Origin of the sequence: Patiriisocius marinus (genome assembly GCF_008974325.1) — a bacterium.
In the GTDB taxonomy this organism is placed as follows: domain Bacteria; phylum Bacteroidota; class Bacteroidia; order Flavobacteriales; family Flavobacteriaceae; genus Patiriisocius; species Patiriisocius marinus.
Genome location: NZ_BKCG01000005.1, coordinates 57672 through 115342, shown reverse-complemented (window position 1 = coordinate 115342; position 57671 = coordinate 57672). Strand labels below are relative to the sequence as shown.

Genomic DNA, 57671 nt, shown 5'->3' with positions numbered 1-57671 from the left:
AAATGGTTTGCTAGCTCCGGTAAATCCAAATGAACAATTGTCTGAACTAGAACGTTTAGCACAAACCTTGCGAACTCAAGCTTTGAGTCAAATTTCAAGAACCGTGTTACAGCAACAGGTTGGGGGTTTAGGGGATTTAACAGAGCCAGGATCCTATGTAATAGGAAACCTCACGGTTGAAGTTTTTGAATCAAATGAAGGATTAGTTATAAATATATTTGACACTTCAAACGGAGAGCAAACTCAGGTAGTTATACCTATTGGAGGCTAATTATTTATTCTGATTTTTACAACGATAACCCAAATTCCTTATGATAAAATTTTTAAAATTTATTTTTACCGTAGGCTCACTTTCTTTATGTTCTTGTGCGGCTATGTTTAATCAACCTTTAGAGAGAACTCCTGCTAGAGTTGGAGAGCATTCTCGAAGCACTAAGTTATTAGAGAATTTACCAGAAGCATCTTTTCCTGTTGAAGTAGCAGTGTATAATTTTAGCGATCAAACTGGACAGTATAAACCTGTTGAAAATGGTAGTACTTTTAGTACTGCAGTTACTCAAGGAGGAACTACTATATTATTAAAAGCATTAGAAGATTCAGGTTGGTTTGTGCCAATTGAAAGAGAGAATTTGAACAACTTGTCTACTGAGCGAAATATAATAAGAAACACTCAGCAAGAATATATTAAAAACCTCGATCCTAATGTGCCTCCATTGCCTGCGCTTTTGTATGCAGGACTTTTGTTAGAAGGTGGTATAATTTCATATGATACCAATATTGTTACTGGTGGAATTGGAGCACGTTATTTTGGTATTGGTGGCTCTACACAATATCGTCAAGACAGAATTACAGTTTATTTAAGGGCAGTTTCTACAACAAATGGTGAAATATTAAAAACTGTATATGTTTCTAAAACCATACTATCACAAGCTCTTGACGCAAGTTTTTTCAGATTTGTAAAATTTCAAAGACTTCTTGAAGCTGAAACTGGAATTACTCAAAATGAACCAGGGCAAATTGCGGTAAAAGATGCTATTGAAAAAGCTGTTCACGATTTGATTATGGAAGGAATAGTTGATGATATTTGGGGAACTAAAGAAGGGAATCAACTAGATGAAAAGATAGCTGCTGAATACCTAGCAGAAAAAAACAAAACAGAATCAATCGAATTGTATGATAGGATAATGGTAGATAATAAACATAAAACTTCAATTGGATTAAGTGGTGGTACTACATTGATTGATGGAGATTATTCTACTCAGAAACTAAGTTATTTCTCTCGATTAGAATTGAAACAGCGACTAAATAAATATTTGAGTGTTTCGGCTTCATTTGGTTTTCTTGAGTTAAGTAATGGAGAGCAATTTTCAAATCGATTTGGCGATATAAACTTAAATGCTCATATAGATATGTTGCCAAGAGATGACTTTTCACCTTTTGTATATGCTGGTGGAGGTTTAGTAAATGAAATAGATGATATTAATCCAAAATTAACTTACGGTGATACACATTTTAAAATGCAATTTGGCTTAGGAATGCGATATCGTATTACACCCCGTTTCGACTTCAATATTTTTGCAGAGCAAAATGTAGCTTTTAGTGATGAACTAGACAAGTTAGCTCAAGGTACAAGAGATGATTTTTATTATGCTTTTGGTGTTGGTATAAGCTACAACTTTAGCCCTAAGTTTGGGTGGAAAAAGAAAGCAGATGAACCAGAAATAGTAGAATAACCATTAGATAACAGAGATACATTATGAAAACAATAATAAAATATTTTATAGCAGTACTATTTCTTTGCGCACTTGGTTGTTCTGAAGATACTTTGGATCCAGAAATTACGGGAACAATTACAGGTGTTGTTGTCGATGAAGAAACTGATGAGCCTTTAGCTGGAGTGGTTATAAAAACTAATCCTACTACTACAACTACCATGACGGCTTCAAATGGTACCTTTACGATTTCTCCAATTGCTGTAGATGATTACTCTATACAGGCAGAGTTTGATGGTTATACTACTGGATTTGAACCTGCAAGTATTACTGAAAATAATATTTCAGAAGTAATCATTGAGTTAAGTAAAAATACGGAAGATAATGATCCGCCAACTGTACCGCAGTTAATTTTACCTGAAGATGGCGCAGAAGATTTGGATTTGGAAGTTCAGTTTATTTGGGATGCTGAAGACTCTGATGGTGATGAGATTACGTATTTACTTCAACTTCGAAATGGTTTAACTCAGGAAATTCAAGATTTTGAAGTTGTACAAGATACATTTTTTACGGTATCGGGTTTAACATTAGCAACAAATTACTTTTGGGAAGTTACAGCAGATGATTTAGAGAATGATCCTGTAACATCCTCTATCAGTGAATTTACAACATTGACACAGCCGGATAATCCTTTCTTTTTTACAAAACTTGAGGACGGAAATAACATTATATATTCTGGAAACCAAGGTTCTGGAGCAAACCCACAATTAAATCAAAATATACTTCAATTAACTAATGCTGAAAATAATAGTTTTAAACCTAGAAAAAATGCTACAGTAAATAAAATTGCCTATTTGAGGAATGTAGGAGGGGATACTCACATATTTACAATGAATTTAGATGGAACTAATAAACAACAGGTTACAAATGCAATACCTTTAGGTGGTTTTAGAGTGGAAGAGTTAGGTTTTACTTGGGCACAAGATGGAGGTTCTATTTATTACCCTTATTTTGATAAATTATATAGAATTAATGTAGATGGGAGTTCGCGAACATTAATTTACACAACACCTGATGGTTCTTTAATTTCTGAAATTGAAATACCACAATTTAATCAAGATTTACTGTTGTTAAAAACAAATAACTTTCAAGGTTATAACGTGCGAATCTATACCTATAATACAATTACAAATGCTGAAGAAAATATCATTTTAGAAAATGTACCAGGAGCTGCACTGAGTATTGATATTTCAGCTGATGGGAATAGAATTCTCTATTCAAGAGATATTGATGAAGCTGAAAATACTAACTATCGAATATTTAACGCTAGACTGTTTGAACACGATATAGCTTTAGAAACTACAATTCAAATAGGAAATGATGTTGTTGCAGGCCAAAATGATTATCAATGTAGGTATTCACCTAGTGAAGGTGGAGTGATTTTTACAAGACAAGAAAATTTTCCAAGTGCTGTGCCTAGTGTGTATACATTGCAGTTTGGTCAAGATGATAATGATAAACAAATATTTGAACCTGGTTTTTTACCAGATTGGGAATAATATTTAACTGACAAACCAAGAGTTAAAGCCCACTTCATTGTGGGCTTTTTTTTTAATATGTATTTTTGTGACACAGTTAAAATATATGAGCCAAGAAATTTCAAAAAGATATGCCCAACGTGGCGTTTCAGCAGGTAAAGAAGATGTGCATAATGCAATCAAAAATGTAGATAAGGGATTGTTTCCTCAAGCATTTTGTAAAATTGTTCCAGATTATCTTACGGGTGATGAGGATTACTGTTTAGTAATGCATGCGGATGGAGCAGGTACAAAATCATCTTTAGCTTACATGTACTGGAAAGAAACTGGTGATATTTCTGTATGGAAAGGTATTGCTCAGGATGCACTTATAATGAATGTTGACGATTTATTATGCGTAGGTGCAGTTGATAATATTACACTTTCTTCTACAATAGGTAGAAACAAAAATTTAATTCCTGGTGAAGTAATTTCACAGATTATAAATGGAACTGAAGCGTTGCTTGAAGGACTTGCAGATCACGGCGTTAAAATCCACTCTACAGGTGGTGAAACTGCAGACGTAGGTGATTTGGTACGAACTATTATTGTTGATAGTACGGTTACTGCTAGAATGAAGCGAAGTGATGTAGTTGACAATGCAAATATTAAAGCTGGTGATGTTATTGTGGGTCTTGCTTCTTTTGGGCAAGCTACATATGAAACAGCTTATAATGGAGGAATGGGTAGTAATGGTTTAACAAGTGCAAGGCACGATGTGTTTAGTAAAGTTTTAGCTGAAAAGTATCCGGAAAGTTACGATCATGCTGTGCCTGAAGAATTAGTGTATAGTGGGTCAAAAAAATTGACAGATTCGGTTGAAGGAAGCCCATTAAATGCTGGTAAATTAGTGTTGTCTCCAACAAGAACTTATGCACCAGTAATTAAAAAGATTCTATCAGATATTGGTGGTGAAAAAATTCACGGAATGGTTCACTGTAGTGGTGGAGCACAGACTAAAATTCTGCATTTCGTTAATAACCTTCATATTATTAAGGACAACCTTTTTAAAACTCCTCCTCTTTTTAAATTGATTCAAGAAGAAAGCGGAACAGATTGGAAAGAAATGTACCAAGTATTTAATATGGGGCATCGTATGGAACTTTATGTTCCACAAGAAATTGCTGATTCGATAATTGAGATTTCTGAATCTTTCGGGATTCCTGCTCAAGTTGTTGGTAAAGTGGTTGAGTCCACTTCTAAAAAGTTGACTATTAAGAGTGAATATGGAACGTTTGAGTACTAGAAATGTATTTAAATTAGGTCTATTAATATAAGATGTAAACAACATATTTTATTCTGAAATTTTATAGAAACTTACACTTTTTAAGTTGTAAAATTTCGGCGAAAGCATTACACTTATTTATTGTAAATTTGACAAAAATCTGCCTAAATTAGGCAATCCAAACATATGTTAGAAAAACTTCAAATTGTAAAAAATCGTTTTGATGAGGTGAGTGATTTAATCATTCAGCCAGATGTTATTAGCGATCAAAAACAATACATCCAGCTTACAAAAGAATATAAAGACTTAAATGCTTTAATGAAAAAGCGTGAACAGTATTTAATGGCTACTGAGCGTATTGCTGAAGCTGATGAAATTCTAGCGGATGGAAGTGATGCAGACATGGTTGAAATGGCTAAAATGCAAATGGATGAAGCAAAATCAAAAATTGAAACTCTAGAAGAAGAGATTAAATTTATGCTTATTCCAAAAGATCCAGAAGATGCTAAAAATGCAGTAATGGAAATTAAGGCTGGAACAGGTGGTGATGAGGCTAGTATTTTTGCTGGAGATTTACACCGTATGTATACAAAATACTGCGAAAGCAAAGGTTGGAAAACAAGTGTTGTTGATTTTAGTGAAGGTACAAGTGGAGGTTACAAAGCTATCCAGATGGAAGTTGAAGGAGAGGATGTGTATGGAACATTGAAATTTGAAGCAGGTGTACACCGTGTTCAAAGAGTACCTCAAACTGAAACTCAAGGTCGTGTTCACACCAGTGCTGCTACTGTTATGGTTTTCCCAGAAGCAGAGGAGTTTGATGTTCAAATTGAAATGAAAGATGTTCGTATTGATTATTTCTGCTCATCTGGACCAGGTGGACAATCTGTAAACACTACGTATTCAGCTGTAAGGCTAACCCACGTGCCTACTGGATTAGTGGCACAATGTCAAGATCAGAAATCACAACATAAAAATAAAGAGAAAGCTTTTAAAGTGTTACGTTCTAGATTGTATGATTTAGAATTAGCAAAAAAACAAGCTGAAGATGCATTAAAACGTGGTTCGCAAGTTACTAGTGGAGACCGTAGTGCAAAAATTAGAACATATAACTATTCTCAAGGTAGAGTTACTGATCATCGTATCAACTTAACATTGTATGATTTAAGTAATATTATCGATGGTGATATTCAGAAAATTATCGATGAACTTCAGTTAGTTGATAATACTGAAAGGCTTAAGGAAACCGGAGAGTCATTTTAATTGAATTAAATCTAAAACTTTTAGCGTATATCTAATGAAAACCACAAACTTAATTTCAGAAATACGAAAAAAGAACTCCTTTCTTTGCATAGGTCTCGATGTTGATTTGGATAAAATCCCTCAGCATCTGTTAAAGGAAGAGGATCCTATATTTGCTTTTAATAAAGAAATAATTGATGCAACGCATAGTCTTGCGGTTGCTTATAAGCCAAACACTGCTTTTTATGAAGCTTACGGCTTAAAAGGGTGGAAAGCATTAGAAAAAACTATAAATTATCTAAACGAAAATTACCCTGAAATCTTCACCATAGCTGACGCTAAAAGAGGAGATATAGGTAATACTTCAACAATGTATGCGAAAGCTTTTTTTGAAGATTTGGGTTTTGATAGCGTAACAGTTGCACCTTATATGGGGCAAGATTCTGTTGAGCCATTCTTATCTTTTGAAGATAAACATACCATCATGTTAGCTTTAACGTCTAACAAAGGTGCTTTTGATTTTCAGGTTAAAGTTTCTGAAGGAAAAGAGCTTTATAAATCTGTGTTAGAGACTTCAACTCATTGGAAAAATAGTGAAAACCTAATGTATGTTGTGGGTGCAACCAAAGCTGAGTATTTTGCGGAGATTAGAAAAATTGTGCCATCTAGTTTTTTATTGGTTCCTGGAGTAGGAGCTCAAGGTGGTAGCTTAAGCGAGGTTTGTAAATATGGTATCACTAAAGATATTGGGTTATTGATTAATTCGTCAAGAGGAATAATTTATGCTTCTCAGGACACTAACTTTGCTCAAGCAGCTAAAAGTAAAGCATTAGAATTGCAGCTTGAAATGAAGGCAATTATAAATGATCTATAAGGATCAATTAAATAGGACCATTTCCTTAAATGCGACACCTAAGCGTATAGTTTCATTAGTACCCTCACAAACAGAATTACTAGTCTCTCTTGGACTAGAAGAGTTTGTAGTAGGTGTGACAAAATTTTGTGTTCATCCTAATTCATTACGAAAAGAAAAGATTGTTGTTGGTGGTACAAAAACAATTCATCTAGAAAAAATAGCTGCACTTCAACCTGACATAATTATTTGTAATAAGGAAGAGAATACTAAAGATATAGTAGATTGTTGTTCTCAAATTTCATCTGTATGGGTTAGCGATATTGTTAGCCTTGAAGACAATAATGAAATGATATTATTGTTGGGAGAAATATTTGATAAAAAAGACGAGTCAACTCGTTTAGTAGATGAAATAAACAGAGAATGCGTAGATTATATTTCGTTTGTTAAAGACCAACCAGTAGTTGATGTAGCGTATTGCATATGGAAAAACCCGTATATGGTTGCAGGGGGTGATACCTTTATTGATTCATTACTGCGTATGGCTAGATTTAATAACATTTTTTACGAGAAGGAGGGAAGATATCCTGTAGTTGATATTAGTGAATTGAGTGCTGCTAAATTGATTCTACTTTCAAGCGAGCCGTATCCTTTTAAATCTAAAGAAGTTCAAGAACTAAAAAACGAACTCCACTGTGAAGTTCGTTTAGTAGATGGTGAATATTTTTCTTGGTATGGATCTCGAATAAAAAATGCCTTTAAATACTTTCGAACTTTAAGAGATTGATATTATTTATCAGCTCTCTTTAGTTTCAAATATTCTATTTCTTCATAAATTTCTGAAGCTTTCTTTTTTGCATCGCAACTTTTAGAACTGTTCTTCACAGAACATTCAAAAGAGGTACGCATTAGCTTGCGATACTTATCTTGAAGTTTTTCAAGTCTTGTTTTTTTGTGAAACCACTTAGGCATAATTGTAATTATTGATGGGACAAATTTACTAAGTCATTCAATAATTAAGTGTCAACTAACCGTTAAACCTTTGATAATAAACGCGGAGCTTATGATTCAAAAGTGTTAAAAATGTTAATTGTCCTGTAAAGCAAATACTTGTTTTAATAAGCTTGTAGTTCTAGAATTAAGATTGTTTCTAATTTCCTTTTCTTCAACTCCAATCATTGTAAAAACACCTTTTAAAGCTTCACCAGTTACATAATCAGTTAGGTCTGGATTAACATTATTGGTTAATGGAATAGCATTATATTTATTGATAATATTTGCCCAAATCTGGTCTGCTCCTACTTTAGAAAACGAGTTCTTAATCACAGGATTGAACTTAGCGTATAATGCAGAAGTTGTTTTGTTTTCTAGGTAAGCAGTTGCTGCGGTATCAGCTCCTAAAAGTATGTTTTTTGCATCTGCAAAACTCATTGTTTTAACAGCGTCTACAAAAATAGGGGTTGCTTCTTTAACGGCGTCTTCTGCAGCACGATTTAAAACTTTTAGTCCTTCATCTGCAAGACTTCCAAGACCTACGCTTCTTAGTGTGTTGTCAACTTTTTGAAGTTCGTCTGGAAGTAATATTTTAACTAAGTCGTTTCCGTAAAATCCGTTTTGTTGAGTCAGTTTAGTTACTTGTTTGTCGATACCAAAATCTAATGCTTGGCGTAACCCATTAGCTATAGTGTTTGGGTCTAGTGAGCCTCCAGTAGTAGGAAGGTTATTCACTACAGTTTGTAATTCTGCACAAGAAGTCGCAATAAAGCAAAGTAGTACAATTGCTATTTTTTTCATAAATAAATATTTTAAGCTGCAAATTTAAAACAAAAAAAAGGCTCTTTAATTAAAAAGAGCCTTTTAAAATATATAAGTAAAAAATTACTTGATTACTTTGATAGTTTTAGAAGCGTCACCAATAGTAACGTTTACTAAGTAAGCACCTGAAGTTAATGAGCTCATGTCAACTGAAGGAGAAGCTACACCTGGGTTAGCAGATAAAACAACTTTTCCAAGAATGTCATAAACAACAACTGAATCAACAGCAGTTCTAGTACTGATGTTTAATACATCAACAACTGGGTTAGGGTATACAGTAAATACATCAGCGTTGAAATCCTCAGCACCTAAAGTATCACCTTCTTCTAATAATACATCATCGATGTAGTATAAGATAGTTCCGTCACCACCGTAGAAATCTGCTCCACCGAATTCAGTGATAGAAGCATCGTTAAATGGAGATGTAGGAATTGCTTCAACACCTGCAACTACCATTTTAAAAGTTTGATTGTCAACATCAACTACGAAACCAACTTCGAACCACTCATCGTGAGGAAAATTCCAAGTATTAGCTCCGTCGCTACCTTCACCTGGAGTACCGTTAGCTTCATTGAAGTAGATATCAGATGTAAGGAAAGAACCTGTTAACGCAACACCTGCATCAGGAATTGCTCCCTGTAAGTTAAAGTATCCAGATTGTCCAGTTGGAATATACATGTTAAATTTAAGAGTTGCTGCACCAGAAGTTACACCAGAAGTGAACTCAAGAATTTGATCAACACCTTCTTCTACTTCCATAGATAAATCTCCAGAACTTGCAAATTCGTCAGAAACGTTTGCAGCTTCACCGTCTACAGAGTTATCAGCTCCCCAGTTTCTCCAGTAAGGAGACTGAGTACTTATATTACCATCAACTAGGTAATCTTCCATGTTATCTTCTAATAATTGTGCGTTAGAAGTTGACGCAAATCCAAAAGCTACTAGAGCTAAAATGTAGATTTTTTTCATAATGTTTGTTTTAATTGTTTAAATGAAAGAGCAATATACAAATATTTTTTCTTAATGACGTTAAATTTTTCAGAAAATTAATCATTTTGTAATTACGATTTTAGCAAAATAGACCTCATTTTTTTATTAAATTTACAATCTAATAAATAGCTATAAAAATGGTACAAGCCACACCTTATATCCCAATAAATAAAGTAAGAATAGTAACAGCAGCTTCACTTTTTGACGGTCACGATGCAGCAATTAATATTATGCGCCGTATCATTCAGTCAACTGGAGTTGAAGTAATTCACTTAGGACACGATCGAAGTGTTGAAGAAGTTGTAAACACAGCTATCCAAGAAGATGCAAATGCTATTGCAATGACCTCTTATCAAGGTGGTCATAATGAGTACTTTAAGTATATGTATGATTTACTTAAAGAAAGAGGTGCTGAACACATCAAGATTTTTGGTGGTGGAGGTGGTGTAATTTTACCTTCTGAAATCAACGAATTGATGGATTACGGTATCACTCGTATATATTCACCAGATGATGGAAGAGAATTGGGATTGCAAGGGATGATTAACGATTTAGTTAAAACATCAGATTACCCTATTGGTGACGCTCTTAACGGCGAGATTAATGATTTAACAGCTAAAAAGCCAGGTGCTATTGCTCGTATTATTTCCGCAGCAGAAAATTTCCCTGATATTGCTGCTGAAACGCTAAAGATCATTCATAAGAAAAATGAAACTTTAAAAACTCCAGTTCTTGGTATAACTGGTACGGGTGGTTCTGGTAAATCTTCTTTAGTTGATGAATTAGTAAGAAGATTTTTAATAGATTTTCCTGAAAAAACAATTGGACTTATTTCTGTTGATCCATCTAAACGTAAAACAGGTGGTGCGCTACTTGGTGATAGAATTAGAATGAACGCAATTAACTCTCCTAGAGTATATATGCGTAGTCTTGCTACTAGACAATCTAACCTCGCATTATCAAAATATGTTGCTGAAGCTATTGAAGTAATTAAGGCTGCAGAATACGATTTAATTATTCTTGAAACATCAGGAATTGGTCAAAGTGATACTGAAATTCTAGAACACAGTGACGTGTCATTATATGTAATGACACCAGAATTTGGTGCAGCAACTCAATTAGAGAAAATTGATATGTTAGACTTTGCAGATCTTGTGGCAATCAATAAATTTGATAAGCGTGGGTCCCTTGATGCATTACGTGATGTGAAAAAACAATATATGCGTAATCATCAATTATGGGAGACGCATCAGGACGATTTGCCTGTTTATGGTACAATTGCGTCACAATTTAATGATCCAGGAATGAACAAGCTTTACAGTGCTATTATGGCTGAGCTTGAAGAAAAAACGGAAACTGAATTAAAATCTACATTTCAAATTACAGATGAAATGTCTGAAAAGATATTTGTAATTCCTCCAGCAAGAACTAGATACCTTTCTGAAATTTCAGAAAATAATAGAGCTTATGACAAAATAGCAAGTGAACAAGCTGAAGTTGCTCAAAAGCTTTATGGAATTTTTAAAACAATTGAGTCAATTACAGGTGCAATACCAGAACTTGATAAATCTGGACTAGATAGTAATACCTTTAAAGTTTCAGAAGAAAATAAAGATCTTATTAAGCTTTTAAACGCGGAGTTTGATAGAGTGAAATTAAACTTAGATCCTTATAACTGGGAAGTAATTACAGGATGGGATGAAAAAGTAAATAAATATAAAAATCCTGTTTATACCTTTAAGGTAAGAGACAAGGAAATTAAAATTGATACGCACACCGAAAGCCTGTCTCACACGCAAATACCTAAAGTTGCTTTACCTAAGTATAAAGCGTGGGGCGATATTTTAAGATGGACACTACAAGAAAATGTTCCAGGAGAGTTCCCTTATACTTCAGGATTATATCCTTTTAAAAGAACTGGTGAGGACCCAACAAGAATGTTTGCTGGCGAAGGTGGTCCGGAACGTACTAACCGTCGTTTTCATTACGTAAGTATGGGGCTTCCGGCTAAACGTTTGTCGACAGCTTTTGATAGTGTAACACTCTACGGAAATGATCCAAATGAGCGTCCTGATATTTATGGGAAAATTGGTAATGCAGGAGTTTCTATTTGTTGTCTTGACGATGCCAAAAAATTATACAGTGGATTTGATTTAAGCCACCCAATGACTTCGGTAAGTATGACAATTAATGGTCCCGCGCCTATGTTGTTAGGGTTCTTTATGAATGCTGCTATTGATCAAAACTGTGAAAAATATATCAAAGAGCAAGGTTTAGAGAATGAAGTTCAAGAGAAAATTCTTGCAATTTATAAAGAGCGTGGTGTAGAAAGACCAACATACCAGGGAGAATTACCAAAAGGGAACGATGGTCTTGGATTGATGCTTCTAGGTGTTACAGGAGATTTAGTATTACCTAAGGACGTGTATTATAAAATAAAAGCTGATACTATGATGCAAGTTCGTGGTACAGTTCAAGCTGATATTTTAAAAGAAGATCAGGCACAAAATACCTGTATATTTTCAACAGAATTTGCACTTCGACTTATGGGAGATGTTCAGCAATATTTTATTGAAAATCAAGTGCGTAATTTCTATTCAGTTTCAATTAGTGGTTATCATATTGCAGAAGCAGGAGCAAATCCAATTACACAATTGGCTTTTACACTTTCAAACGGTTTTACGTATGTAGAGTACTACTTGAGTCGTGGAATGGATATCAATAAATTTGGACCAAACCTATCATTCTTTTTTAGTAATGGTATTGATCCAGAATATTCTGTAATAGGTCGTGTTGCACGTAAAATTTGGTCTAAAGCGATGAAGAACAAATATAACGCTAACTCTAGAGCTCAGATGTTAAAGTATCATATCCAAACATCAGGAAGATCATTACATGCCCAGGAAATTGACTTTAACGACATCCGTACTACATTGCAAGCATTATATGCAATTTATGATAATTGTAACTCATTACATACAAACGCTTATGATGAAGCTATTACAACACCTACGGAAGAAAGTGTGCGTCGTGCAATGGCAATCCAATTAATTATCAATAAAGAATTAGGACTAGCTAAAAACGAAAACCCAATTCAAGGATCGTTCATCATTGAAGAGTTAACTGATCTTGTTGAAGAAGCTGTTTTGTTAGAATTTGATAGAATAACTGAAAGAGGAGGGGTTCTTGGAGCAATGGAGACCATGTATCAACGAAGCAAAATACAGGAAGAGAGTTTGTATTATGAAACATTGAAGCATACAGGAGAGTTCCCTATTATAGGTGTGAATACATTTTTAAGTAGTAAAGGGTCTCCTACTGTTCAACCTGCTGAAGTAATTAGAGCTACTGAAGAGGAGAAGTTATATCAAATTAAAACGTTAAACAATCTTCATAAAGCCTTTGGAGATAAAGCACAAGAATCTATTAAAAAGGTACAGAGAGCTGCTATTAGTAACGAAAATATGTTTGAACAATTGATGGAAGCAACTAAAGTTTGTTCGCTTGGGCAAATTACTGCGAAACTTTTTGAAGTAGGTGGGCAGTATCGTAGAAATATGTAATATTCTTTAGGAGAAATATTAATGAACAAAAAAAGCTACTTAATTTTTAAGTAGCTTTTTTTATAGAATCAATTTTTATAAAGTCATTAACCATTTACGCTGTAGCTTTCTAAACTTCTTCAATTCTTTTTTTAGAATAGGTAAAAAATCTTTTCCATTAGAAGGGAATTTTTCAAGTCGTTCACAATTTATAGTAAGTGAAGTTGTTAATTTCTCTAATGAGGCAATGTGCTTAAATCGATCTTCTTGAAAAGGTTTGCTTTCAGCCTTTAAAATTTCAGGAGCAAGCGAATTAGATTGTTGAATAATATCTCCTGAAAAATATATTACGGGATGGTCTATATGTTCAGCTGATCTAGAATTAAAGTCTTCAACTAAGTAGCTTGATATATTTCTCGATAGCATAAATATCTCAATCGCCTTATTGTAAATAGGCGATTTAGGAAAATTGTGTGTAGCAGTAAGTTTCATTAATATGTTCAAATTCAATAGCGTATCAAATTTACTAAGTAGTCCCAATAGTTGTATTTAAAATTTAAAGTAAAATGGTATATTTGATTTAATAAATAACTAAATATTATGGTTGACTTTAAAATGAACATAGATTCGTTAAACTGGAAGATATTAGACCTTTTGCAAAAAAATGCTAGAATGTCAAATGCTGAAATTGGTAGAAAAGTTGGAATTAGCTCTCCGGCAGTTTCAGAGCGTATAAAAAAGATGGAAGATGCAGGGCTTATAAAAGGATATCATGCAGTTGTGTCTCCTTATGTAGCAAACTATCAGTTAAAGGCAATAATTACTGTAAGAGCATTTATGGGGAAATTAAAACCCTTTTTAGATAAATTAACAACCTTTGATGAAGTGCTTAATTGTTATAGAATAACAGGTAATGAAAACATAGTAATGGAGGTAATTTTAAAAAATCAGAGACATTTAGAAGTATTTATTGATCAATTAATCATCTATGGAGAGACTAAAACACAGATAGTATTATCACACGTAGTAGCTCACAATAGTATTAAGCCTTTAAAATAGGTTGTTAAAGTACAGCCAATTGACATTTTATTAATACAATATGGGAGAGGTGTTTTTTAGTTTTGTGTAAACATCAAATCATGAAAAAATATACTTCTCAATTTCTTATTGGTTTTATCATCACGTTACTACTTGGGTACACTGGATTGAAATTTCCAGGAGATGCAGTAGTGCGTTTTATTTGTTTAGTTTTTGGAGTGGGACTAATTGTTTCCTGTTTGGATGCTGTATTGGTTTCTGAAAATATGAAAAAAATGAGATTCAGAAATTTAAGAGATAAGCTTAGAAGAACTAAAAAAGTTCAAGAGTAATTTTTATTCTGAAATTATAAGATGTGGTACTTTGTCTACATCCCAGTCAATTACAAGCCCACCTGCTAAGGATTGGGCTATTTTTTTACCATAGAGGTGCTCTGTTAAATATAAAGCAGCCTCGAAGCTTTTAGCACCACCTGCAGATGTAATATATTTTCCATCGTGAACAAATAAAACATCTTTACGAATATCTAACTCTGGAAATTGTTCTCTCATTTGTTTAATGTCGCTAGGGAAAGTTGTTGAAACAGCATTGTCTAATAACCCAGCCTTGGCTAGTACAAAAGCACCATCGCAATGCGAAGTAATAAATAGCGCTTCCCTATCTATCTTTTTTACAAAAGCAATCATTTGAGCGTCTTCTAAATCAGTGTCAAGATGATGCTCAGCGCTTGGAACCACTAGAATATCAATTTTTGGAAGATCGTCTTCAAGGTAATTGAAGTCAGGTAAGAGTCTTAAACCCTCAAATGTTACAATGGGTTCACTAGTGTTTGCAACAGTAAATACGTTCATAGCTTTTATGCTATCTCTAAATACGGTATGTTGAAAAATATCAAACGGAGCAGTTAATTCAGTATTAAAAGTGCCATCCATAATTAAAAATGCAACATTATACCTCTCTGGATCGATATCTGGTTGCCAAGCATTTTGTATCTCTTCTTCTATAACAATTTTCTTAGTAGTTTTAATATCGCAACTAATTACATTGATAGCAATAAAAAGCAAGAGTAATTTTTTCATAACTGAAATTTTAAGTCCCTTCAAAAGTAGGCGATTTTTTTAATAGCTTATATAGCCATATTGTTAGAATAGACACAATAATTAGTACACCTACCATTATCCACCAAGTTGTATCAAAGCCGTATGTGTCGGCGAGGTTCATTCCTCCGTTGTGTCCAAATATATGTGAGATTGAAAAACTCATGCTAAATAACCCCATATAACTTCCTTTTCTGCCTTTAGGTGCCATCTCTAAAGCCAATGCACTAGAAAAAGGAGAGCCTATCATTTCTCCTAAAGTTAGCAATAACATTCCTATTATTAATACACCACTCCACGACGTAATATTAATAACAATAAAGCTAAGTGCAATAAAAACTCCTCCCCAAAATGTTGCCATAGTTTTAGAAATATTTATTCTTTCTAAGTATCCTACGAGTGGCATTTCAAAAATGACAATAATTGCTCCATTTACAAACATTAGCCAACCTATAAGGTCTTCGCTCAAAAAGTGCTCCTTTGCCCAGTATAATGGCATAACGCTAAAGTATTGCACAAACGTAATACTTGTTAAAACCATAATAATAAATAGGAGTATGTATAACTTGTTTAATAGTGGAGGAAGTCCTTCTTTTTTAATACTACTATCAGGATCTATCTTGTCTTTTTCTTTAGGTTTTAAAAGAACAAATAAACCTATTGAAGCAATAACACAGCTTATACCATCAATCCAAAATAATGATGAGTAGTCTATCGAAGCGATAATCATTCCGCCTATCAATGGCCCAATAGAAAAACCTAAATTAATAGCTAGCCTTATTAAAGCTATACTTCTTGTTTTATTTTCAGGTTTACTATAAACATCACTAGCTACATAAATTGCAGGACGATAAGCATCTGCAATTAAAATTAATGTAAAAATACCGATGCAAAATCCAGCAAATGAATCTAACCATTGGAGTCCAATAAATCCTAAACCTCCAAAAAATAATGAAAGTGTGATTACCTTATAAAAACCAATTTTATCAGTAAGTCTTCCGCCTATCCAAGTACCTGTTAGTGAACCCAAACCATAACTTGTCATAATCCACCCTACGTCTGGCATAGAAAAACAACGATCATTAACTAAGTATAAAGAAAGAAAAGGAATAACCATAGCACCTGCTCTATTAACAAAGGTGACCAATGACAAAAGCCAAATCTCTTTACTTAAACCAGTAAAGTTGTTGATGTATGAGTTATAGATTTTTCTCAATTGCTTGGTTGAATTTTGACCAAAAATAAAACGTCTTAATGTTATTTAAGACGTTTTATGATTGATTTATGTTATTAAAGTATTACTTCTCGTTCAAAGCACCTTTAATATTTTTTGGTTTTGTTTTAAATTTTCCACGTTTTGGACGCAATTTTCCATACGAACCAATATTTATTTTTCCCTTTCTAGATTTTTTATCTCCTTTTCCCATTGTTTATGTTTTTTCTGTTAGCTTCTATTTCTTAAAAATAACGAACAGTAATGATATACTAAGTTAAACGAGTAGTAAAGGTTTGTTAAATATGTCTTTGTATTAAATCTGAAAGATTTCAAAAAGAGAAAACTATCTAATTGATTTTACAAAATCACTAATTCCATTAAGACCTTTTTCAGTAAGTATTTTAATAAAAGCACTTCCTATTATTGCTCCTTTTGCGTGGGTAGTTGCAGCTTTAAAAGTTTCAGTGTTACTAATTCCAAAACCTACAATTTGTGGGTTATTTAAATTCATATTCTTAATACGAGTAAAGTAGTCCATTTGAGCATTTCCGAAGCCAGATTGAGATCCAGTTACACTCGCGCTGCTAACCATATATATAAAACCGTCGCTTGCATTATCTAGTTGTTTAATGCGCTCTTCACTAGTTTGAGGAGTGATTAAAAACGTATTTGATAATCCGTATTTTTCAAAAATTGGTTTGTAATGTTCTTTGTATTCAGCTAGTGGTAAATCTGGAAGAATCAATCCGTCGATACCTATTTCTTGACATTTCTTACAGAAATTTTCTACACCATATTGTAGCACAGGATTAAAATAACCCATTATAATTAAAGGAATAGAAACTGTTTTTCGAATATCTTTCAATTGTTCAAAAAGGAGGGTAGTGGTCATTCCATTTTTTAATGCTTGAGTTCCACTAGCCTGAATTGTTGGCCCATCTGCTAAAGGGTCACTAAATGGTAGCCCTATTTCAACCATATCGACACCATTTTCTTGTAGACTTTCTAAAATGGGAACGGTGTCTTCTAAGCTTGGGTATCCAGCTGTAAAATAGATGGAAAGCAGCTTTTTATTGTTTTGTAATTTATCTTGAATTCTCTGCATAATATATTTATCTGTTCGAGCGTAGTCGAGAACTAATTTTATCTTGATGGTTGTTTTGACTTTTCTCAGTCGGAAACCGGTATAGGTTTTATAAATTAAAATAGGCTATATACGTATTTAAATCCTTGTCACCACGACCGCTTAAATTTACGACTACAACATCATCCTTTTTAAATTTTCTAGTTTCAAAAATGGCTAATGCGTGGCTCGTTTCTATAGCTGGAATAATCCCTTCTAATTTAGATAATTCTAAACCCGCCGTCATTGCTTTCTCATCAGTTACACTAATAAATTCGCCTCGCCCACTTGTAAATAGATGCGCGTGCATAGGCCCTACGCCAGGATAATCTAGTCCTGCTGAAATTGAATAAGGCTCAGTAATCTGGCCATCATCAGTTTGCATAAGTAAGGTTTTACTCCCGTGGATGATTCCTGTTTTTCCTAAAGCTGAGGTTGCAGCACTTTCACCTGTATGAATTCCTTTCCCAGCAGCTTCAACAGCAATTATTCCAACTTCAGGTTTATTTAAAAAATGGTAATATGCACCTGCGGCGTTACTTCCACCACCTACACAAGCCACTACAAAATCTGGATTTGTACGTCCTTCTTTTTCTTCAAGTTGTATTGTTATTTCTTCTGAAATTACACTTTGAAAACGAGCAACCATATCTGGATAAGGATGAGGTCCAACCACACTTCCTATAATATAATGTGTGTCTGTTGGGTTGTTAATCCAATCTCTAATGGCTTCGTTTGTAGCGTCTTTTAATGTCTTACTTCCGCTGGTGGCTGGAACAACTGTTGCGCCAAGCATTTTCATACGGGCAACATTTGGCGCTTGTCGCTCAATGTCAATCGCTCCCATATAAACAATACATTCCAGCCCCATTAAAGCACAAACAGTTGCGGTAGCAACACCATGTTGACCAGCCCCAGTTTCAGCGATAATACGTTTTTTACCTAAGCGTTGTGCCATTAATATTTGCCCAATTGTATTGTTCACTTTATGAGCTCCGGTGTGACACAAATCTTCTCTTTTTAAGTAGATTTTGGTGTTGTATTTTTCACTTAGTCGCTTAGCAAAATATAATGGAGTAGGTCGCCCCACATATTCGCGAAGTAGGTCCTGAAATTCCTCCTGAAACTCTGGAGACGCCATAATTTCAAGGTATTGCTGTCGTAACTCCTCTACATTTGGATAAAGCATTTCGGGGATGTAAGCACCACCAAACTCTCCATAATATCCTTTTTCGTTTACGTTATAATTCATCTTCAATTGCTTTATGCTTTAAGCGCTAGGCTTTAGGCAAATTGTTGTATTAGTATTTTTAATGCTGAAATATTCTTCAAACCAGGACTTTTTTCAAACTTGCTATTCACGTCAATACCATAAATTGGCAAGTTAATTTCTATTAATTTTTTTACTTCTGAAATATTCTCCATTGAAATTCCGCCACTTAAAATAAAAGGTTTGTTACTTGGGTAATTTTTCAAAACAGACCAATCAAAAGCAAAACCATTGCCTCCTTTAGCATTTCCTTTAGTGTCAAATAAGAACTTATCTACCACGTTTTCAAATTCTGAAAGTTTGCCAAAATCAAAGTCATCACCAACTGAAAATACTTTCCAAATATCAATACCGTTTGGTTTTTGGATTTTAGATCTTGAATTATAAAGGCTCTTATTTATTTCATTAATAAGAAAAACTGTTTCATCACCGTGCAATTGTATTACATCTAAGTTGAAAGCGATGGTTTGTTTTATAATAAATGAAATAGGTGCGTCAACAAATACTCCTACACGTTTTATATGATTTGGGATGTCAAGAACTTCCTTGTCAAAATTTCGCGGACTTTTTTCAAAGAAAATAAATCCTAAATAGTCGGGTTGTAATGCTGCTACTTGTGCAACATTATGTTTCATACCGCATATTTTTAATTTAATCTTTTTCATTTAACTTTTTATTATTAGCTTTATGAGAGCGCATTAATAAAGTGTTCTGCGCTTTCTCCAGGATTTTCAGTTTTCATAAATCGTTCACCAATTAAAAATCCTTTAAATCCGAATGGCTTTAACTCGTTTATAGCATCTACAGAGCTGATTCCGCTTTCTGAAATTTTCACATACGTATCAGGCATTAACGTTGATAATCGTTTGCTAGCTTCTAATGATACCTCAAAGGTTTTTAGATTTCTATTATTAACTCCTAGTAAATCTACCGTTGGATGTAGTGATCTTTTTAATTCGGCCTCATTATGGATTTCTAATAACACATCCATTCCTAATTGTTTTGCAATTTCAGAGTATTCCTTTAATTGCTTTTCATCTAAACAAGCGGCAATTAACAATATAGCATCTGCCCCATAAGCTTTGGCTTCGTGTATTTGATAAGGATCTATAATGAAGTCTTTTCTTAATAAAGGGATGTTTACATGAGCTCTAGCTACTAATAAATCATCTAATGAACCTCCAAAAAACTTTGTATCAGTTAATATTGAAATAGCACTTACTCCTGCTTTTTCATATCCTATAACTACTTCAGGAACTAGAACTTTTTCGTTAATTACAGATTTGCTTGGAGAACGTCTTTTGTGTTCTGCAATAATTCCAGAGCCTTCCGACACATTTTTTGCCATTGAGAAACACTCGCGATTGTAAAGCTTAGATTGTTTCAACAATGAGAGTGGGAATGCCATTTTTCTAGCAAAAACTTCTTGTTTTTTATAGCTCGTTATTTTTTCTAGTATGGTCATAGTGCTAATTTGAAAATTGAAGATTAACAGTTTTTATCTGAATTTTTAGTTGCTCAATGCAATCAATTTTTTTAATGCATTTAACCCTTTTCCGCCAAGTAAACTTTCTTGTGCTTTTTCAAATCCTTCATTAATGGTGCAACCAGTGACTGTTGCTATAGCAAGTCCTGCATTAGCACAAACTACATTATTTTGTGACTCAGTTCCATTTCCATTTAATATTTCAGAAAAAATAAAAGCCGAATCTGCTACGGTTTCTCCTCCATAAATATCGCTTTGAAGAATCTGTTTTACACTAAAACTCTCAGGAGTCAACATCGTTTCAGTGTTACGGCTAATCATTTTAGTGGCCCCTGTTAAGCTTATTTCGTCGTATCCGTCCATTGCGTGTATGACAGCAAAGTTTTTAGTTCCTTTTTGGTAGAGATATCCGTACATTCTGGCAAGTTCTAAATTAAAAACTCCAACTAATTGATTTTTTGGGAAAGCTGGATTTACCATTGGACCAAGCATATTGAAGAAGGTTTTAACGCCTAATTCTCTACGAATGGGAGCTACATTTTTCATTGCTGGATGAAAGAGAGGTGCGTGTAGAACACAAATTCCAGCTTCGTCTAAGCAGCGTTTATGGTGATCATTATTATTACTAAATTTAATACCTAAATGTTCCATTACGTTGCTGCTTCCACTTATAGAGGAAACTCCATAATTTCCGTGCTTGGTAACGTGAACACCTGCGCCTGCGGTAATAAATGATGCAAGTGTACTTATGTTAAAGGTATTTTTTCCGTCACCACCAGTGCCGCATAGATCGATGGTATTGTAATTATTTACATCTACCGGAATACAAAGTTCAAGTAAAGCATCGCGAAAACCTTCTAGCTCTTCAATACCAATACTTCGCATCATATAGACTGTCATAAAAGCTGCAATCTGACTTTGATTATAATTTCCTTCTGAAATATTAATCAACACCATTTTTGCTTGCTCTTTTGTGAGTTGTTCGTGATTGATAAGTTTGTTAAGTATGTTTTTCATCTTTGATTTCGGCACTAATTCATTTCAATCCAATTCTTAATCATCTCTTTTCCTTTAGGTGTCAGTACACTTTCTGGATGGAACTGTACACCTCTAATATCTAGTTCTCTGTGGCGAAGAGACATTATTTGACCATTATCGTCAAGTGATGTGATTTCAAGACTAGGCGGGAAATTTTCTTTGTCAACTACCCAACTATGATATCGTCCTATTTCAATCTGATTCCCTAAACCTTTAAAGAGTGGTTCATTATCAACTAGAATTTCTGCTGTTGTAGAAACTCCATGAAATACTTTAGATAGGTTACTTAATGATCCTCCAAAAACTTCACCAATAGCTTGCTGACCAAGGCAGACACCTAAAATTGGTTTTCTGCCAGCATATGTTTTAATAACTTTTTTTAACAATCCAGCTTCATCAGGAATTCCTGGGCCAGGAGATAAAAGTATCTTGTCATAACGTTCTAAATCTTCTAAATGAAATTGATCGTTTCTTACTACGGTAACGGTACAATGTAATTCTTCTAAATAGTGAACGAGGTTGTACACAAAACTGTCGTAGTTGTCTATTACTATAATATTCATATTTTGTTTTAGTTAATACTGGGTTTTAATAGAACTCAGTATGCGGCTAGTTATAAATTAACTAAGCTGTTTAAATATTTTCGGCTAACTGAAGTGCTTTTTGTAAAGCTCCTAGTTTGTTATATACTTCTTGTAGTTCCTTCTCTGGATCACTATCATTTACAACTCCTGCTCCTGCTTGAAAGTGTAGTGTATGATTTTTACTTACAAAACTTCTAATAATAATGGCGTGATTAAAGTTTCCTTTAAAATCCATAAAACCAATGGCTCCACCATAAAAATCTCTGTTTACATTTTCGTATTTCTCTAATAATGTCATTGCGTTATGTTTAGGAGCACCACTTAGCGTTCCAGCAGGAAATGTGTCTGCAACTACTTGCATTGTTGCAGTGTCTTTATTTTTAATAGCAGTAACCTTACTTACTAAATGTATTACGTGAGAGAAAAACTGAACCTCGCGATATGTTTCTACTTTTACATTACTTCCGTGACGACTTAGATCGTTTCTGGCAAGGTCGACTAACATTACGTGTTCGCTATTTTCTTTTTCGTCTTCGGAAAGTTGTTTTGCTGAAATAGCATCTAATTCATCATTACCAGTTCTTTTAAATGTTCCTGCAATAGGATGAATTTCTGCTTGGTCACCGCTCACTACTAATTGTGCTTCTGGAGAAGATCCAAATATTTTAAAATTTCCGTAGTCAAAATAGAATAGGTAAGGGGATGGGTTTACACTGCGTAAAGCTCTGTAAACATTAAACTCGTCACCTGTAAATTGTTGTGAAAATCGCTTGCTTGGTACAATTTGAAACACATCGCCACGTGCACAATGCTCTTTGCATTTAAGAACTAACTCTTTAAATTCCTCATCTTTTAAATTAGTTGTAGGTTGCCCTTTTTTGGCAAAAGGATATTCAGCGAAATTTTTAGAGGTTATGAGTCGTACTATTTCATCAATATTACTTTCATTCTCATAAGTATGAGCGAAAATATAGGCTTCGTTATTAAAGTGATTGATAGCTATTACGTTTTGATACACCGCGTAATATGCATCGGGAATTTCAAGGTCCCCTTTTTTCTTAGCCATTTCGATATTTTCAAAATACCGAACCATATCGTAGGACATATAGCCAAATAATCCATTGTTTATAAACTTAAAAGCTTGGGGGTTATCTGCTTCAAATGATTCTGAAAATTTCTGAATTATTTTTGGTACATCTGTCGATTTGTCAATCTTTAAAATTTCAGAAGTTCCATCAGGAAATGTTTTAGAAATAGTTTCGTTTGCAACTTTTATTGAAGCGATTGGATTGCAACAGATATAGCTAAAACTATTATCGTTTGCGTGATAATCACTACTTTCAAGTAATAAGCTATTTGGAAATTTATCGCGTAATTGTAGATATACAGACACTGGAGTAAGAGTGTCTGCCAATAGATTTTTGCTGTATGTTTTTAAATTGTATTTCATTTTTAAATAAAAAAAAGGCTTGTCGTGAATGACAAGCCTTTTGTATAATAGATACCAAATAGTGCTATGCTCACGAAAATTGTCGAGAGTTATTCCACCACCAAGTATGATTGTTTGTTGTTTGCATAATTTTAAAGTTCAAAGATAGTAACTTCATAAAATTACACAACTTAAATTTTCCTTAAAATTTTAAAGTGACGTCTAGATTGAAGTTATCTGAGATTGTTTTATCTCCTAAACCGTCAAAAAAGCTTCCTGATCCGTAACGAACATTATACTTTGTTCTGTCTACTTTTAATGATGTTGTAGCGGTGTTTTTAGTTGTAGCTAAGTCAAAATAAATTGGCTCAGTTTTTCCTTTAATTGTAAGATCTGCAACGACTTCATAACCACCAGACATTTTCTGAACTTTAGTAAATTCTAATGTTGCTTTTGGGTAATTAGTTACGCCAAAAAAGTCATCACTTTTTAAATGTCCTTCTAATTTTTCTTTTCCTTCGCCAGCTTTTAAATCTGTTACATTGATCGATGACATGTCTACTGTAAACTTTCCGCCAGTAATTGTTTCTCCGTCCATTTCGATAACCCCATCACTAAATGCGATTGTTCCTGTGTGAGAACCAAGTACTTTTTTACCTTCCCAGTTAATTGAGCTAGCGCCTGTGTCGATTGATTTTTTAGTTTGAGCTTGTGCGAAAGCAGTTGAGCCTAAAATGACTACTGCGATTAAAATTGATTTTACTGTTTTCATAGTTATTTGCCTTTAAAGTAGGCCTCCTTTTTTTAATTGTTAATTTCTAAGTTTATCTAGTAAAGTGTTAAGTGTATTCAGTTCTTCTTTTGTGAGATTTGCCAATTGCTTTTTATTGTTTTCTTCAGTGATAGGGTCAAGTGTTTCTAAAACATCTAAACCTTGAGGGGTAATAAATAGTTCTATTTTTCTTCGATTTTTTTTACAAACCTGCCTTTTTACAAAATTTTTCTTAATTAATTTATCAATCAATCTAGTTGTATTACTGCTCTTGTCAACCATTCGTTCTTGTACAGTAGATAGATTAGCAGCAGCCCCTTTTTGACCTCTTAAAATTCTAAGAACATTGTATTGTTGAGCACTTATATCAAACTGTTTAATATGCGAAAGCAAGCCTTCCTCAATAATACGGCTAGTAAAAATGATATTAATAATTGTTTTAGTTTCTAACCTAAGTGATAAATCGGATTTTATTTCTTCTTCAATTCCCATATTTGTATATACAACTGTTGTTAGTACAAATGTATGTGTTTGTTTTAGTTTTTGCCTCATTCTTTAACAAATATTTAATAGTAGAATTTTAGCTTTCATTATTTTTGGGAGTATTTTTAGCTTATGAAATATCTAGTAATCATACTTCTAGCGTTATTTGCTTCTTGTAACAAAGGGGTGAAAGATGAAGTGTCTATACATGAAGAAACTACAATTTTACAAGAGGGAAGTAAGATGACTTCTGAAACTTTAAGCAATCAAAATATTGTGAAGGTAGTTGATTATAACGCTCTTGCTCCATTGTTAGCTAAGCAAAACGATACGACCTATGTAGTGAATTTTTGGGCTACTTGGTGTAAACCTTGTATTAAGGAATTACCAGCTTTTGAAAAATTGGGTAAGACCTATATAAGTGATAAGGTGAAGGTCATATTAGTAAGTTTAGATTTTCCTGATAAGTTAACTTCTCAGGTGCTTCCATTTATTGAAAAAAATCAAATTGAAAGTGATGTAATATTGCTAGATGATGCTGATGCAAACTCTTGGATTCCTGCAATTGATGAAACCTGGAGTGGAGCAATACCTGCAACAATTATATATAATAAAAATAAAAGAACGTTTTATGAACGCTCATTTACATACCAAGAATTAGAAAAAGAAGTTAAATCAATTTTATAAAGTCCGAAGTGTTTCGGCATTAAATTATGAAAATATATTTTAAAATGATAGTGGTAGCTGCATTAATGAGCCTAGGTTTTGTTAGTTGTAACAACAAAGAAAGTAAGAGCGAATTAGCAATTGCAGAAGGAGATTCAGTTGAGAAAATTTCCGAAGAAAAGGAAGAGAAACTTGATATGAAAATTCGTGATGGAAAATTAATTAAGGGATACGGAATAGGAGATGAGGCAATAGATTTTAACCTGAAAGATGTCGATGGCAAAATGGTATCGATGTCAGATTATAAAGATGCTAAAGGGTTTGTTGTAATTTTTACGTGTAATACGTGTCCCTTTGCTGTAGCTAGTGAGAAGCGTATAGTTGCATTAGACAAAAAATATAAGGCTTTAGGATTTCCAGTAATTGCTGTAAATCCTAATGATCCAAATGTGCAGCCAGATGACACTTATGAGTTAATGCAGGAAAAAGCAAAGGAAGCTGGATTTACATTTCCATACTTGTATGACGCTAATGACAAGGTGTATGCAGCGTATGGTGCAACTAAAACTCCACATGTTTATTTGTTACAGAAATCTAATGAAAAGCTTATTGTTAAATATATAGGAGCGATTGATGACAATGTACGTAATGCAAGTGCAGTTAAAGAGACATTTTTAGCGAATGCTATTGATGCATTGCTAGAAGGCAAAGAAATTGAGAAAAAAGAAACTAAAGCTATTGGGTGTTCAATTAAGGTATAGTTGACATTCTGAAATTTTAAATGCCGAAACTTTGATGAGTTTCGGCATTTTTTTTGCTAAAGAGTTTGTTATTAGTAATTTTACTGAAAAAATAAATAGTGGTTCCACTTTAAGAACAAACTCAAATGAAAGATTTAAATCAACAACAATGGCGAGAAGAGCTTGCTAAAGATACAGATGCGGTAATTATAGATGTACGTACAGAATTTGAAATAGCAGAAGGATATATACCAAATGCAATTCATTTAGATATTATGAATGCCGGCTTATTTATGGATGGCGCAAATAAACTTGATAAGGAGAAAAATTACTTTGTATATTGTAAAGCTGGAGGCCGTAGTGCACAAGCTTGCATGATAATGGAGTCGATAGGTTTTAAAAATACATACAACTTAATGGGAGGATTTTCTCAATGGGTTGGGGAAACTACCATATAACTATGAAATATTTAAATAAATTATTAGTAATAGGTTTAATGCTTGTAATTGTTGCTTGTAACAATGTTCAAGGAACAGAAGGTGTTTCTGGAAATGGTATTATTGAAGTGGTAGCGCCAAGAGCAATGTATGATGTGCTAAAAGATCAAACAGGTGCTCAATTAATTGATGTGCGTACTGATAAAGAGTTTGGGGCGAGTCATTTAAAAAATGCACAGAACATTTGTGTTACAGATGATGATTTTAAACAAAAAGTTACAGCTTTAGATAAAAATAAACCAGTATATGTTTATTGTAAAAAGGGTGGAAGAAGCGCTCGTGCAGCCAAAGTTTTAAAGGAAATGGGTTTTACTAAAATTTACGATTTACAAGGAGGTATTACTGCTTGGGATAAAAATAATCTCGAAACTCAAAAGTAAACTTCTATAACTTGTAATTAAACGTATTACTTTAAAGACAAAAAAAATACCGCTATAAAGCGGTATTTTTTTTATCCTAAATCTGTGGGTAAACCACCTAATCTTTTTTCTATTTTTTTCTTTTTAACAGTCAGCTCCTTCATTTTTTCCATAAGGGCTGGATCTTTAGTTTTTTTAAATTCTTCGTTGATGCCTAAAATTAATCTTTTGGCTTCTCTTGATGCAGCTACTTTGTCACTAGTTGACATATGACTCATCTTAGCGTTTAAAAAGACTTCTGCATCTTGCAATAATTGCTTGCTCATGTATTCATTTAATTAATTGACGGTAAAACTAGTTAAACAATTTGTAGTAGCCAAATTCTATTATAAATTGGTGTCTATGAGAGTATTGATATTACTTATAGTTTAAGTAGTTTTGTTTTTTTAAAATCAAATAAATGCGTGTAAATACTTGTTTTACAGGTGTTTTTAGCGCGAAATGTTTATTTTTTAGATTCCTTTAAAGATTGAAAACTTTAACATTTTCGAGTAAAATATTTTTTTCTCATTAAATTATTATAAGCTATTTTATAAATTTAATTGAATGTTATGATTTTTTGAACTGAAAATCTGCATCTTTTATTAGTTGAAGTATTGTTTATTATTAGTGTCAAAATACTTAATACCGTGTCTTTTTTTTATCTTGTTAACTAAAATTATAAATATGAAAAAAATTACAATACTAGTAGCATTATTAACTTATGGTGTAAATGCTCAAGTTTTTCCAGCACCTTATTGTGATATTGATGATGCAGGAACTACTGTAGAAGAAATAACAACTATTAGTTTTGGGGATGTTAGTTTTACTAACACAGATACGTCTTCTATTTTAGTAGATATGACTTCTGAAATAGCTGTTCTCGAATCAACTTCTACTGTGGCAACATTTTCAGTAGCTGGAAATACAGCAGGGAATTTCGATAACGAAATTGTTGCTTTTATAGACTGGAATCAAAATGAGATTTTAAATGATCCAGGAGAAGTTTATGAGATGGGAACAATTACTAGTTCAGATGGTAATGATGGAGTTACTGTAAGTTTTGAAATAAGTATTCCTGCTGAGGCTTTACTTGGAGAAACTAGAGTTAGAGTTACTAAAATTTATACTGATGCTGATTCACCTGCTGAAATTGATCCTTGCGCCATTTCTTTCAATCCTTTTGGTCAAGGTGTTTTTCCTGGATTTGGACAAGCTTTAGATTTTTCACTTCAAGTGGGGATTTTGGATATAGATTCATTTGATACTAGTGCATTAAATATATATCCATTGCCTACTAATGACGTTCTAAATGTGTCATATAAAACTGAATTAACAGGTTTAAAACTATATAATATTTTAGGCCAAGAAATTATTTCGAATACTATTTCGGCTACAAATACAACTATTGATATGTCTGGATTAAATCCGGGAATTTATATGTTAAAAGTATTTTCAGAAACAGGGTCACACTCTGTGAGAGTTGTGAAAGAATAGTTTTTAGAAATTAAATTTTATAAAAAAAAAGCCACACTTTTAAGTGTGGCTTTTTTTTTTAGTGGAGCCGGAGGGATTCGAACCCTCGTCCAAACGTGCACTTGCACGGCTTTCTACATGTTTAGTTTTCATTTAGATTTTCGTGAATTTGCCGGTCGAAAACTACCAACGCGTCCCTTATCCTAAATTAGATGTCTCAAGCGCATCTAGGTACTACGCTCGATAGGTTTACTTTTACGAAGTCACTAAATCGATTGCCGTAAACCAAGGCTCTCGAGTGACTTCCTGCTTGTCTACCTTGTAGACCGAGGCACTATCCTACTATGATTCGGATTATGCAGCTAGGGCGTAGTTGTTCTCGCCGTTTAAAAAGTGTGAAAAATGAGATTTAAGAGCTGTTTCCCAGCGCTCTACATGCTTACTGTACCAGTTAACCCGCTGTCAAAACCAGTCGGCCCCATAATTAAGTTGTCAGCTATTAATTGAAAATGGAGTTTGAAATACACCAATCAATTAAACACTGGGCTTAATTTAAGATGGCAAAGATAACAGAAATCAACTATCTTTGAGTCACAATACAAACACAAAATCTATACCAAATGCCAATTACATTTGCCATCCTTAAAGAACGTAAAAATCCACCTGACAGACGTGTTGTTTTTTCTCCTGAAAAGTTAAAAGAAGCTGCATTGCAATTTCCAGAAGCACATTTTATTGTAGAATCAAGCGATATTAGAGTTTTTCCAGATACTGCTTATGCCGAAGCTGGATTTAAGGTTTTGGATGATGTGTCTGAGGCCGATGTAATGTTAGGGGTAAAGGAAGTACCAGTGGAAGCATTAATACCTAATAAAAAGTATTTCTATTTTTCACATACTATAAAAAAACAACCTTATAACAGAAAGTTATTGGTAGCAATGCTTGATCGTAATATTGAAATGTTCGATCACGAAACAATTGTAAAGCAAAGTGGTGCTCGATTAATTGGTTTTGGAAGATATGCGGGTTTAGTTGGAGCTTATAATGGATTTAGAGCTCTTGGTATTAGAGATGGTTTATTTGAACTTCCTAAAGTAGAACATTTGACAGATCTTAATGCAGTTAAAGCTGAGTTAGATAAAATCAAACTTCCAGCTATTAAAATATTATTAACTGGAACTGGAAAAGTCGCAAAAGGAGCTAAGGAAATTTTAGATCATTTGAACATTAAGCAAGTTAGTGATGCATTATATCTCACATCACAATTTACAGAGCCTGTTTACTGTATGGCAGATGTAATGGAATATAATAGGCGTAAGGATGGTAAAGTTGGTGATAAATATGCTTTTTATAAGGATCCAACACCGTATGAAAGTAATTTTATGCCATATGCATCTGAAACAGACTTTTTTATTGCAGGTCATTTTTACGGAAATAATGCACCTTATTTATTTACAAGAGATGATGCAAAACTAGAAAATTTCAGAATTAATCTAATTGCGGATATATCTTGTGATATAGATGGACCTGTTGCAGCAACAATTAAACCTTCTACGATTGCTGATCCTTTTTATGGATATGATCCACAAACCGAAACAGAAGTTACCATGGATGCGTCAGGTTGTATTACTATGATGGCTGTAGATAATTTACCTTGTGAATTGCCTAAAGATGCTAGTGAAGGCTTTGGTGAAATGTTTCTTGAATATGTAATTCCGGCATTTTTTAATAACGATGAAAATGGAATTTTGAAAAGAGCTAAGATTACCGATTCATCAGGAAAACTAACAGAGAGGTTTAAATACTTAAGTGATTACGTTGTAGGTAAGTAATTTTTTTAGCGAACCATTACAATTAAGCTTATTTATTAAGATGACATTATTTAATGTCTTTTTAACTTTAATTTTTGGATCTGCAGATAGCAGTCTGTTTACCTGAGATAGAATTATCTGGCCTGTTGCTACTGGTAATAGTTAATAAAATATTTAGCAATTTTATAGCCAATTAATATAATTTGTAGAAACGAGAAATCTTTTGGGTTTCTCGTTTCTTATAATATACTTGACCAAGTATTTTTTAAAAAAGAAACATAAACTTTAGAGGAAGTTTAGAAAAAGCTCATATGACTGTGTATTTCATCGAATAAAACACTGTTTTTGTGCTGTAAAGGCTTGCTGTTAACTTAAAATTCTTACATTTAGTATTAAGTAACTAGATAAAACTTGTAGTTTTGTCTTTAACCCGCAAGTTATGAAAAACAAAATTACTTTAGGATTGTTATTTTTTATTGGATTACAAATTAATGCTCAGGTTGGAATCAATACTTCAGATCCCCAAGCTACTTTAGATGTTAATGGTTCAGTTAGAATACAAAAAAGATCAATGGATCACGGTCAAGCCGTTAGACTTTTAGGAGTAGATGAGCAAGGAGTAATATTAGAACTTGATATGGATGAGAACATCTATATTGAGGGTGATAAGGTTAAATATTCTGATAGAAAAGCTGGTGTAAACCAAGTTTCATTGATAGGGATTACTTTATTAGATAACCTTGCTGGAATTATATGGCCTGGCGCCACTGGAGATGGTAAAGCTATTGTACGTCTTACGGTATTACTTGGTGATGTTGAGTTAACAGGTATTGATATGTCAGCCTTCACGAGCCCAATGGATGCTCATGGGTATACATTGTCATTATACAGCGTTAGTGGTGAAGTGAAAATCAAAAACCAAGATAATGGCTCTATCACAAGAAATCAATTTATATTAGGTGGTGGTTCTGATATTACTATCAAGCAATATGAAATGATTAAGTTGATGTATGATGGAATATTGGAAAAATGGATAGTGATGAGTAAACATTAGACTATATTATAAATAATTAAAAGCACCTACAATATATATTGTAGGTGCTTTTTTATAACTCAAACTTTAGGAAAACTACTGTAATAGAGGTTTTGGTAGTACAGACAACTCATTGTTTCATTGACTCTAATATTTCTCAAGTAGCTTATATTAAACTAACTTTAAAGCTATGCGAAAGCTATGTTGCAGATTTCAAGTAGCAAGATTCGTAAGTTTTAAATGTTGTTTATGATTCAGATCTATAGAACTTTTATAATTGCTTTATAGATAATTAAAGTGAGAGAGATCAATTGTAGAGCTATCGTGTTTCCAAAATAAACAAATATGCAAACACACTATATTTAGTTTATTTAAACGAATAGAAATTTGGGGTGATTTTCAATTTTAATTAAATACTAAGTGTACTTAAGTAAGTGAAATTTATATTAATACAATCTAAACTTGTAAGTAAATTGGTATTAACTAGCTCGTGAAATAGTAATGTTAGCTAATAACGTATTTAAAAATTGTTCATTTGAATATGGCTTAATTATTATCCCATTCATTAAATTAAAAGAATGTGCTCCTACTACCTTTTCTTTATCTACAGCGGTTAACGCTATAATAGGTATTTCATTATCAAATGATCTAATTATCTCAGTGGCTTCAAACCCATTCATTTCTGGCATATTGATGTCCATTAGTATCACATCATATTTATTGTTTTTAGCTAGTTCAATGGCTTCTTGTCCACTTCCAACGGTGTTGCCTTTTGCGCCATGACGTTCAACAAATTTTCTTGTTATTAATTGATTGATTTTATTGTCATCAACTATTAGAATATTTAATTCACTTAATATAGTTTTAATACCCTCTGGTGAAATTTCGTCGAGTACTTTTGTTTCTGCTATTCCGTAGTTCAAACTAAAAGTAACAATTGTTCCTTTTCTCAATTCACTATTTAAAGCTAATTGTCCACCCTGTTGCTCAATTAATTTTTTTACTATAGGTAGTCCTAAACCTGTCCCCATAAAATTTTGCCCAGTTCCAGTTTGTGCATATTTATTATAAATAGTTTTGAGAGTTTTCTCATCTATCCCTATTCCTGTATCTTTTATCGTAAAAGCAATTTCAATATTGTTTTTAGTACTAGCTATTTCTTCAAGATTAATTTCTATTACTCCATCATTTGTAAACTTAGATGCATTCCCGAGTAGGTTTATGAGAATTTGAGAAATTTTCATCTCATCACCCGAAATAATATTAGGTATTGAGTGATCAATAGTTACAATGTATTTGTTAGGATGGTCTTCACTCAAAAATTTAGATGATTCTACCGTGTTGTATACCAAATTTCGGATATCAAAATTTGAAATTTTTATGTCATCTGGTTCGTCACTTTCTAATTTATTAAAATGTAAAATATTATTTACAAGCGACAATAAGTAATCAGCAGAGAATTTTAGTGATTTTAGGTGTTCTCGCTCGCTTTTAAAAAGTTTATTTTCAGAAAGCATATTCGAAATCCCAATAATACCATACATTGGGGTTCTTAGTTCATGAGTGATATTAGAGTAGAGTATACTTTTAGCTTTCATTAATTCTTCACTACGTTCTTTCTCTTCTAGATATTGTTTGTTCTTTGCTCTAAGACTTACAACTAGTTTTTTTCTGTTTAAATAAGAAAAGAAGAGAATTGTTGAAAAGATTAAAAGAATTCCAGAAGCTATTTTAATCCAAAAGAAAGTAGTTTCTTGCTTTGCTTGTTTTTCTTTTATTTCAGTTAGTAGATTAGCTTCTTCAATCTTTTTTTGCATTTCCACAACCTTAAATCTTGTTGAAACGGTTTGTACAGCTTCAATTTTGTCAACCTCAAATTTTTCTTTTTCTAAATCATCTAAAATTTGTTGATTTTTAAAAGCTGCCTTGTATTTTCCTTGTTTAGCATAAATTTTAACAAGGGTTTTATATGATTGAATTTTTCCATCTAAATGATTTAAATTCGAAAAAATTCTAATACTTTCATTCAAGTTTTTTATAGATTCTTCATTATTTCCTTTTTGAAATTCGTAGTTACCTTTGTTTAAAGAATAACTTCCTTTAAAGCCAATAAACGTTTCTTCATTAAAATATTTTGCTGATTCTATAATAAACTTTTCTGCATTATCTGGTTCATTTAATTTCAAATACATCTCAGCAATATTTGAATTCAGAACTAATAATTTATTTTTGGTGTTTAATATTTCAGCAATCGGGAGTATATCTTCATAAAGCTTAATGGCTTTTCTTTGAGAAGTTGTGTCTGATTTTAGTGCGTGGTAATTTGCTAGATCTATTTCAGCGGCTAATCTCCAAGCTGTATCATTTCTTTTTAAGGCATATTCAATTGAATTATTGAATATTTTTTTAGCTCTAATAGAATCATCAATTTCTAAATAAGAACTTCCTAAATAACTAGAAATAAATTTATATTGTTTTAAATAACCAGAACTGTCTGATAATCTAATCGCTAATTCACCTTCTTGTATCGTTTTGTCATAGTTATTTTTGAAAAACTCAGTTTGAACTATTTGCATTAAACTATCGATTCTCTTAATGTTAACAGAATCAACAGCAACAGTTTTCCTCTCCTGAGCGATAAGCCCAAAACAAGTGAATACAGATATATAAATAAGAATTAGGTGCCTCAAACCATTTTATTTAAAATCAAATATATATAATTTTATTTCATATAGCGCGTTAAAATGCGTATAAAAACGTTAAAGTGTAATTATCTTGTTTAGTTGTAGTACAATTCTTTCAAATTGTTTGTTTGCTAATGTAGCGAATAAACAAGTAATTAGTAATCAATAAGATGCTCCCTATAAATACCGTAGTTGTAATTACTAGCCCAATTTTAGATTCGTCTATAAAACTAGTTAATACGTTATTTAATAAGCCTAACGGGTTTTGAGCGATATTCCAACTGTTCCACCGTTCAAATCTTCCTAAGTAAATTCCGTAACCTGATAGAAATGGAATCATAAATTTTATAACACGAACGATTTTCTTAGAAAACTTCCTTTCAAAAATTTTCATCATTTGTCTAACTGAGTATAAGTAGAATAAGAGTCCGCTTAATGCAAAGGCACTGATAATTATCCCATCAATCACAATTGAAACGGAGGATTGATTAGTTAAATGTATTAAATCGGTAAGTATATATGGTGCGTTTGGTAAAAATAGTAACCACATACTACTTCCGGCAACTAGTGTAAATGTATTAATGTCATTTTTTGATTCTAAATAGGATGAAACTATATAAGGTACTGCGGCTAAAAATAAATTCCAAACCAAGAATATTAGAAAAAATGATTGGGTTATTTTTAAACGAAGCCCTAATAATGCAATACTGCTAATAGTTGCAATTGATAAAATGGCTAAGGTTTCAAAATTCTGAAATACGTATGCTTTAATATGTTTCATTTGATCTGTGTTTTTCAATTAATATAATAGGAAGTATCCCTAAAATGTATGCTAGAATATCGATGATGTCATAGCTGTTTCCTATAAACAAAAGCAATACTCTGTTAGTAATATTTAAGTATTCATTAAGCTTATAATATTGTGATATTTCCGAAGCTATTGCGATAGTCAGTACAAGTAGTGCCGCTTTCATTTTAGAGAGTTTGGTTATCATTCTAACTAAGCAATAGAGTAGTGGTATTATCAGTAAATCGCCTACATAATATCGTATCCACTTATGAAAGTGAAATACGGCAATAGCTATTTCTGTAACAAGGATTAATATAAATATGGTGCTATATTTTTTCATACATTATAGTAGTTTCTAAACATATAGCCGAAAATTTCAAAACTGAAAGTTTCAGCTAGATGTTCAATTGTTAATTGTTTACTATTTCCAATCTAGTTTTCGGCTAGCAAACATGATAATAGCGAGAATTACAAATAATCCCACACTTCCTACAAGTAGCGCATAATTTTCAAGCTGAATAATTACATAGATAAATCCATATAAAGAAGACAGTGAAAATGCAATAAGTATTGGGAACTTCATTTCTTTAAATACAATTTTACTGTACACGGTTATTAATAACATCACAGCACTTGCCGAGATTAAATAGGCTTTTAAAAACGAACTATGCTCACTTATAGAAATTAACAGCGTGTAAAATAATACTAACGCGAGACCTATTAATACATATTGAAATGGATGAATGTATATTTTGCTCCCTATTTGAATCATTAAAAAGACTAGAAACGTAAGCCCAATTACTAGAAAACCATATTTTGCCGTGCGTTCACTTTTTTGATACTCGTCCACAGGGATTATTAAATCTGCACCAAAAGCAAAATGAGTTAAATTTGGCAAAGTATTATAGAACACTTGCTCAAACTGTCTGTTTATTTGGTACACTTCCCAGTCTGCATTAAAGCCCTCTTTAGTAATCGTTTTAGAATCTTCAATTGGTAAAAAGTTACCGTTAAAACTAGGCGAGTGCCAGTTAGATGTCATAGAAACTTTAGATTCTTTTCCTATAGGTATAAACTGCAAACGCTCGCTTCCGTTCACTTTTATGGTGAATGAAAATGGCATCGCCTGTTTTGCTTTAGTTTCAAATTCAGGAATTACTTGACTTTGAATCGTGTTTAAATAATCCTTTGTAAACTTTGGGTTTAACGCTAAAGCTGAATCATTTAATTGCACTTCCATATTGCTCCGTATACCTTTTATGTTTGTAGTTTGAATAACTACAGTGGCTTTCTCCCATAAAATATCGCTTAGCGGGATATCTTTTTCTGATAAATCTATCTTCGGAAATGTTCCAGAAACATTCATGTCTGCAGTAAATACTACCGATTTATAAATGGCTCTATTTCGTTCTAGCGTGTTTACATCTGCCTCCACATTTAAATCATCCGGAAAAATATAAGCGATGTTTGTGATAGTTTCAGTTCTAGTTTCATATTTTTTAGTATCGGAATTAAAGTGTTCCGTTTTCTCTATGGTTTTATATGGAATTTTTAAAATAGGTCCAGAAATAATCACCTCATTTCCCCATTTATTATTGATTTCCCTAACTACTTCAACCTGCCTTGATGATCGTTCATAAATAAGACTTTTTACAAACTCTAGCGGAATTAATAAAACCACTAATAAAAATCCTACAACAATCATTCTAGCTGATATAGAGTTGCGTAACCAGTATCCAAATTTTCCTTTTCTCTCTTCCATAATAAGTTGTTTTATAATTAGTTAAAATGTGTATTCAAAAACGATGTATGTGTATGCAATTGCAACAGGTACGTTTGCTAAAATGATCGCTATAGATTTTAATGTTTCGGTGTAGTTTTGGTCTATAAATAGTTTACCTATCAAAGTGAGTACTACAATGGAGTTAATAATAACTGCTGTAAAAACGTAATAAAAACCAATTACGGGTACTGTACTTCTGTCTGTCAAGACTAACTGTAGTAGAAATAGTAATGAGCCAATTACAAAGAAAGTGAGAGCTATTCCTGCTGAAATTTTAATTGTTTTCATATTGCGATGTGTTTTTTTCTTTGGTGATAATCCATTTTTAATTGCGCTGAGCTTGTGAAAATGGTGTCTTGAAAACTTTTAAAATCTAGTTTTAAGATTTGCTTAAAATCGAAATGATGAAAATCGTTTGCATTTTTACCATAGCGATAAGCTTTCATATAAAAGGGGAAGTATTCTGGCAGAATTAGTGTGCCTATAAGTAACACGCCGTATAAGTAAGGTGTTCGTTTTCCATTACCGTAGCAACAATATTGTAATGCTATTTCTTCTTCAACGGTGGTCCCAAAACCAGTAAGTAAATGATATGCATCATGGCGTTCAACCTTTGGGATCAACTCAAAACCATTTTTATGGAGTAGAGCTCCTAGTTTATAGCCAAACGTATGTTTTTTCATTTCAAGCAACGCTGCTGTAGAAATGTTCCACGCTTCCTTTTTCTTGAACTTACAGTACACAACCATTGTCCATTTAAATAACCAAGTGATAAATTTTTTTCGATGCTTCATCTTAAAGTACTTTGAATTACAAAGTGAATAATTAAAAAAATACGCTCAATAGGGTAGAGCGGATGTTAGTATTAACTACGTGTTGTAAATACTGTGCGATTGTTTTAAATCTTTAGTATTTCCGCAGTTCAAATGTAGTATTAGATCATAGGCATTTATAAGGAACTTTAGTTACTGGTTTTAATAAAGTAGTATGCGTTGATTATTTTTAAGTATTCGTTATTTCTAAATTTCAGAATCTATTTTTTGCGCAGTAAAGTTTCAAGAGCTTCAATATGTTTTTTGAATTCCTTTTTACCTAAAGCTGTACTGCTATAGCGTGTGTTTGGTTTTCTACCTATAAACTGTTTTTCAACTAATATATAAGCTTCTTTTTCAAGCGCTTTAATATGGCTCGCAAGGTTACCATCTGTAACATCGAGTAATTCTTTTAAACGATTAAAGTCTGCTTCATCATTTACCATTAATATGGACATAATCCCTAAACGGATGCGATGGTCAAAAACCTTATTTATGTTTTCAATAATTCCCAAGAGTGTTTATCTTTTTTCTTTTATGAGCATAAAACTACCATAAATAATGTGCATTACTCCAAAGCCTAAAACCCAAATCCAGAATCCATATCCAGGCAGTAGTGCGCAAACGAGCCCTAGGGCAATTTCAATATATCCTAAATACTTGATATTCCCTATAGTAAACTTAGATGCGTTTACAAGTGCCAATCCATAGAAAATGAGCATCAATGCGCCTGTTTGCCCATATTTTTGTTGGTTGAGGATTATTAAAATATAGATTCCTCCAGTAATTAAAGGCACAAGAAAACTCATTAAAAGCTTGCGTGTAGTTTCGTCCCATATTTTAACTTGATCTTCTTTTGCTTTTCGGGTGGTTATAAAAATCGCAGTAACTATGCTGCATAGAGCGACAAGAGCTAAGTCTAACAGAATCATTTTGAAAATATGACCATCAAGAATAAGATAATCTCTACCTGAATTTACTACTAAATAGTAGGCAATAGCTGCACCTATAAGAGCATAAATACCGGCAAATATTCCAGCCAATCCACTAAGTGATATAAATCTAGACGATCTATTCATTAAGTTTTTAATCTCACTGATATCTTTTAAATAATCCTGTTCGCTCATAATAAAGTACTTTGAATTACAAAGTAACTATAATTTAATATAATTCACAACTATTTTTTTTCGGGTATAATCTACTGTTAGTAGTGCTTGTAATATAAATAATAATAAAATATAGCTCCATTACGGAAAACCGTAATGTACTACGTAGTAATTGATTTTTATTTGTAGTATAAATCATGCATTATAAACTGGGGAGTTTATATGTGATTACCTAAAGGCTGCTTTTTTAAGTAGCCTTTTTTTATATTTATAAAATGAAACCTGCCTTAGAATATATTCTCTCAAAACCTGAACCTTTTAAAGCAATGCTCCTTCAAGTACAAGTACTTATTGAGCACACTTTACCCAATAATGAGTTATTATATAAATGGAAGTTACCTATATATTATAGTGACGATTGTCCTATTTGTTACTTAAATGTACGTAAAGGCTATGTGGATGTGTGTTTTTGGTGTCGAACAGATTTCAATATCCACTTAAATATATTAATTTCTGAAAAGCGAAAATTTGTAAAATCACTTAGATATTATAAGCCCGAAGATATAGACGCACAAGTTTTAATTGAATGTCTTGAAGAAGCCTACCGAACTAAAAAGAAAGGGTACACTGCTTAATTTTTTATAAATCTTTTAATGTATTTTCTAGATTCATTTTCAATATGTAAGAAATATATACCAGCTTGTAAATTATCAACATTAATTACCTCTTTATAATCTTCTGTTCTTAGTAACTTCCCTTGAATGTTATAAATTGAAATAATATCATTTTGGTTTAACGTATCTCCTTGAAGCTTTAAAATCTCAGTAACTGGGTTTGGGCTCAATACTAAAGATTTTGAATTATTCTCATTGCTACCGAGTGTGGAAATTTCACCTTCAGCAACAATGTAATAATTTACATTAGGTCTATTTAGATCAACTGTGGTTTGATATGTTGTCGTTAAGCATCCACCTAAATCCCTAAACCAAGAAAAATCATTGCTCATAGCTGTTCCGCCCATAAAAACAGTTTGATTAGAGTTCTGTTGGAATAGTTCAATTAAAATACGATCTACAGATGCTGGTACTACTACTGGGCTTGTGAAAGTATATGTAAATATTTGTCTATTTACAAAAGACGGCATATCTATAATTTCACTTTCACCTAAAAGTGTGCTTGTTGGAAAAGAATCTGGAAAATTTTCGTCAATGGCGTAAACTCTCAAAAACATACCATTGTCTGGTGCGGATGAGCTTTCTTGAATACCATATTTTATTTGATTAATATTAAAGTCTTCAGTAATTCCAAAATCTTCTAAGTTATATACTCGCCCCCAGTTTACTCCACCAAAACTGCAAGATGCATTTGACGCTTGATCGATTATTTGGTCACCTATATTGTGTCTTAATTCAATAATATTTTGCGAAAAAGATGAAAAGAAAAATGATAATGCAATTAATGTGTAATATTTTTTCATATCAAATAAGTGGTTAGTTATTTCTCAATTTTAATTTTTCATTACAAACTACCAATAGTTATAGATCATTAACCACTTGTCTAATAGCAACAAGATCTGTTAGTAATTTTTCAAGTTTTGCGATGTCTAGCATATTTGCCCCATCACTTTTTGCGTTAGCTGGATCAAAATGAGTTTCAATAAAGAGACCGTCTGCACCAGTAGCAATTCCTGCTCTCGCAATGGTAGCAATCATTTCTGGTCTTCCGCCAGTAACACCTACGCTTTGGTTAGGCTGTTGTAAACTATGTGTTACATCGAGTACTACGGGAGCATATTGTTTCATTGTTGGAATTCCGCGGAAATCTACAATCATATCTTGGTAACCAAACATCGTCCCACGATCTGTAATCCAGGCTTTATCACTTCCAGCATCTTTTACCTTTTGCACTGCGTGTTGCATTGCTTCCGGACTCATAAATTGTCCTTTTTTCAAGTTGACTACCTTTCCTGTTTGTGCTGCTGCAACAACAAGATCTGTCTGGCGTACTAAAAAGGCAGGAATTTGTAATACATCTACATACTGTGCTGCAATTGCTGCTTCGCTTGCTTCGTGAATATCAGTGACTGTAGGCACATGAAATGTTTCTGAAACTTTACGTAAAATTTTTAATGCTTTTTCATCGCCAATTCCTGTAAAACTATCTATTCTGCTACGGTTTGCTTTGCGGTAACTTCCTTTAAATATGTAAGGAATGCCAAGCTTGTCTGTAATAGTTATAACTTTTTCAGCAATGCGCATCGCCATATCTTCACCTTCAATGGCACAAGGGCCAGCAAGTAAAAAGAAATTATTTTTATCTGTGTGTTTGATATTTGGGATACCTGCTAAAGTCATAGTAGTAGTTTTAGTAAGTAACAAAGGTAAAATTTTCTTTTTGCATGTGATTAGGATAACACATTAAAAGGGCAAGATTTTGTTAATATTAGAAGACTTTAATTGTTAGCTTTTCTATTTATTTTTTTTCACTTATCACAAAACATTTTAATTAATAAAGAGGTGTTTGTAACGAATTAGTATTTCAGAATAAATTTAAACTGCACAATATCATATTTATAATATAATAAATAGTACTTTTGCACGCTGAAATGTGCTAGTTAAAATTAAGCAAAAGCTAGTGTTGTTTCTAAACAATTTTAAAAGAAAAAATTTTTCTTGTAAAATGTTGTAAATTAAAAAGTTACCCGTCTCACGGGATTGTATTATGAAAGTTATAAATATCGCAATTATTGCTCACGTAGATCACGGTAAAACTACCTTGGTTGATAAAATTATGTATCACTGTCAGTTGTTTCGTGAAAACCAAAACACAGGTGATTTAATCTTAGATAATAACGATCTTGAACGTGAACGTGGTATTACCATTACGTCTAAGAATGTTTCTGTTGTTTATAAAGGAACAAAAATTAATATTATTGACACCCCTGGTCACGCCGATTTTGGTGGAGAAGTAGAGCGTGTATTAAACATGGCTGATGGTGTTTGTTTATTGGTAGATGCTTTTGAAGGGCCTATGCCACAAACACGTTTCGTATTGCAAAAAGCATTAGACTTAGGTCTTAAGCCTTGTGTAGTAGTAAACAAAGTAGATAAAGAAAACTGTACTCCAGATATCGTTCACGAAAAAGTATTCGACTTAATGTTCGAACTTGGAGCAGAAGAGTGGCAGTTAGATTTCCCAACAGTATACGGTTCTGCAAAGAACAACTGGATGAGTGATGACTGGAAAGTTGAAACTGAAAACGTAGAGCCACTTTTAGATATGGTTCTTGCTAACGTTACACCTCCTAAATTTGAAGAAGGTTCTCCTCAATTGTTGATTACATCGTTAGATTTCTCTTCATTTACAGGACGTATAGCTATTGGTCGTTTAACTCGTGGTACTTTAAAAGAAGGTATGCGTGTTTCACTTGTAAAAGCTGATGGTACTATTACAAAAACAAAAATTAAAGAACTACACACTTTCGAAGGTCTTGGACGTTTAAAAGTAGAAGAAGTTCAAGCAGGAGATATTTGTGCGCTAGTTGGATTAGAAGGATTTGAAATTGGTGATACTGTTGCTGATATCGAAAACCCTGAAGCTCTCGAAACTATTGCAATTGATGAGCCTACAATGAGTATGTTGTTTACAATTAACGATTCACCTTTCTTTGGAAAAGATGGAAAGTTTGTAACATCACGTCATATTAGAGAGCGTCTAGAAAAAGAATTAGAGAAAAACTTAGCAATGCGCTTACAGGAAACTGGATCTGCAGATAAGTTTTTAGTATTTGGTCGTGGTATACTTCACTTATCAGTTTTAATTGAAACTATGCGTCGTGAAGGTTACGAATTACAAATAGGACAGCCACAAGTAATTATCAAAGAAGTTGATGGTGTTAAATGTGAGCCTGTTGAAGAGTTAACTATCGATTTACCAGAATCAGTTAGTGGTACTGCAGTAAACTTAGTAACTATCCGTAAAGGTGAAATGGTATCTATGGAAGCTAAAGGTGATCGTATGATTTGCCAGTTTATCATTCCATCTAGAGGAATTATTGGTTTACGTAATCAATTGTTAACAGCAACAGCTGGTGAGGCAATTATGACACACCGTTTTGTTGAATACCAACCTTTAAGAGGAGGTATTCCAGAACGTCAAAATGGATCTTTAGTATCTATGGAAAACGGTTCAGCAATTCCTTATTCTATTGATAAATTACAAGATAGAGGTCGTTTCTTTGTTAATCCAAACGAAGATATCTACGAAGGACAAGTAATTGGAGAGAACACTCGTCAAGATGATATGGAAGTAAATATCACTAAAACGAAAAAACTTTCTAACGTACGTTCAAGTGGAGCAGATGACAAGGCGAAAATTGTGCCTGCTATCAAGTTCTCTTTAGAAGAAGCATTAGAATTTATACAAAAAGATGAGTACGTTGAGGTAACTCCTAACTTTTTACGTATCCGTAAGGTATACCTAAAAGCTGTTGACCGTAAACGTTATAAGCTGTAAGTAAATTTCTTCGGAAATTTTAAACACTTCATATAAGTTAATCTGCATTATACAATACTCTAGGGTATGTTATAGTGCAGATTTTTTTTATACAATTCACTTTATTAACCAACGGTGATTTTGGCATAAAAACCACTAAAAACGAATAGAAACTGACATAGTTACCGATTAGCATTTAAACCTAATATTTTATTTAAAGAAAGCAATAAACTTGCCTTGTACCGCTATTAAGGGGATGCAAGCATAACTTAGACTACCTTACTGCTAAATAGGCAGTACGCCTTATGTAGTTTGTTTCTTTGGCTTGGTTTTAGAGTTTAACAGAACATAAGTTTAAATTAAAATAGTTACTGCGTAAGAGTTACACAAAGACTATTTTTTGAAATTAATAAATAGAGTATGAGTCAAGTAAAAGAGAAAGACACTGTTGTAGTACATTACACAGGTAAATTATCTGATGGACAAGTTTTTGATAGTTCAGTAGGGAAAGACCCTTTAGAACTTACATTAGGTTTAGGACAATTAATTCCTGGTTTTGAAAAAGGTTTAATTGACATGAAACCAAACGAAAAGAAAACAATTACAATCGCTAAAGAAGAAGCTTACGGTGAAGTTATAGCTGAGTTAAGACAAGAGGTTAACAAAACTGAATTACCTCAGGATATGGCTCCAGAAGTAGGTATGGGACTTGTTTCTAAAACTCCAGACGGACAGGAAATGAATCTACGTGTTGTTGAAGTAAGTGAGAAAACTATTATTGTAGATGGTAACCACCCTTTAGCAGGACAAGATCTTGTTTTTGATCTTGAAGTTTTAGAGATTAAGGATGCAACTGAAGCTTAATAACAACCTTAAATTTGTAAATAGCTAGCCAAGGCTTTTTATTTAATATAGATTTACAACGTTATATAAATTAAATACGCCCACTAAATAGTATGTTTAGTGGGCGTTTTAATTTGGTTAGTTACATTGTTAGTTACAATATGGGCAACTAGCGCCATACTCTGCTATAACACCACAGATGTAGCTTAGCTCAGTTGTAGCATCTAAACATTCATACAATTGTGCAGCTTGGCACCATTGCATTACTTGGCCTTCAGTTGGGCCATTATATACTAAATTATCGCAGTCAGCGCCACCGCCACTATTACCACCACCGCTATTACCGCCACCCGTAGGTGCTGTGTATGGAGTTCCTAAAATATCCTGATCAGTCATATCAAAATCTACATTAATGGTATGGTTTGTAGCACTTCTACCTGAAGTAAAATTAACACTATAATTCCCTGCAAGTTTATGAATACCAGTTTCGCTATTTCTAACGATATCTGTTATTTCTAGCTCAAAATCTGTTATATCAATATGAGTGTCAAAGGCGTTATCAAAATCAAAATCATCCTCATTTAATTGTGTGTAACGGGTAGTAGGTGTAATAAGAGAAAAAACAGCTGGAGTTATTGTTTGAGGTACACCTATCGCAGGGTCCTCATTAGAATTTAGGTTCACGATGAACGTTGGGAAAATATCATCAGCGTCATTAGCTCCATAAGCCGATTTTTTTAATGATAATTCAAATCTTGAATAATCTTCATAGTATAGCATCACAGATGATACAATATATGTTTCACTTTCTTCTCCAAAATCATAACCACCTTGTAGATTATACGTTTGTCCGTCAAATACCATGTCAACAAGAATGGTGGAATTCCCATCTGGACACGTTGGGCAATCATCATCTTTACAAGAAATAAAGGATACGAACAATGCAAGGCTTAATAATTTTAAAATGTTAGTTGTTAATTTCATTGGTTTAGTTTTTGGCTAAATTATAGAAGCACTACTAACTACAAAATACCCAACGTTGGGTATTTTAATAAAAGTAAACGCCCACTAAAAATAAATGTAGTGGGCGTGTTATTATGGTTAATTAAATTGTAGTTATTTCAAGCACAAAGCTACTTTATTCTTCCACCTATTAATTTGATATAGGTCAATTAATCGATGTTAATTTTAATACGACGTCGAGATTTTTTTAGAAACGTTCTATCTTAGTGTATAAACTCATCTACTACATTTTAATGAGTTTCCATTCCTCTAGTATCAAAGAGATAATGGTATCGCCCCAAAGTTCTACACTGTGTATTTTTGGAAATACAGGAATTATACTAGTTTCAACCCAACCTTCACTATATGGAGTAACCATATATGCTTTGTAGCTTAGTTTTTTATCAAATGGATTGTACATATCTAGTGTCATTTGCGTAGTAAAATCCTCATGGACTGTTTGTGTAAACTCCAGCGTTACGGTTTTTTCTGGAAACAGTATTTTGTCCACCACTTTCATAGAAGCAATGGTGTCTTTAGCGATTTCGATTTCTATGTTTAGGGTATCGCTTGGATAAATTAAGAGCACTTTTGGCTCCACAAAATACGGTGATATCTCTACAGGGATATCAATACTTGTAATACTGTCAAGCACAATTTCAATAGTTTGTGCTTTTCTATGTTCAATACTATTTTGCCCACTACACACAAGTATGTTTAGTATTAATAGGAGCGATGTTAGAGTTCGAATCATAGTGGTTTTTTTAAAAAATAGGTTAGCGCTTGTATTTATTTTATACAGTGTTGTAAAACGTTTTTTCTATATTTTAGTTAATGTGTAAAGTGTTGTAAATTGAATCCTTTTCTTATTAGCCAAATTGCTAATACTATTTCTTGAAAAACTAGAGGTAAGGTCATAATAGCAAAAGAAGTTGAAATAACATCTATAGTTTCAAATAGAATTAAAAAACTTGATATCATTGCTAATATATTTCCAAATATTCCCCAAATAGTTAGCCATTTAGGTATTAATTTTGTTTGATAAAATATAAAATAGAGGATTAAATTCCCTAGTCCTGTAGCTAACATTACTCCAAGATGATTTGATAAATCACGTCCCAATTTTAACAATGAGCCTAGTGTTTCAAAGTAGAAAAAGTTAGAACTTTCAGAGTTTAAATATTGTTCACTTAACAATATAAAAATTGGTATTAATATAACTCCAATTAACTGAAATACACTTGATATTATACGAAACCCAACAAATCCAATTGCTAGATTTTCTTTATATTTTTTTACTACTTGATATAATATAAGTGAAAAGCCAAGATAGATAGGAATTAATAAAAATTGGAATACTACTCCAATTAATACTCGGTTTCTTTTTGGATAAACTTCTGATAGATAATCTGTACTCTCAACAGCTGGAACAATACTCAAAATTCCAGCAATCATTCCAAGTAGGATTAATACTCCTGCAAAAATTGCGCTTTTATTAAATGAATTCATATTACTTTAAATCTTCAATTAATCCTTTTACAGTTTTCAATAACTTATTGGCTGTGTCCAAGTCACTTTGATTTGTGATTACAGAAACACCTAAATTATACTTTGGAATTATAAAAAACCAATTTTGGCTTCCAAAACCTCCTCCGTGCATATTATAATAAATTCCATATTCATCGTCATTTTTGACAGGTAAATAATAAGCCATTTTTCGATTTCCGTTTTCATAAAGCATTCTGTGAGATTCTATAACAGCAGGTTTAGTTCTATCCAACTGAAACTCCATATAATTTACTAAATCTGGCATTGTTGTTTTTACACCACCATCTGCTCCATACAATACAACTTCGTGGGGAACAAGTTTTCCAGTCATTCCGTAACCATTTGCTAGATATTGTTCTTTATTTTTTGGAAGTTCAATTTGGGTATTTTGCATATTTGCACTTGTCTGGAAATAGTCTTTCAAAATATTGTTAAATGACTTGTTATATATGTTTTCTAATATTTGAGCCATAATTTCGGTATCTACATTTGAATAACCATATCGTATACCAGGAACAGTGTCTAACTTAATTTTATACAAGTCAGAAAAGAAATCTTTTTTGCTATAATTCTTTTGAATTTCATAAACCTTAAACGGTAAATCTTCATTAAAATCGGAAAATAACTCGTTAATACTTTCAGGTAGAAACTTTTTCATTTCACTTGTATGCGTAAGTAGGTGTTTTATTTTTATAGGTTCTTTATTGTATTCAAAATTTTTGAAATCTTCTTTTAAATACTTACGAATATCATCGTCAAGGTTTAATCTTCCCTCTAGCACTGCATTTGCAACAAGAATTCCAGTAAAAGTTTTACTCACAGATGCTATTTCATAAATAGTATTATCGGATGGCGTATTACCTTTTCCTTTGTCTAATTCGCCATAATGAGAGGTATATTTTTCTCTGTTTTTATAAATACCGATTGAAACAGCATTTATTTTCGAATCCAAGAGAAGTGAATCTGCGTTTCTGTCCATCGAAAGTTGGATTGGGTCAATTGTTTTATTCTTTGATTGTTCTTTGGAATTTTTACATCCTACAAATGCAAGAGCACAAATAAGCATTACTGTCTGAAATTTCATTTAGTCATTTTTGATTGATTACTATTTATATAGACGTAAACTTTTCATAAATGGTTGCCTGTCATAAAATGCGGAATGTTTCTTTAAATGTTTTACAACGTTCTTGTATACGAACAGTGCGAGGGAGAATGGCATTAGCCATTCGGTTGAGCACGAGCTGATTTTTACAAATTTCGCTTATTATTTTTTTGTTCAATAAGTCGGATTTGTAAAAATTTGGCGACGTAAAAAAGTACCTTCATTTTTTCTTTATCGACTGCTCTCGCATTGTTTGTATACTTTGTTGTGGTTTGTATTTTCGTCAGAAGCTTAGTCTAAATTTACTTTAAATGAAATAGCAAGTAATAATAGATTTTAATGTATTCCTTTAATGCATAAAAGCAGAAAATTTGCATTGTTCTACCCAAATTTTATCTACTTTTTTATATGCCTTAATTTCTCCACCAAATTTACTAGAAGCAACTAAAATTATAGCAAAGTTTTTTTTAGGAGAAATGAAAGGTTTTGAAATCTGTAAATAATTTTCTAATCTTGACTCTTCTTTTTTTCTAGTTCTATTCTTTTTAACATTTGCTAGCGAATTAGGATTGTTTTTTTTTTGTTCTAAGTAATATTGTTTGAATTCGATAAAATTCATTTCTTTTTCAAAATCTAGGGGGCAATGTTTTAAATTTGAAAAGAATCTACTACTATTATCAAGAATGTATTCGTCATTTATAGCTAAAGATGAGCCGTGTAAACCTTTCGTAAATTCATTTTCTACAAATTTAAAAACATCAACACCCTTAAATTCATTAGACTCAGCTAAATCATTTAATACCTTGGTTATTAATTTTTCAACTTCTTTTTCTTTCGGCTGCTTTAACGTAGCACAACCTGTAAATAATATTACAATAAATAGATGTTTAAATTTCATAGTTATTTAATTACAAAAGTTGCCAATAGCATATCCTTGATCTACTGTTTCATGAGATATTATTGAATTTATTTCAGAAACTTCATTTTGATTAAAGGGATTGATTTCAAAATGATTCCAAAGATCAGTGTCTTTTAAACCTACCCAAGCTAATTTTTTTAAATCTTCTAATAAATTATTGCTTTCTGAATAGCCACCTTGTGTTACTGCCCAATTATAGACTCCTTGAGCGATTTGGTTTTTATAATTTGCTATAAAATTATGTTGTATTGTTGAAGAGCTACTTCCTGTCTCTAAGCTAGCAAAAGCTTCAACTAATTCTGCGTATGTTGGATTTGAATTTTGAGGAATATTAAAATCGTTGCTTGGATCACTATCTTCACTATTAACTTTAAATATATAATATAGGTTTGCATGAAATATTTCATGAATTGCAACAGTTGTCATTAATATGTCGCTACCCTCTAACGAATTTAATCCAAACGTAATAGGAATTCTCTCAGGAGCAAATGTTCCTTCTGTTACTGCATAATTAATATAGTTTGGATCTACAAAAAACTCGACATCAGCACTTGTGTTTCCCTCAAATATATCTTGGAAAAGATTTGTAATTGGTGAGCATACATTATAGGCTCCTTGCACAATATCTTTTTGGCAAGGGTAATCTTCCCAAGATTCGTTATTAAATAAAATATTTGCAATTTCAACTACTTCATCAAAATAAAAGTTTGTGTTTTCATTTAACCATTTTTCATCATACTTATATTTTTTATTTAAGTACTCTATATATTGAAAATCATATATTCCATCTCCTGAATAAAAAATGGGTTCAATAAACACATCTTCTCCTCCAAAAAAATCTTCTTTACTCGGATTTATATCATTCCCTTCTTTTAGGTTATCAATTATAGGTCTGAATTTATTAATTGAAGGAATCATTGTGGATGAATGAAGTTCATCCATTATTTTTCTTGTTTTTTTCTTGAGACTAATCAGGTCAAGAGGATGTTTAGGCTTCTCTAAAGAAATTTCTTTCTGGATTAGAAAACCAATTAATAGAGATATTTCATTTTTGTTAAGTCTTGCTCTAAAATCAACTTCGTGCATTTCTTCTGCATTGAGATGAAAATCTTCTACTAAAATTAAGCACAAAGTATAAATGAATCCTGTTGTATCAACCAAGGATTTAATTTCTTCAATAATCTCTTTAGGACTTCTTAAATTCATTTATTCAATAGGTGAGTAGTGTTACTTGAAATTACAGCTAACGGATTTGTATATGGGCAGTGCGGGCGAAAATGGCTGTTGCCATTCGGTTGAGCACAAGCCGATTTTTACAAATTCCGCTTTTTATTTTTTCTTGTCAAAAGTCGGATTTGTAAAAATTCGGCGACTTCCAAATATACCTTTACTTTTGTGTTAAGCAAAAGCTCCCGCATTGCCTATATACGTTGTTCTACGCAGTTTATTTTTCCGCTTGTTCAACTTTAAATTCAATATCCCATTGTTTAACATATTCGCTCAAAGGTTGCATTCCGATTTCTGCACGTCTTTTATCAACAGTCTTTGGGTTTTGTAAATCATAAATTTTCCAACCACCATTTTCTCTATCTTCTGAAATCTGTGAGCCATAGATTTGTGGTTTTCCGTCCATCATTAAAATTCTATCTTCCATTAATGCCATTTGATTTTTTCTTAAATCGCCATTTTGAGCAGACTTTTTCAATAGTGGCAAATACTTTTTTCGATGATAATTATCTGCGTGCTGAAAAACTAACCAAATAGCAGACATTTGTTCTTGGCTAACTTCATTCAAAGTCGGCATCCCACATTTTTCGATTAAACTCACAACCGTGACCAAGTTTTCTCTATCAATATTTGGATTTCCTGCACTTCCATTTTGACGCATATCTTGGTCTAGGGAATGAACTTCGGTCAATATACTCTGAATATTATCACAATCAATTTCAACTTGGATTACTGGTCCAATTGTTTCTTCTGTATATGTTTCTTTTCCATAAATCGCAACTAACTTTTTCTGAAATTCTTTGTCATTTTCGGTTACTCTTCTTAAAATCAGTTCCTTTAGTTCGTTATCAACATTAACGTAACTGTCGGCAGTCCATTCTTCCAAATTCAATTTTTTCACGCTATCAAGTGAGATTTTGACTCCGTTTTCGTTTTTGTAAACTACATTATCGTAATTATATGACAGCCGTTTTTCTGCATTTTCTAATAATTCGTTTTGAGATATTTGTCTCAATCCGTTAGGCTTATATTTTCCGCTATTATCACAGGAAAATATAACTATTGTAAGTAAGCCTAATATTAAATGTTTTAACTTCATTTTCTTGATTTGCCTTAAATTGCGTAGAACGTGTTTGTATAAGAATAGTTGCGGTTTTGTGTGCGAGGATTTTCCGTAGGAAAATCAGACGTAACAAAAGAGCAACGACCTTTGTTTAAGCCTAAAAATAAGCAATTATTTTTATACGTTGTTGGCAACTGTTTTTTTATTCATTAATAGTATTATTCCCAATATAACGAATTGTAAAATTGGAAGAAATGCGAGATAACCTCGCAATATTAAACTTCCTTTATTTCCTTTCGCATAATCCTCAAATTCTGCTGAATATTTTTCCATCAAAAAGTCAGTTCCGAAATAAGTAAATAGAAACTGTAATATCAAAATTCCAAATAATATAACTATTAAAGATTTCAGAGTTTTTCGTATGTCAATTTCAGTCAGTTTATTGTATTTCTTTATTCCCCAAACTACAATTGTTGTAAAAAGTAAAAGACTCATTATTTCAGGAAGCCAAATTGTCGTTAATGGTTCTATTCCAGAAATTATTAAAACATTCTCAAATAAATATTCAATTAATCCACAAAATTCACTAATTGAGATATAAGCAAAAGCTCCAATTCCTAATTTGCCAATAAAGTCAGTTTCTTTCAAATTTTTGTTTTTCAGATTATGAGTGAGTAATAGTTGCCAACGTTGTTGTATATGGTTTGTTGCGTGGTTTAGCACGTAATTTAGCAAATAAAAACCGAATAGAAAATCCGCGAGGATTTTCGTAAGTAGGCTAGAACCAGCAATAAATTATATACGGTGTTGTGTGTAGTGCTTTCTATTTCGTTAATTATCTTATTCAGTTCAGTTTCCGTAATTCCTTTTTGATTAGTACTCAACTTTACTTTATTTACTTTGTCAGAAATCAGAAGAATTTTTTTTGAATTCGAACGAGTTTGAACATTCTTTAAATTCAGAGTCAGTTCCGAAATATTAATTTCCGTTATTTTATCATTCCGTAATTGTCGATTAAATATAAAAGTCAGTTTTCCGTTTTTTGTATTTTTTTCAATTCGTTTTATAGTTTTAGCACTTAAAATTAAATAAACGAATAATATTCCTAGTGCAATTCCGAAAATCAGCGTAATATTTGGATTCATTTCCTTGTTTATAAACCGAATTTTATAAACAAAAAAGCATAAAACTATGAAGAGTATTCCTCGTATAATTTGAATTGGAATATCCGATTTTTCTATTTGTTTTTTATTCTCAAAAATTGTCTCCATTCAGTTTTTCCGCATTACACACAACGTCTCTGTATATGAGTAGTGCGGAGGAAGAAAGGCGAAAGCCTTTCGGACGGACACAAGCTGATTTTTACAAATTTCGATTATTAATTTTTTTTTAGTAATAAGTCGAATTTGTGAAAATTCGGCGGTCTTCCAAATATACCTTTACTTTTAATTAAGCACAAACTCCCGCATTGCTTATATGCGTTGTTAGCCACAGTTATTTATCCATTATAATTTTTAAGATTTCAATTCCGCCATTTGTTAAATCATATATTTTGAGAAAAGAAATACCGTTTGGAATGGGGAAATTTTTAAGCTCAATAACACTTTTTTCAGAAAAACTTTTTTGATATATTATTTGGCCAAGATTATTTATTAGTTCAATTTTATTTGAAGTCGAATTCCTATTTAATTCAATCACGGATTTATCTGAAATTGGATTTGGATATACAATTGAACTTTTTAATTTTTCATAAAAATTCAGATTAAGAATAGCCTCTTCAATACATTCGTGATGTTCAATTGAATTATTTATGTCATCTAATATTTGAAATAATTCCGCTGTAGCTTCAATGTAGACAACTCTTCGAAGAAATTCGGATTGTACACTAGGAAAAGCTTTATATACTGAAGTTATACTAGTATTTAAAATTGCTAAATCACTATTGGAAATATTATCAAGTCCAACTATAAAGTTTATAAAATCATCTTTATTAAAGTCAACAGGAACCTCAGACAAAGTAAGTAAGGCATAATAATGAAACGTTCCATCGCTCATTGGACAATTATTGAGTACACAATATTGGAATTCAATTGAATTATTTAATGAATTTAAAATTGTATATATTTCTGTGGTGGCAAAAACAGTAACAGTATTATGAGGATTTTGCGAAGGAAATGTTTTATAGACTAATGTTATATGTTCATTTAAAATATTTAAATCAGCACTAGAAATATTGTCAAGAGCAATAATGTGATTTATTAAATCAACTTTGTCGAAGTCGGATTCCACGTTTGAAATGTAAAGCTTTACTCCGTATCGAAATGTTCCATCACCCTGCGAGCAATCATATTGACTATATGAAGAAAATATTCCTAAAATTAAAGTCAGAAAAAGTAATGTTTTTTTCATAATTTTTGGTTTTAATTGTGGCTAACTCGTTATATAATCAACTTTATCATGGTTATCCTGTTACATATTCAGGATACCATTAAAAAGTAGTTTCGCTTATCCCGTAAATGTACAGATACTTTTCACAAAGTGGAATACGGGAAACCGTAACGGCTAAAATTTAACATCTCAAACCATTAAAAAGAAAACACTGCGCATACAATAACAAAAACCTACATTTTTCGTTTATTTGCTAACAGATTTAAAACTATGATTTCATTATATTTTGATCCCGGTTTGGGAGCGATGATTGTTCAAGGCTTAGTGGCTGCTGCCGCAGGTATTCTATTATTTTCTAAAGGCGTGATGTATAAAATCAAAGGCCTTTTTGGGATGATTAAAGAAGAGGACGACGACTACGATTCTATCGACATTGACGAAACTGATGACGATGATGCAGCAAAACACTAATACCACACACGAAGCATCTTTTAGAGACCCATCTGGCTATATGTTTCACGATGGAGCAACACTTAGACGTAGAATAAACCCTATTTACTTTAAGCAATACAATGCCTTAAAAGAGCAAGGGGTTTTTAAAACGTTAATTAAAAATAAGCTGTTAATTGCACACGAGGAAACCTCAGTTGCAGCAGATAGTATTGTAATTACGCCAGCGCCTATTCCGTTTATTACCAACCCGTATGAGTGGAGTTTTGAGCAATACAAGCACGCAGCCTTACATACTTTAAAGCTTCAGAAATACTTGTTGTCTAAAGGGTTTATCCTTAAAGATGCATCAGCCTATAATGTAACATTTCACGAAGGGAAACCCATTTTTATAGACACCCTTTCCTTCGACTTTTACGAAGACGGAACACCGTGGAGAGCTTACAAACAATTTATTACGCACTTTTTTGGTCCACTAGTGTTAGCGAGCTACAATGGAACCGAAATTTTCAAAATGATGCAAACGCACATTGATGGAATTCCGGTGAAATTACTATCGTCATTATTGCCAGGGAAAACCAAATTGAGTTCTACCATATTTACCAATATCCATTTATTGGCTAAAATGGAAAGCAAGCACAGTGAAGACTATAAAGCCGAAACTAAAATTGCAACGCTTTCATTAAAAGCACAGAATAATATTATTGATAACCTTTTCAACTTTATTAAAAAATTAAGTTTAAAGGAAGAAACGGAGTGGGGTAATTATTACGATAAAACCAATTATAACACGAGCGCGTTTCAGAATAAAACAACGTTAATTCAGCAATGGATGAAGGACCTCAAGCCACAACGCATGATTGATGTGGGTGGAAACGATGGTACTTTTGCCAGAACCGTTTTAAAAGAGGTGCCACACGTTATTGTAACAGATATCGATAGCAACGCCGTAGCGCATAACTACAAGCAAGCTAACGATAATAAGGAGACTAATATGCTCGCTTTTGTGTGCGATGTATTACAACCTGCTCCAGGAATAGGCTTTAATAATACAGAGCGTAACTCCTTAATTGATCGTTTACATACCTACAATTCAGAGGTGACAATGGCACTTGCCTTGATACACCATATTACATTAAGCGGAAATGTGCCTTTCGAAAAATCGGCTGAGTTTTTTGCTAAATTCTCTAACCAATTAATCATTGAATTCCCAAAGCGTGAAGACTCTTGGGTAACCAGTTTATTAGTGAGAAAAAGGGAGTTTATCAATCATTTCGATTTTTACAATTTAGATAACTTTATTGCAGGATATAAAACACAGTTCGACCTTGTGAAACAGGAAGTCATTCCTGGAACGCAGCGTGTGTTGTGTTTGTTTAAGAAAAAATAAATGGCTCAAAAGAATCAGCAGAAACAATCTATAGCAAGCAAGTTATTTGGTTCTACTAAAATACGTGCTTGGATTGCGGCAATTGCGGCAGGTTTGTATCCTATGATTTTTTATTTCTCTGCAAATTTTCCATTGGTAAATTCGTGGGCGCACGTGGGCTATTTTTTAGCGATGTTTATCTTCATGCCAGTGATTGTCATGGTGCTAGCAAAGTTGCTAGGAGGGCTCGTAATTCCTAAATGGAAACACTTAATAGTTCCGTTTTTAAATGTGTTCTTCTTTCTATTTCTGTTAAAAGTATGTCTGTATGCAGGCGTTCAGAAAAAGATGATTCTTGTCATTATAATGATTGCAGGTTTGGCAGCCTTCTTTTTGCACAAACACTTAAGTAAACTGGTAGTATTACAATTTCTGCTTGCTATTTTAGGGATGACAAGTTTAATTCCGCAGATCGTAAACGAAGTAAACTACAATGACTCTTGGACACAATTGCCAGATGCCATTGAAGAAGTGACGCTTAAAACAACGCCTAATATTTATGTAATTCAGCCAGATGGTTACGTCAATTTTTCTGAACTTTCTAGAGGCTATTACGCTATAGATAACAGCAAGTTTGAAAGCTTTGTCGCAGATGCAGGATTTAAACATTACCCTAATTTTACCAGTAATTACGCATCTACACTTACCTCAAACAGTGCTACGTTTATGATGAAACATCATTATTACAATGGTGCTAAAAACTTTAGTGAAGGTATTAGAATGCGAGATCAGATTGTAACTAACAACCCAGTGCTCGACATTTTAAAAAACAACGAGTACGAAACAACCATCCTAACTGAAAACTATTATCTAATGCTCAATCGTCCGGAATTAGGCTACGATAACAGCAATGTTGATTATAAAGAAATTCCGTTTATTGGAACAGGATTAGGAGACAGTAAGGATATTGTTGATGCATTGAAAAGCAATTTTTCGGTTTCAAGAAAACCACAATTTTTCTTTTTGGAGTTTTTAATGCCAGCGCATATTGCTGGTCGTGCAGCAGTCACAAAAGGGAAAGACGAAGAGCGAACAATCTGGGAAGAGAAACTACAAATAGCTAACGAAAAATTAGAAGCGTTAATTACCACAATTAACAAAAGAGATCCAAACGCTTTAGTAGTAATAATGGCAGATCACGGGGGATTTGTAGGTATGGAATATACAGAGCAAATTTACAGTCGTACTACAGACAAGGATATTGTAAAATCGATATTTAGCAGCAACTTGCTTATTAAGTGGCCTAATAATGAAGCACCTGCTTTTGACACGTTGTTAAAGAGTTCGGTAAACTTGTTTAGAGTGCTATTTGCACACCTTTCTGGCGATAACGCACTACTTAACAATTTAGAGGATAATAGCAGTTACGTGATATTAAAAGACACTAAAAACAACGGAGTTTATAAATACTTGGACAATGAAGGAAGAGTGGTTTTCGAACGCTTAGACTAAACTGTTTTTCTGAAATTTTACTAACTGTAAACCTCGTGCTGTTTCATAGTATTTAAGGCTATTACTAATCGTGTAAGCTACAGAACTTAGCTAGTGAAACACATATTAACTGTTTTCTTTTAAAACAAATGAGCAATAAGGAACGTATAATTAGCACTTTTCTTAAAACTAAAGAAGTCTCTCCACTAGTGGCTGCTTTTGCAGCAGGACTATATCCATTATTTTTTTACTATTCGAACAACTACACACTCATAGGAGCGTGGGAACACATGACGGTGTTTTTTACACTTTTTATTGTAACTCCAGTTATTGCTTTTATCATTGCTTCAAGAGTTATTAAAATGCAAGTTTTTAAAAAAATAGCACATTTTGTGCTTCCGTTTTTAAACCTATTTTTCTTTTTCAACTTTGTGAAACTGGCCGTGTATCCAGGAACACAGTGGTTGATAATAATCGGAATTTTTACAGTTTCGGCAGTAATTAGTTTCTTTTTTAGCGGGTATTTTAAAAAGTGGGTTGTGATACAATTAGTGTTGGCTATTATTGGTTTTATCACATTAGTGCCTAAAATTATAACACAGCTTAACTATTCTACCGAATGGCAAAAACAGCCAGATGATATCACCGAAGCTATCTTTAAATCAACACCTAACATTTATTTGATTCAGCCAGACGGTTACGTCAATTTTTCAGAATTAAAGAAAGGGGAGTATGGTTTTGATAATTCGGCTTTTGAAGGCTTTTTGAAACAGCAGCATTTTAAATCATATGCAAATTTCCGAAGTAATTATGCAGCGACTTTAGCAACCAACAGTTCGTTATTTGCAATGAAACATCATTACTATAATGAAGGTGCAAGTTTTAGTGAAACATTAGGTGCTCGCGAAGTAATTATGACGGACAATGCCCTGCTCACCATTTTAAAAAACAATGGTTATAAAACGTCGTTCTTTTCAGAACATCCTTATTTTTTATTAAGTAGGCCAACTTTAGGCTACGATAAAAGCAACTTTACAGCTAAAGATGTATCTTCTATTACAACGGGAATGACGGTAAAGCGTGATGTGCTTGCAGATTTTGAAAACAACTTTGCAATTGAAGATAGTCCAGTTTTTACCTTTATTCAGGTGTTTAACCCAAAACATATTACTAGAACTAATGCAGATACTAAAGGAGTTGCAGGAGAAAAGGCGATATATTTAGACGGTATTAAAACGGCAAATGATAAGTTAGCGCGTTTAATTACGTTAATTACTAAAAAAGATCCTAATGCATTAATAGTGATAATGGCAGATCACGGAGGTTTTGTAGGTTTTGAACATACAGGACAGGCCTATAAAAAAACCGAACATATAGATTTAAAACGTTCTATTTTTAGTGCAATACTAACGGTTAAATGGCCATATGATAAGGAGGAATTATATAGTAAACATTTAAAATCTCCCGTTAATTTATTTCGTATTTTG

Annotated in this window: 61 protein-coding genes and 1 other RNA gene (2 of these 62 cut by a window edge); 24 read left to right on the top strand and 38 right to left on the bottom strand. The window is 32.7% G+C overall.

All coding sequences use genetic code 11. From position 1 onward, the window contains the following. The 7 genes from GBH57_RS10525 to GBH57_RS10495 form a co-directional block, all read left to right on the top strand. Positions 1 to 271 carry the 3' portion of a curli assembly protein CsgF gene (locus GBH57_RS10525; protein WP_151674456.1) on the top strand. It extends 152 nt beyond the left edge of the window, so 271 of the gene's 423 nt are visible here — the last part of the coding sequence; the start codon falls outside the window, past its left edge; its stop codon occupies positions 269 to 271. Positions 272 to 311: 40 nt separating this feature from the next. After that, positions 312 to 1733, top strand: coding sequence for a CsgG/HfaB family protein (locus tag GBH57_RS10520; protein WP_151674455.1), 1422 nt, complete (start codon positions 312 to 314; stop codon positions 1731 to 1733). A 23-nt stretch (positions 1734 to 1756) separates the two neighbouring features. Further along, a complete protein-coding gene (locus GBH57_RS10515) occupies positions 1757 to 3271 on the top strand; it encodes a carboxypeptidase-like regulatory domain-containing protein (RefSeq protein ID WP_151674454.1) in 1515 nt (504 codons plus the stop codon). 85 nt (positions 3272 to 3356) lie between these two features. After that, positions 3357 to 4535 carry an AIR synthase related protein gene (locus GBH57_RS10510; RefSeq protein ID WP_151674453.1) on the top strand — a complete coding sequence of 393 codons (1179 nt, stop codon included), beginning with the start codon at positions 3357 to 3359 and terminating at the stop codon, positions 4533 to 4535. A 165-nt stretch (positions 4536 to 4700) separates the two neighbouring features. Then, complete coding sequence (gene prfA / locus GBH57_RS10505; RefSeq protein WP_151674452.1) at positions 4701 to 5777, top strand: peptide chain release factor 1; 1077 nt, start codon at positions 4701 to 4703, stop codon at positions 5775 to 5777. 34 nt (positions 5778 to 5811) lie between these two features. Beyond that, on the top strand, positions 5812 to 6630 hold the full coding sequence (pyrF, locus tag GBH57_RS10500) for an orotidine-5'-phosphate decarboxylase (RefSeq protein ID WP_151674451.1): 819 nt from the start codon (positions 5812 to 5814) through the stop codon (positions 6628 to 6630). Further along, positions 6620 to 7396, top strand: coding sequence for an ABC transporter substrate-binding protein (locus GBH57_RS10495; protein WP_151674450.1), 777 nt, complete (start codon positions 6620 to 6622; stop codon positions 7394 to 7396). Before pyrF ends, GBH57_RS10495 begins: the two co-directional genes overlap by 11 nt. A gap of 2 nt (positions 7397 to 7398) precedes the next feature. Here the strand turns inward: GBH57_RS10495 and GBH57_RS10490 are convergent, their stop codons facing one another. The 3 genes from GBH57_RS10490 to GBH57_RS10480 all read right to left on the bottom strand — a co-directional run bounded on the left by GBH57_RS10490 (position 7399) and on the right by GBH57_RS10480 (position 9393). Beyond that, on the bottom strand, positions 7399 to 7581 hold the full coding sequence (locus GBH57_RS10490) for a Lacal_2735 family protein (RefSeq protein WP_151674449.1): 183 nt from the start codon (positions 7579 to 7581) through the stop codon (positions 7399 to 7401). Positions 7582 to 7695: 114 nt separating this feature from the next. Continuing rightward, the gene (locus GBH57_RS10485; RefSeq protein WP_151674448.1) at positions 7696 to 8403 is read right to left on the bottom strand and encodes a DUF4197 domain-containing protein; all 708 of its coding nucleotides are present in this window, start codon (positions 8401 to 8403) and stop codon (positions 7696 to 7698) included. A gap of 84 nt (positions 8404 to 8487) precedes the next feature. Next, positions 8488 to 9393, bottom strand: coding sequence for a T9SS type A sorting domain-containing protein (locus GBH57_RS10480; protein WP_151674447.1), 906 nt, complete (start codon positions 9391 to 9393; stop codon positions 8488 to 8490). Between the two features lie 158 nt (positions 9394 to 9551). On the opposite strand from GBH57_RS10480, the gene GBH57_RS10475 reads away from it, so the two are divergent. Beyond that, positions 9552 to 12977, top strand: a complete 3426-nt coding sequence (locus tag GBH57_RS10475; RefSeq protein ID WP_151674446.1) for a methylmalonyl-CoA mutase family protein — start codon at positions 9552 to 9554, stop codon at positions 12975 to 12977. A 75-nt stretch (positions 12978 to 13052) separates the two neighbouring features. Here the strand turns inward: GBH57_RS10475 and GBH57_RS10470 are convergent, their stop codons facing one another. Further along, on the bottom strand, positions 13053 to 13448 hold the full coding sequence (locus GBH57_RS10470; protein WP_151674445.1) for a hypothetical protein: 396 nt from the start codon (positions 13446 to 13448) through the stop codon (positions 13053 to 13055). A gap of 123 nt (positions 13449 to 13571) precedes the next feature. Between GBH57_RS10470 and GBH57_RS10465 the strand changes: the two genes are divergently transcribed. Together GBH57_RS10465 and GBH57_RS10460 are read left to right on the top strand one after the other, a co-directional pair. Further along, complete coding sequence (locus GBH57_RS10465) at positions 13572 to 14015, top strand: Lrp/AsnC family transcriptional regulator (protein ID WP_151674574.1); 444 nt, start codon at positions 13572 to 13574, stop codon at positions 14013 to 14015. Between the two features lie 80 nt (positions 14016 to 14095). Beyond that, entirely contained in the window at positions 14096 to 14326 is a 231-nt protein-coding gene (locus GBH57_RS10460) for a hypothetical protein (protein WP_151674444.1), read from the top strand. A 3-nt stretch (positions 14327 to 14329) separates the two neighbouring features. On the opposite strand, the gene GBH57_RS10455 is transcribed toward GBH57_RS10460, so the two are convergent. The 12 genes from GBH57_RS10455 to GBH57_RS10400 form a co-directional block, all read right to left on the bottom strand. Further along, on the bottom strand, positions 14330 to 15073 hold the full coding sequence (locus tag GBH57_RS10455) for a DJ-1/PfpI family protein (RefSeq protein WP_151674443.1): 744 nt from the start codon (positions 15071 to 15073) through the stop codon (positions 14330 to 14332). 10 nt (positions 15074 to 15083) lie between these two features. Next, positions 15084 to 16307 carry an MDR family MFS transporter gene (locus tag GBH57_RS10450; RefSeq protein ID WP_151674442.1) on the bottom strand — a complete coding sequence of 408 codons (1224 nt, stop codon included), beginning with the start codon at positions 16305 to 16307 and terminating at the stop codon, positions 15084 to 15086. 82 nt (positions 16308 to 16389) lie between these two features. Continuing rightward, positions 16390 to 16518: a 30S ribosomal protein THX gene (locus GBH57_RS10445; RefSeq protein ID WP_151674441.1), complete on the bottom strand. Its 129-nt coding sequence runs from the start codon at positions 16516 to 16518 to the stop codon at positions 16390 to 16392. A gap of 132 nt (positions 16519 to 16650) precedes the next feature. Further along, the gene (gene trpA, locus GBH57_RS10440) at positions 16651 to 17412 is read right to left on the bottom strand and encodes a tryptophan synthase subunit alpha (protein WP_151674440.1); all 762 of its coding nucleotides are present in this window, start codon (positions 17410 to 17412) and stop codon (positions 16651 to 16653) included. 88 nt (positions 17413 to 17500) lie between these two features. Beyond that, positions 17501 to 18682 (bottom strand): tryptophan synthase subunit beta, encoded by a 1182-nt coding sequence (gene trpB, locus GBH57_RS10435; protein WP_151674439.1) that lies wholly within the window; start codon positions 18680 to 18682, stop codon positions 17501 to 17503. Positions 18683 to 18714: 32 nt separating this feature from the next. Next, complete coding sequence (locus GBH57_RS10430) at positions 18715 to 19365, bottom strand: phosphoribosylanthranilate isomerase (protein WP_235904692.1); 651 nt, start codon at positions 19363 to 19365, stop codon at positions 18715 to 18717. Positions 19366 to 19385: 20 nt separating this feature from the next. Then, positions 19386 to 20165, bottom strand: coding sequence for an indole-3-glycerol phosphate synthase TrpC (trpC, locus tag GBH57_RS10425; protein ID WP_151674437.1), 780 nt, complete (start codon positions 20163 to 20165; stop codon positions 19386 to 19388). Positions 20166 to 20210: 45 nt separating this feature from the next. Continuing rightward, positions 20211 to 21203 (bottom strand): anthranilate phosphoribosyltransferase, encoded by a 993-nt coding sequence (trpD, locus tag GBH57_RS10420; protein ID WP_151674436.1) that lies wholly within the window; start codon positions 21201 to 21203, stop codon positions 20211 to 20213. 14 nt (positions 21204 to 21217) lie between these two features. Then, complete coding sequence (locus tag GBH57_RS10415; RefSeq protein ID WP_151674435.1) at positions 21218 to 21787, bottom strand: anthranilate synthase component II; 570 nt, start codon at positions 21785 to 21787, stop codon at positions 21218 to 21220. 70 nt (positions 21788 to 21857) lie between these two features. Next, the gene (locus tag GBH57_RS10410; RefSeq protein WP_151674434.1) at positions 21858 to 23258 is read right to left on the bottom strand and encodes an anthranilate synthase component I family protein; all 1401 of its coding nucleotides are present in this window, start codon (positions 23256 to 23258) and stop codon (positions 21858 to 21860) included. A 181-nt stretch (positions 23259 to 23439) separates the two neighbouring features. After that, entirely contained in the window at positions 23440 to 24009 is a 570-nt protein-coding gene (locus tag GBH57_RS10405) for a YceI family protein (protein WP_151674433.1), read from the bottom strand. Between the two features lie 39 nt (positions 24010 to 24048). Continuing rightward, entirely contained in the window at positions 24049 to 24501 is a 453-nt protein-coding gene (locus GBH57_RS10400; protein ID WP_151674573.1) for a MarR family winged helix-turn-helix transcriptional regulator, read from the bottom strand. A gap of 123 nt (positions 24502 to 24624) precedes the next feature. Here GBH57_RS10400 and GBH57_RS10395 point away from each other — a divergent pair, with 123 nt between their 5' ends. The 4 genes from GBH57_RS10395 to GBH57_RS10380 all read left to right on the top strand — a co-directional run bounded on the left by GBH57_RS10395 (position 24625) and on the right by GBH57_RS10380 (position 26775). After that, a complete protein-coding gene (locus GBH57_RS10395) occupies positions 24625 to 25179 on the top strand; it encodes a TlpA disulfide reductase family protein (RefSeq protein WP_151674432.1) in 555 nt (184 codons plus the stop codon). 26 nt (positions 25180 to 25205) lie between these two features. Beyond that, a complete protein-coding gene (locus GBH57_RS10390) occupies positions 25206 to 25919 on the top strand; it encodes a thioredoxin family protein (protein ID WP_373865836.1) in 714 nt (237 codons plus the stop codon). A gap of 125 nt (positions 25920 to 26044) precedes the next feature. Further along, on the top strand, positions 26045 to 26356 hold the full coding sequence (locus tag GBH57_RS10385; protein ID WP_151674431.1) for a rhodanese-like domain-containing protein: 312 nt from the start codon (positions 26045 to 26047) through the stop codon (positions 26354 to 26356). Positions 26357 to 26358: 2 nt separating this feature from the next. After that, positions 26359 to 26775: a rhodanese-like domain-containing protein gene (locus GBH57_RS10380; protein WP_235904691.1), complete on the top strand. Its 417-nt coding sequence runs from the start codon at positions 26359 to 26361 to the stop codon at positions 26773 to 26775. A 71-nt stretch (positions 26776 to 26846) separates the two neighbouring features. Here GBH57_RS10380 and GBH57_RS10375 read toward each other — a convergent pair whose 3' ends face one another. After that, entirely contained in the window at positions 26847 to 27080 is a 234-nt protein-coding gene (locus GBH57_RS10375; protein ID WP_151674430.1) for a hypothetical protein, read from the bottom strand. 400 nt (positions 27081 to 27480) lie between these two features. On the opposite strand from GBH57_RS10375, the gene GBH57_RS10370 reads away from it, so the two are divergent. Further along, positions 27481 to 28290: a T9SS type A sorting domain-containing protein gene (locus GBH57_RS10370; protein WP_151674429.1), complete on the top strand. Its 810-nt coding sequence runs from the start codon at positions 27481 to 27483 to the stop codon at positions 28288 to 28290. Positions 28291 to 28349: 59 nt separating this feature from the next. On the opposite strand, the gene ssrA is transcribed toward GBH57_RS10370, so the two are convergent. Then, positions 28350 to 28749: a transfer-messenger RNA gene (gene ssrA / locus GBH57_RS10365) on the bottom strand. A gap of 146 nt (positions 28750 to 28895) precedes the next feature. Here ssrA and GBH57_RS10360 point away from each other — a divergent pair. After that, positions 28896 to 30101 carry an NAD(P)-dependent oxidoreductase gene (locus GBH57_RS10360; protein ID WP_151674570.1) on the top strand — a complete coding sequence of 402 codons (1206 nt, stop codon included), beginning with the start codon at positions 28896 to 28898 and terminating at the stop codon, positions 30099 to 30101. Between the two features lie 418 nt (positions 30102 to 30519). Further along, the gene (locus tag GBH57_RS10355; RefSeq protein ID WP_151674428.1) at positions 30520 to 31134 is read left to right on the top strand and encodes a hypothetical protein; all 615 of its coding nucleotides are present in this window, start codon (positions 30520 to 30522) and stop codon (positions 31132 to 31134) included. 458 nt (positions 31135 to 31592) lie between these two features. On the opposite strand, the gene GBH57_RS10350 is transcribed toward GBH57_RS10355, so the two are convergent. From GBH57_RS10350 to GBH57_RS10315, 8 genes are all read right to left on the bottom strand, one after another. Further along, the gene (locus GBH57_RS10350) at positions 31593 to 33689 is read right to left on the bottom strand and encodes a response regulator (RefSeq protein WP_161596090.1); all 2097 of its coding nucleotides are present in this window, start codon (positions 33687 to 33689) and stop codon (positions 31593 to 31595) included. Positions 33690 to 33912: 223 nt separating this feature from the next. Then, positions 33913 to 34578, bottom strand: a complete 666-nt coding sequence (locus GBH57_RS10345) for a DUF1361 domain-containing protein (protein WP_151674426.1) — start codon at positions 34576 to 34578, stop codon at positions 33913 to 33915. Then, positions 34565 to 34927, bottom strand: a complete 363-nt coding sequence (locus GBH57_RS10340; RefSeq protein WP_151674425.1) for a ribosomal maturation YjgA family protein — start codon at positions 34925 to 34927, stop codon at positions 34565 to 34567. Before GBH57_RS10340 ends, GBH57_RS10345 begins: the two co-directional genes overlap by 14 nt. A gap of 81 nt (positions 34928 to 35008) precedes the next feature. Then, entirely contained in the window at positions 35009 to 36349 is a 1341-nt protein-coding gene (gene creD, locus GBH57_RS10335) for a cell envelope integrity protein CreD (protein WP_151674424.1), read from the bottom strand. Between the two features lie 21 nt (positions 36350 to 36370). Continuing rightward, a complete protein-coding gene (locus GBH57_RS10330) occupies positions 36371 to 36658 on the bottom strand; it encodes a hypothetical protein (RefSeq protein ID WP_151674423.1) in 288 nt (95 codons plus the stop codon). Further along, complete coding sequence (locus tag GBH57_RS10325; RefSeq protein ID WP_151674422.1) at positions 36655 to 37164, bottom strand: hypothetical protein; 510 nt, start codon at positions 37162 to 37164, stop codon at positions 36655 to 36657. Before GBH57_RS10325 ends, GBH57_RS10330 begins: the two co-directional genes overlap by 4 nt. Before the next feature lie 239 nt (positions 37165 to 37403). Then, positions 37404 to 37697: a winged helix-turn-helix domain-containing protein gene (locus tag GBH57_RS10320; protein WP_151674421.1), complete on the bottom strand. Its 294-nt coding sequence runs from the start codon at positions 37695 to 37697 to the stop codon at positions 37404 to 37406. A 6-nt stretch (positions 37698 to 37703) separates the two neighbouring features. Further along, complete coding sequence (locus GBH57_RS10315; protein ID WP_151674420.1) at positions 37704 to 38309, bottom strand: hypothetical protein; 606 nt, start codon at positions 38307 to 38309, stop codon at positions 37704 to 37706. A 254-nt stretch (positions 38310 to 38563) separates the two neighbouring features. Between GBH57_RS10315 and GBH57_RS10310 the strand changes: the two genes are divergently transcribed. Next, positions 38564 to 38923 carry a DUF1801 domain-containing protein gene (locus tag GBH57_RS10310; RefSeq protein WP_151674419.1) on the top strand — a complete coding sequence of 120 codons (360 nt, stop codon included), beginning with the start codon at positions 38564 to 38566 and terminating at the stop codon, positions 38921 to 38923. On the opposite strand, the gene GBH57_RS10305 is transcribed toward GBH57_RS10310, so the two are convergent. Together GBH57_RS10305 and kdsA are read right to left on the bottom strand one after the other, a co-directional pair. Continuing rightward, positions 38920 to 39765 carry a T9SS type A sorting domain-containing protein gene (locus GBH57_RS10305; protein WP_151674418.1) on the bottom strand — a complete coding sequence of 282 codons (846 nt, stop codon included), beginning with the start codon at positions 39763 to 39765 and terminating at the stop codon, positions 38920 to 38922. The genes GBH57_RS10310 and GBH57_RS10305 overlap by 4 nt on opposite strands. A 58-nt stretch (positions 39766 to 39823) precedes the next feature. Continuing rightward, complete coding sequence (kdsA, locus tag GBH57_RS10300) at positions 39824 to 40642, bottom strand: 3-deoxy-8-phosphooctulonate synthase (RefSeq protein ID WP_151674417.1); 819 nt, start codon at positions 40640 to 40642, stop codon at positions 39824 to 39826. A 367-nt stretch (positions 40643 to 41009) separates the two neighbouring features. Here kdsA and typA point away from each other — a divergent pair, with 367 nt between their 5' ends. Next, positions 41010 to 42803, top strand: a complete 1794-nt coding sequence (gene typA / locus GBH57_RS10295; protein WP_151674416.1) for a translational GTPase TypA — start codon at positions 41010 to 41012, stop codon at positions 42801 to 42803. A 399-nt stretch (positions 42804 to 43202) separates the two neighbouring features. Then, positions 43203 to 43646 carry an FKBP-type peptidyl-prolyl cis-trans isomerase gene (locus tag GBH57_RS10290; RefSeq protein ID WP_151674415.1) on the top strand — a complete coding sequence of 148 codons (444 nt, stop codon included), beginning with the start codon at positions 43203 to 43205 and terminating at the stop codon, positions 43644 to 43646. A 129-nt stretch (positions 43647 to 43775) separates the two neighbouring features. Here GBH57_RS10290 and GBH57_RS10285 read toward each other — a convergent pair whose 3' ends face one another. The 10 genes from GBH57_RS10285 to GBH57_RS10245 all read right to left on the bottom strand — a co-directional run bounded on the left by GBH57_RS10285 (position 43776) and on the right by GBH57_RS10245 (position 52895). Further along, positions 43776 to 44609: a hypothetical protein gene (locus tag GBH57_RS10285; RefSeq protein ID WP_151674414.1), complete on the bottom strand. Its 834-nt coding sequence runs from the start codon at positions 44607 to 44609 to the stop codon at positions 43776 to 43778. Positions 44610 to 44871: 262 nt separating this feature from the next. Continuing rightward, complete coding sequence (locus GBH57_RS10280) at positions 44872 to 45381, bottom strand: hypothetical protein (protein ID WP_151674413.1); 510 nt, start codon at positions 45379 to 45381, stop codon at positions 44872 to 44874. Positions 45382 to 45458: 77 nt separating this feature from the next. After that, positions 45459 to 46136 carry a DUF4386 domain-containing protein gene (locus GBH57_RS10275; protein WP_151674412.1) on the bottom strand — a complete coding sequence of 226 codons (678 nt, stop codon included), beginning with the start codon at positions 46134 to 46136 and terminating at the stop codon, positions 45459 to 45461. Between the two features lies 1 nt (position 46137). Further along, positions 46138 to 47259, bottom strand: a complete 1122-nt coding sequence (locus GBH57_RS10270) for a serine hydrolase domain-containing protein (RefSeq protein ID WP_151674411.1) — start codon at positions 47257 to 47259, stop codon at positions 46138 to 46140. A 367-nt stretch (positions 47260 to 47626) separates the two neighbouring features. Then, positions 47627 to 48175 carry a hypothetical protein gene (locus GBH57_RS10265; RefSeq protein WP_151674410.1) on the bottom strand — a complete coding sequence of 183 codons (549 nt, stop codon included), beginning with the start codon at positions 48173 to 48175 and terminating at the stop codon, positions 47627 to 47629. 6 nt (positions 48176 to 48181) lie between these two features. Next, positions 48182 to 49402 (bottom strand): hypothetical protein, encoded by a 1221-nt coding sequence (locus GBH57_RS10260; protein WP_151674409.1) that lies wholly within the window; start codon positions 49400 to 49402, stop codon positions 48182 to 48184. A gap of 238 nt (positions 49403 to 49640) precedes the next feature. After that, complete coding sequence (locus tag GBH57_RS10255; protein ID WP_151674408.1) at positions 49641 to 50522, bottom strand: DUF6624 domain-containing protein; 882 nt, start codon at positions 50520 to 50522, stop codon at positions 49641 to 49643. Between the two features lie 141 nt (positions 50523 to 50663). Next, positions 50664 to 51134, bottom strand: coding sequence for a hypothetical protein (locus GBH57_RS10250; protein WP_151674407.1), 471 nt, complete (start codon positions 51132 to 51134; stop codon positions 50664 to 50666). An 80-nt stretch (positions 51135 to 51214) separates the two neighbouring features. Next, entirely contained in the window at positions 51215 to 51757 is a 543-nt protein-coding gene (locus GBH57_RS16025; RefSeq protein WP_161596089.1) for a hypothetical protein, read from the bottom strand. Between the two features lie 223 nt (positions 51758 to 51980). Next, the gene (locus GBH57_RS10245) at positions 51981 to 52895 is read right to left on the bottom strand and encodes a T9SS type A sorting domain-containing protein (RefSeq protein ID WP_151674406.1); all 915 of its coding nucleotides are present in this window, start codon (positions 52893 to 52895) and stop codon (positions 51981 to 51983) included. A 249-nt stretch (positions 52896 to 53144) separates the two neighbouring features. Here GBH57_RS10245 and GBH57_RS10240 point away from each other — a divergent pair, with 249 nt between their 5' ends. The 4 genes from GBH57_RS10240 to GBH57_RS10225 all read left to right on the top strand — a co-directional run. After that, the gene (locus GBH57_RS10240) at positions 53145 to 53345 is read left to right on the top strand and encodes a hypothetical protein (RefSeq protein WP_151674405.1); all 201 of its coding nucleotides are present in this window, start codon (positions 53145 to 53147) and stop codon (positions 53343 to 53345) included. After that, positions 53326 to 54714 (top strand): class I SAM-dependent methyltransferase, encoded by a 1389-nt coding sequence (locus GBH57_RS10235; protein WP_235904690.1) that lies wholly within the window; start codon positions 53326 to 53328, stop codon positions 54712 to 54714. The genes GBH57_RS10240 and GBH57_RS10235 overlap by 20 nt, the downstream gene beginning before the upstream one ends. Then, entirely contained in the window at positions 54715 to 56205 is a 1491-nt protein-coding gene (locus tag GBH57_RS10230; protein WP_151674404.1) for an alkaline phosphatase family protein, read from the top strand. It begins immediately after the preceding gene. Between the two features lie 128 nt (positions 56206 to 56333). Next, positions 56334 to 57671: the 5' portion of a sulfatase-like hydrolase/transferase gene (locus tag GBH57_RS10225; RefSeq protein ID WP_151674403.1), read on the top strand. The gene runs 141 nt beyond the window's last position; 1338 of the gene's 1479 nt are visible here — the first part of the coding sequence; the start codon lies at positions 56334 to 56336; its stop codon lies beyond the right edge, outside the window.

Bases quoted from the DNA above. Each gene is read 5' to 3' on its own strand.
- pyrF (WP_151674451.1), top strand. From the start codon at position 5,812: ATGAAAACCACAAACTTAATTTCAGAAATACGAAAAAAGAACTCCTTT.
- GBH57_RS10480 (WP_151674447.1), bottom strand. From the start codon at position 9,393: ATGAAAAAAATCTACATTTTAGCTCTAGTAGCTTTTGGATTTGCGTCA.
- GBH57_RS10455 (WP_151674443.1), bottom strand. From the start codon at position 15,073: ATGAAAAAATTACTCTTGCTTTTTATTGCTATCAATGTAATTAGTTGC.
- GBH57_RS10385 (WP_151674431.1), top strand. From the start codon at position 26,045: ATGAAAGATTTAAATCAACAACAATGGCGAGAAGAGCTTGCTAAAGAT.
- GBH57_RS10490 (WP_151674449.1), bottom strand. From the start codon at position 7,581: ATGCCTAAGTGGTTTCACAAAAAAACAAGACTTGAAAAACTTCAAGAT.
- GBH57_RS10285 (WP_151674414.1), bottom strand. From the start codon at position 44,609: ATGAAATTAACAACTAACATTTTAAAATTATTAAGCCTTGCATTGTTC.
- GBH57_RS10415 (WP_151674435.1), bottom strand. From the start codon at position 21,787: ATGAATATTATAGTAATAGACAACTACGACAGTTTTGTGTACAACCTC.
- GBH57_RS10330 (WP_151674423.1), bottom strand. From the start codon at position 36,658: ATGAAAACAATTAAAATTTCAGCAGGAATAGCTCTCACTTTCTTTGTA.
- GBH57_RS10340 (WP_151674425.1), bottom strand. From the start codon at position 34,927: ATGAAAAAATATAGCACCATATTTATATTAATCCTTGTTACAGAAATA.
- GBH57_RS10445 (WP_151674441.1), bottom strand. From the start codon at position 16,518: ATGGGAAAAGGAGATAAAAAATCTAGAAAGGGAAAAATAAATATTGGT.
- GBH57_RS10395 (WP_151674432.1), top strand. From the start codon at position 24,625: ATGAAATATCTAGTAATCATACTTCTAGCGTTATTTGCTTCTTGTAAC.
- creD (WP_151674424.1), bottom strand. From the start codon at position 36,349: ATGGAAGAGAGAAAAGGAAAATTTGGATACTGGTTACGCAACTCTATA.
- GBH57_RS10290 (WP_151674415.1), top strand. From the start codon at position 43,203: ATGAGTCAAGTAAAAGAGAAAGACACTGTTGTAGTACATTACACAGGT.
- GBH57_RS10390 (WP_373865836.1), top strand. From the start codon at position 25,206: ATGAAAATATATTTTAAAATGATAGTGGTAGCTGCATTAATGAGCCTA.
- GBH57_RS10515 (WP_151674454.1), top strand. From the start codon at position 1,757: ATGAAAACAATAATAAAATATTTTATAGCAGTACTATTTCTTTGCGCA.
- GBH57_RS10405 (WP_151674433.1), bottom strand. From the start codon at position 24,009: ATGAAAACAGTAAAATCAATTTTAATCGCAGTAGTCATTTTAGGCTCA.
- GBH57_RS10245 (WP_151674406.1), bottom strand. From the start codon at position 52,895: ATGAAAAAAACATTACTTTTTCTGACTTTAATTTTAGGAATATTTTCT.
- GBH57_RS10260 (WP_151674409.1), bottom strand. From the start codon at position 49,402: ATGAATTTAAGAAGTCCTAAAGAGATTATTGAAGAAATTAAATCCTTG.
- GBH57_RS10315 (WP_151674420.1), bottom strand. From the start codon at position 38,309: ATGAGCGAACAGGATTATTTAAAAGATATCAGTGAGATTAAAAACTTA.
- GBH57_RS10520 (WP_151674455.1), top strand. From the start codon at position 312: ATGATAAAATTTTTAAAATTTATTTTTACCGTAGGCTCACTTTCTTTA.
- prfA (WP_151674452.1), top strand. From the start codon at position 4,701: ATGTTAGAAAAACTTCAAATTGTAAAAAATCGTTTTGATGAGGTGAGT.
- GBH57_RS10475 (WP_151674446.1), top strand. From the start codon at position 9,552: ATGGTACAAGCCACACCTTATATCCCAATAAATAAAGTAAGAATAGTA.
- GBH57_RS10305 (WP_151674418.1), bottom strand. From the start codon at position 39,765: ATGAAAAAATATTACACATTAATTGCATTATCATTTTTCTTTTCATCT.
- GBH57_RS10275 (WP_151674412.1), bottom strand. From the start codon at position 46,136: ATGAATTCATTTAATAAAAGCGCAATTTTTGCAGGAGTATTAATCCTA.
- GBH57_RS10465 (WP_151674574.1), top strand. From the start codon at position 13,572: ATGAACATAGATTCGTTAAACTGGAAGATATTAGACCTTTTGCAAAAA.
- GBH57_RS10410 (WP_151674434.1), bottom strand. From the start codon at position 23,258: ATGAAATACAATTTAAAAACATACAGCAAAAATCTATTGGCAGACACT.
- GBH57_RS10235 (WP_235904690.1), top strand. From the start codon at position 53,326: ATGATGCAGCAAAACACTAATACCACACACGAAGCATCTTTTAGAGAC.
- GBH57_RS10310 (WP_151674419.1), top strand. From the start codon at position 38,564: ATGAAACCTGCCTTAGAATATATTCTCTCAAAACCTGAACCTTTTAAA.
- trpB (WP_151674439.1), bottom strand. From the start codon at position 18,682: ATGAATTATAACGTAAACGAAAAAGGATATTATGGAGAGTTTGGTGGT.
- GBH57_RS10255 (WP_151674408.1), bottom strand. From the start codon at position 50,522: ATGAAGTTAAAACATTTAATATTAGGCTTACTTACAATAGTTATATTT.
- GBH57_RS10345 (WP_151674426.1), bottom strand. From the start codon at position 34,578: ATGAAACATATTAAAGCATACGTATTTCAGAATTTTGAAACCTTAGCC.
- GBH57_RS10240 (WP_151674405.1), top strand. From the start codon at position 53,145: ATGATTTCATTATATTTTGATCCCGGTTTGGGAGCGATGATTGTTCAA.
- GBH57_RS10470 (WP_151674445.1), bottom strand. From the start codon at position 13,448: ATGAAACTTACTGCTACACACAATTTTCCTAAATCGCCTATTTACAAT.
- GBH57_RS10460 (WP_151674444.1), top strand. From the start codon at position 14,096: ATGAAAAAATATACTTCTCAATTTCTTATTGGTTTTATCATCACGTTA.
- GBH57_RS10380 (WP_235904691.1), top strand. From the start codon at position 26,359: ATGAAATATTTAAATAAATTATTAGTAATAGGTTTAATGCTTGTAATT.
- GBH57_RS10230 (WP_151674404.1), top strand. From the start codon at position 54,715: ATGGCTCAAAAGAATCAGCAGAAACAATCTATAGCAAGCAAGTTATTT.
- GBH57_RS10375 (WP_151674430.1), bottom strand. From the start codon at position 27,080: ATGAGCAAGCAATTATTGCAAGATGCAGAAGTCTTTTTAAACGCTAAG.
- kdsA (WP_151674417.1), bottom strand. From the start codon at position 40,642: ATGACTTTAGCAGGTATCCCAAATATCAAACACACAGATAAAAATAAT.
- GBH57_RS10325 (WP_151674422.1), bottom strand. From the start codon at position 37,164: ATGAAGCATCGAAAAAAATTTATCACTTGGTTATTTAAATGGACAATG.
- GBH57_RS10355 (WP_151674428.1), top strand. From the start codon at position 30,520: ATGAAAAACAAAATTACTTTAGGATTGTTATTTTTTATTGGATTACAA.
- GBH57_RS10270 (WP_151674411.1), bottom strand. From the start codon at position 47,259: ATGAAATTTCAGACAGTAATGCTTATTTGTGCTCTTGCATTTGTAGGA.
- typA (WP_151674416.1), top strand. From the start codon at position 41,010: ATGAAAGTTATAAATATCGCAATTATTGCTCACGTAGATCACGGTAAA.
- GBH57_RS10280 (WP_151674413.1), bottom strand. From the start codon at position 45,381: ATGATTCGAACTCTAACATCGCTCCTATTAATACTAAACATACTTGTG.
- trpC (WP_151674437.1), bottom strand. From the start codon at position 20,165: ATGACCATACTAGAAAAAATAACGAGCTATAAAAAACAAGAAGTTTTT.
- trpD (WP_151674436.1), bottom strand. From the start codon at position 21,203: ATGAAAAACATACTTAACAAACTTATCAATCACGAACAACTCACAAAA.
- trpA (WP_151674440.1), bottom strand. From the start codon at position 17,412: ATGCAGAGAATTCAAGATAAATTACAAAACAATAAAAAGCTGCTTTCC.
- GBH57_RS10370 (WP_151674429.1), top strand. From the start codon at position 27,481: ATGAAAAAAATTACAATACTAGTAGCATTATTAACTTATGGTGTAAAT.
- GBH57_RS10400 (WP_151674573.1), bottom strand. From the start codon at position 24,501: ATGGGAATTGAAGAAGAAATAAAATCCGATTTATCACTTAGGTTAGAA.
- GBH57_RS10495 (WP_151674450.1), top strand. From the start codon at position 6,620: ATGATCTATAAGGATCAATTAAATAGGACCATTTCCTTAAATGCGACA.
- GBH57_RS10350 (WP_161596090.1), bottom strand. From the start codon at position 33,689: ATGCAAATAGTTCAAACTGAGTTTTTCAAAAATAACTATGACAAAACG.
- GBH57_RS16025 (WP_161596089.1), bottom strand. From the start codon at position 51,757: ATGGAGACAATTTTTGAGAATAAAAAACAAATAGAAAAATCGGATATT.
- GBH57_RS10510 (WP_151674453.1), top strand. From the start codon at position 3,357: ATGAGCCAAGAAATTTCAAAAAGATATGCCCAACGTGGCGTTTCAGCA.
- GBH57_RS10485 (WP_151674448.1), bottom strand. From the start codon at position 8,403: ATGAAAAAAATAGCAATTGTACTACTTTGCTTTATTGCGACTTCTTGT.
- GBH57_RS10265 (WP_151674410.1), bottom strand. From the start codon at position 48,175: ATGAAATTTAAACATCTATTTATTGTAATATTATTTACAGGTTGTGCT.
- GBH57_RS10430 (WP_235904692.1), bottom strand. From the start codon at position 19,365: ATGAAAAAGATTAAATTAAAAATATGCGGTATGAAACATAATGTTGCA.